General features: G+C 46.6%; 52 protein-coding genes and 9 tRNA genes (1 of these 61 running past the window's edge). 18 read left to right on the forward strand and 43 right to left on the reverse strand.

Annotated features, from left to right (window positions below; translation table 11 throughout):
- Positions 1-2630, reverse strand: a 2630-nt coding sequence (locus XMA152_RS08840; RefSeq protein ID WP_173483375.1) for a glycoside hydrolase family 16 protein, incomplete at its 3' end; no start/stop codon positions are given.
- A 279-nt stretch (positions 2631-2909) separates the two neighbouring features.
- On the opposite strand from XMA152_RS08840, the gene XMA152_RS08845 reads away from it, so the two are divergent.
- The 3 genes from XMA152_RS08845 to XMA152_RS08855 are packed head-to-tail and all read left to right on the forward strand — an operon-like array spanning position 2910 to position 7478.
- Positions 2910-4136, forward strand: a complete 1227-nt coding sequence (locus XMA152_RS08845) for a TolC family protein (protein ID WP_173483376.1) — start codon at positions 2910-2912, stop codon at positions 4134-4136.
- Entirely contained in the window at positions 4129-6279 is a 2151-nt protein-coding gene (locus XMA152_RS08850) for an ABC transporter transmembrane domain-containing protein (protein WP_173483377.1), read from the forward strand. Before XMA152_RS08845 ends, XMA152_RS08850 begins: the two co-directional genes overlap by 8 nt.
- Positions 6276-7478 carry an HlyD family efflux transporter periplasmic adaptor subunit gene (locus tag XMA152_RS08855; RefSeq protein WP_173483378.1) on the forward strand — a complete coding sequence of 401 codons (1203 nt, stop codon included), beginning with the start codon at positions 6276-6278 and terminating at the stop codon, positions 7476-7478. Before XMA152_RS08850 ends, XMA152_RS08855 begins: the two co-directional genes overlap by 4 nt.
- A 45-nt stretch (positions 7479-7523) precedes the next feature.
- Here XMA152_RS08855 and XMA152_RS08860 read toward each other — a convergent pair whose 3' ends face one another.
- The 4 genes from XMA152_RS08860 to XMA152_RS08875 all read right to left on the reverse strand — a co-directional run bounded on the left by XMA152_RS08860 (position 7524) and on the right by XMA152_RS08875 (position 12984).
- On the reverse strand, positions 7524-10163 hold the full coding sequence (locus XMA152_RS08860; RefSeq protein ID WP_217364025.1) for a glycoside hydrolase family 3 protein: 2640 nt from the start codon (positions 10161-10163) through the stop codon (positions 7524-7526).
- Between the two features lie 130 nt (positions 10164-10293).
- Positions 10294-11676: a deoxyribodipyrimidine photo-lyase gene (locus XMA152_RS08865; protein ID WP_173483379.1), complete on the reverse strand. Its 1383-nt coding sequence runs from the start codon at positions 11674-11676 to the stop codon at positions 10294-10296.
- Positions 11677-11731: 55 nt separating this feature from the next.
- Positions 11732-12382, reverse strand: a complete 651-nt coding sequence (locus XMA152_RS08870) for a ChrR family anti-sigma-E factor (RefSeq protein WP_173481377.1) — start codon at positions 12380-12382, stop codon at positions 11732-11734.
- Entirely contained in the window at positions 12379-12984 is a 606-nt protein-coding gene (locus XMA152_RS08875; protein WP_173481378.1) for a sigma-70 family RNA polymerase sigma factor, read from the reverse strand. The genes XMA152_RS08870 and XMA152_RS08875 overlap by 4 nt, the downstream gene beginning before the upstream one ends.
- Before the next feature lie 162 nt (positions 12985-13146).
- Here XMA152_RS08875 and XMA152_RS08880 point away from each other — a divergent pair, with 162 nt between their 5' ends.
- Genes XMA152_RS08880 through XMA152_RS08900 form a run of 5 tightly spaced genes read left to right on the forward strand, consistent with a single transcriptional unit; the run spans position 13147 to position 18355 of the window.
- Entirely contained in the window at positions 13147-14505 is a 1359-nt protein-coding gene (locus XMA152_RS08880; RefSeq protein WP_173483380.1) for an NAD(P)/FAD-dependent oxidoreductase, read from the forward strand.
- Positions 14505-15299: a DUF1365 domain-containing protein gene (locus XMA152_RS08885; protein ID WP_173481380.1), complete on the forward strand. Its 795-nt coding sequence runs from the start codon at positions 14505-14507 to the stop codon at positions 15297-15299. Before XMA152_RS08880 ends, XMA152_RS08885 begins: the two co-directional genes overlap by 1 nt.
- A complete protein-coding gene (locus XMA152_RS08890; RefSeq protein WP_173483381.1) occupies positions 15286-16521 on the forward strand; it encodes a cyclopropane-fatty-acyl-phospholipid synthase family protein in 1236 nt (411 codons plus the stop codon). Before XMA152_RS08885 ends, XMA152_RS08890 begins: the two co-directional genes overlap by 14 nt.
- Positions 16493-17776, forward strand: a complete 1284-nt coding sequence (locus tag XMA152_RS08895) for an MFS transporter (protein ID WP_173483382.1) — start codon at positions 16493-16495, stop codon at positions 17774-17776. Before XMA152_RS08890 ends, XMA152_RS08895 begins: the two co-directional genes overlap by 29 nt.
- 54 nt (positions 17777-17830) lie before the next feature.
- A complete protein-coding gene (locus tag XMA152_RS08900) occupies positions 17831-18355 on the forward strand; it encodes a DUF3833 domain-containing protein (protein ID WP_173483443.1) in 525 nt (174 codons plus the stop codon).
- On the opposite strand, the gene XMA152_RS08905 is transcribed toward XMA152_RS08900, so the two are convergent.
- Genes XMA152_RS08905 through XMA152_RS08915 form a run of 3 tightly spaced genes read right to left on the reverse strand, consistent with a single transcriptional unit; the run spans position 18327 to position 20198 of the window.
- Complete coding sequence (locus tag XMA152_RS08905) at positions 18327-18752, reverse strand: nuclear transport factor 2 family protein (RefSeq protein ID WP_173483383.1); 426 nt, start codon at positions 18750-18752, stop codon at positions 18327-18329. The two genes, XMA152_RS08900 and XMA152_RS08905, sit on opposite strands and share 29 nt — an antisense overlap.
- Entirely contained in the window at positions 18749-19483 is a 735-nt protein-coding gene (locus tag XMA152_RS08910) for an SDR family NAD(P)-dependent oxidoreductase (RefSeq protein ID WP_173483384.1), read from the reverse strand. The genes XMA152_RS08905 and XMA152_RS08910 overlap by 4 nt, the downstream gene beginning before the upstream one ends.
- Before the next feature lies 1 nt (position 19484).
- Complete coding sequence (locus XMA152_RS08915) at positions 19485-20198, reverse strand: DUF6134 family protein (protein WP_173483385.1); 714 nt, start codon at positions 20196-20198, stop codon at positions 19485-19487.
- 100 nt (positions 20199-20298) lie between these two features.
- On the opposite strand from XMA152_RS08915, the gene XMA152_RS08920 reads away from it, so the two are divergent.
- Positions 20299-20853, forward strand: coding sequence for a peptidylprolyl isomerase (locus XMA152_RS08920; protein WP_173483386.1), 555 nt, complete (start codon positions 20299-20301; stop codon positions 20851-20853).
- Here XMA152_RS08920 and XMA152_RS08925 read toward each other — a convergent pair.
- From XMA152_RS08925 to XMA152_RS08950, 6 genes are read right to left on the reverse strand one after another with little or no spacing between them, the layout of a single operon-like run.
- Entirely contained in the window at positions 20850-23057 is a 2208-nt protein-coding gene (locus XMA152_RS08925; RefSeq protein WP_173483387.1) for a heavy metal translocating P-type ATPase, read from the reverse strand. The genes XMA152_RS08920 and XMA152_RS08925 overlap by 4 nt on opposite strands.
- 9 nt (positions 23058-23066) lie before the next feature.
- Entirely contained in the window at positions 23067-23507 is a 441-nt protein-coding gene (locus XMA152_RS08930) for a YiiD C-terminal domain-containing protein (RefSeq protein WP_173483388.1), read from the reverse strand.
- Positions 23500-24060, reverse strand: coding sequence for a nitroreductase family protein (locus tag XMA152_RS08935; RefSeq protein ID WP_173481389.1), 561 nt, complete (start codon positions 24058-24060; stop codon positions 23500-23502). Before XMA152_RS08935 ends, XMA152_RS08930 begins: the two co-directional genes overlap by 8 nt.
- Before the next feature lie 11 nt (positions 24061-24071).
- On the reverse strand, positions 24072-24896 hold the full coding sequence (queF, locus tag XMA152_RS08940; RefSeq protein WP_173481390.1) for an NADPH-dependent 7-cyano-7-deazaguanine reductase QueF: 825 nt from the start codon (positions 24894-24896) through the stop codon (positions 24072-24074).
- Positions 24896-25669, reverse strand: coding sequence for an ABC transporter permease (locus XMA152_RS08945; RefSeq protein ID WP_173483389.1), 774 nt, complete (start codon positions 25667-25669; stop codon positions 24896-24898). The genes queF and XMA152_RS08945 overlap by 1 nt, the downstream gene beginning before the upstream one ends.
- Positions 25669-26592 carry an ABC transporter ATP-binding protein gene (locus XMA152_RS08950; RefSeq protein ID WP_173481392.1) on the reverse strand — a complete coding sequence of 308 codons (924 nt, stop codon included), beginning with the start codon at positions 26590-26592 and terminating at the stop codon, positions 25669-25671. The genes XMA152_RS08945 and XMA152_RS08950 overlap by 1 nt, the downstream gene beginning before the upstream one ends.
- A gap of 82 nt (positions 26593-26674) precedes the next feature.
- Here XMA152_RS08950 and XMA152_RS08955 point away from each other — a divergent pair, with 82 nt between their 5' ends.
- Positions 26675-27088, forward strand: coding sequence for a PA2817 family protein (locus tag XMA152_RS08955; protein ID WP_173481393.1), 414 nt, complete (start codon positions 26675-26677; stop codon positions 27086-27088).
- A gap of 11 nt (positions 27089-27099) precedes the next feature.
- Here the strand turns inward: XMA152_RS08955 and XMA152_RS08960 are convergent.
- The 6 genes from XMA152_RS08960 to XMA152_RS08985 form a co-directional block, all read right to left on the reverse strand.
- Positions 27100-27175 (reverse strand) — tRNA-Gly (locus tag XMA152_RS08960).
- Between the two features lie 5 nt (positions 27176-27180).
- Positions 27181-27256 (reverse strand) — tRNA-Glu (locus tag XMA152_RS08965).
- A 16-nt stretch (positions 27257-27272) separates the two neighbouring features.
- Positions 27273-27348: transfer RNA gene (locus XMA152_RS08970), tRNA-Gly, on the reverse strand.
- Positions 27349-27351: 3 nt separating this feature from the next.
- Positions 27352-27427 (reverse strand) — tRNA-Glu (locus XMA152_RS08975).
- Positions 27428-27578: 151 nt separating this feature from the next.
- Entirely contained in the window at positions 27579-28421 is an 843-nt protein-coding gene (locus XMA152_RS08980; protein WP_173481394.1) for a pirin family protein, read from the reverse strand.
- 33 nt (positions 28422-28454) lie between these two features.
- Positions 28455-29042 (reverse strand): FMN-dependent NADH-azoreductase, encoded by a 588-nt coding sequence (locus XMA152_RS08985; protein WP_173481395.1) that lies wholly within the window; start codon positions 29040-29042, stop codon positions 28455-28457.
- A gap of 113 nt (positions 29043-29155) precedes the next feature.
- Between XMA152_RS08985 and XMA152_RS08990 the strand changes: the two genes are divergently transcribed.
- Entirely contained in the window at positions 29156-30034 is an 879-nt protein-coding gene (locus XMA152_RS08990; protein ID WP_173483390.1) for a LysR family transcriptional regulator, read from the forward strand.
- Here the strand turns inward: XMA152_RS08990 and rmuC are convergent.
- On the reverse strand, positions 30016-31455 hold the full coding sequence (gene rmuC / locus XMA152_RS08995; protein WP_254448300.1) for a DNA recombination protein RmuC: 1440 nt from the start codon (positions 31453-31455) through the stop codon (positions 30016-30018). The two genes, XMA152_RS08990 and rmuC, sit on opposite strands and share 19 nt — an antisense overlap.
- Before the next feature lie 104 nt (positions 31456-31559).
- Between rmuC and XMA152_RS09000 the strand changes: the two genes are divergently transcribed.
- The gene (locus XMA152_RS09000; RefSeq protein WP_173483391.1) at positions 31560-32588 is read left to right on the forward strand and encodes a Gfo/Idh/MocA family oxidoreductase; all 1029 of its coding nucleotides are present in this window, start codon (positions 31560-31562) and stop codon (positions 32586-32588) included.
- Here the strand turns inward: XMA152_RS09000 and XMA152_RS09005 are convergent.
- On the reverse strand, positions 32585-33202 hold the full coding sequence (locus XMA152_RS09005) for an L-threonylcarbamoyladenylate synthase (RefSeq protein WP_173483392.1): 618 nt from the start codon (positions 33200-33202) through the stop codon (positions 32585-32587). The genes XMA152_RS09000 and XMA152_RS09005 overlap by 4 nt on opposite strands.
- Positions 33203-33217: 15 nt before the next feature.
- The gene (locus tag XMA152_RS09010; protein ID WP_173483393.1) at positions 33218-34066 is read right to left on the reverse strand and encodes a PHP domain-containing protein; all 849 of its coding nucleotides are present in this window, start codon (positions 34064-34066) and stop codon (positions 33218-33220) included.
- A 54-nt stretch (positions 34067-34120) separates the two neighbouring features.
- Here XMA152_RS09010 and XMA152_RS09015 point away from each other — a divergent pair, with 54 nt between their 5' ends.
- The 4 genes from XMA152_RS09015 to XMA152_RS09030 all read left to right on the forward strand — a co-directional run bounded on the left by XMA152_RS09015 (position 34121) and on the right by XMA152_RS09030 (position 36187).
- Positions 34121-34672 (forward strand): septation protein A, encoded by a 552-nt coding sequence (locus XMA152_RS09015; protein WP_173483394.1) that lies wholly within the window; start codon positions 34121-34123, stop codon positions 34670-34672.
- Between the two features lie 8 nt (positions 34673-34680).
- Positions 34681-34980 carry a YciI family protein gene (locus XMA152_RS09020; protein WP_173483395.1) on the forward strand — a complete coding sequence of 100 codons (300 nt, stop codon included), beginning with the start codon at positions 34681-34683 and terminating at the stop codon, positions 34978-34980.
- A 108-nt stretch (positions 34981-35088) separates the two neighbouring features.
- Positions 35089-35697, forward strand: a complete 609-nt coding sequence (locus XMA152_RS09025; protein WP_173483396.1) for an OmpA family protein — start codon at positions 35089-35091, stop codon at positions 35695-35697.
- Between the two features lie 67 nt (positions 35698-35764).
- On the forward strand, positions 35765-36187 hold the full coding sequence (locus XMA152_RS09030) for a DsrE family protein (RefSeq protein ID WP_173481404.1): 423 nt from the start codon (positions 35765-35767) through the stop codon (positions 36185-36187).
- Positions 36188-36256: 69 nt separating this feature from the next.
- Here XMA152_RS09030 and XMA152_RS09035 read toward each other — a convergent pair whose 3' ends face one another.
- On the reverse strand, positions 36257-36922 hold the full coding sequence (locus tag XMA152_RS09035) for a response regulator transcription factor (protein ID WP_173481405.1): 666 nt from the start codon (positions 36920-36922) through the stop codon (positions 36257-36259).
- A 137-nt stretch (positions 36923-37059) separates the two neighbouring features.
- Positions 37060-39012, reverse strand: coding sequence for an acetate--CoA ligase (acs, locus tag XMA152_RS09040; RefSeq protein WP_173483397.1), 1953 nt, complete (start codon positions 39010-39012; stop codon positions 37060-37062).
- A 192-nt stretch (positions 39013-39204) separates the two neighbouring features.
- Here acs and XMA152_RS09045 point away from each other — a divergent pair.
- Positions 39205-39281: transfer RNA gene (locus tag XMA152_RS09045), tRNA-Arg, on the forward strand.
- A 123-nt stretch (positions 39282-39404) separates the two neighbouring features.
- Complete coding sequence (locus XMA152_RS09050) at positions 39405-40355, forward strand: diguanylate cyclase domain-containing protein (protein WP_173481407.1); 951 nt, start codon at positions 39405-39407, stop codon at positions 40353-40355.
- A 70-nt stretch (positions 40356-40425) separates the two neighbouring features.
- Here the strand turns inward: XMA152_RS09050 and XMA152_RS09055 are convergent, their stop codons facing one another.
- From XMA152_RS09055 to XMA152_RS09140, 18 genes are all read right to left on the reverse strand, one after another.
- Positions 40426-41004, reverse strand: a complete 579-nt coding sequence (locus tag XMA152_RS09055; RefSeq protein WP_173483398.1) for a response regulator — start codon at positions 41002-41004, stop codon at positions 40426-40428.
- 188 nt (positions 41005-41192) lie between these two features.
- Positions 41193-42494, reverse strand: coding sequence for a sodium ion-translocating decarboxylase subunit beta (locus XMA152_RS09060; protein ID WP_173481409.1), 1302 nt, complete (start codon positions 42492-42494; stop codon positions 41193-41195).
- 17 nt (positions 42495-42511) lie between these two features.
- Positions 42512-44296: a sodium-extruding oxaloacetate decarboxylase subunit alpha gene (gene oadA / locus XMA152_RS09065; RefSeq protein WP_173481410.1), complete on the reverse strand. Its 1785-nt coding sequence runs from the start codon at positions 44294-44296 to the stop codon at positions 42512-42514.
- 39 nt (positions 44297-44335) lie between these two features.
- A complete protein-coding gene (locus XMA152_RS09070; RefSeq protein ID WP_173481411.1) occupies positions 44336-44569 on the reverse strand; it encodes an OadG family protein in 234 nt (77 codons plus the stop codon).
- A 400-nt stretch (positions 44570-44969) separates the two neighbouring features.
- Positions 44970-45046 (reverse strand) — tRNA-Arg (locus tag XMA152_RS09075).
- A gap of 23 nt (positions 45047-45069) precedes the next feature.
- Positions 45070-45146 (reverse strand) — tRNA-Arg (locus XMA152_RS09080).
- Positions 45147-45197: 51 nt separating this feature from the next.
- A tRNA-Arg gene (locus XMA152_RS09085) sits at positions 45198-45274 on the reverse strand.
- 10 nt (positions 45275-45284) lie between these two features.
- Positions 45285-45374 (reverse strand) — tRNA-Ser (locus XMA152_RS09090).
- A gap of 61 nt (positions 45375-45435) precedes the next feature.
- On the reverse strand, positions 45436-45627 hold the full coding sequence (gene csrA / locus XMA152_RS09095; RefSeq protein WP_173481412.1) for a carbon storage regulator CsrA: 192 nt from the start codon (positions 45625-45627) through the stop codon (positions 45436-45438).
- 75 nt (positions 45628-45702) lie between these two features.
- Positions 45703-46938: an aspartate kinase gene (locus XMA152_RS09100; protein ID WP_173481413.1), complete on the reverse strand. Its 1236-nt coding sequence runs from the start codon at positions 46936-46938 to the stop codon at positions 45703-45705.
- 30 nt (positions 46939-46968) lie between these two features.
- Positions 46969-49563: an alanine--tRNA ligase gene (gene alaS, locus XMA152_RS09105; protein WP_173483445.1), complete on the reverse strand. Its 2595-nt coding sequence runs from the start codon at positions 49561-49563 to the stop codon at positions 46969-46971.
- 165 nt (positions 49564-49728) lie between these two features.
- Positions 49729-50223 (reverse strand): regulatory protein RecX, encoded by a 495-nt coding sequence (locus XMA152_RS09110; RefSeq protein ID WP_173483399.1) that lies wholly within the window; start codon positions 50221-50223, stop codon positions 49729-49731.
- A 32-nt stretch (positions 50224-50255) separates the two neighbouring features.
- The gene (recA, locus tag XMA152_RS09115) at positions 50256-51302 is read right to left on the reverse strand and encodes a recombinase RecA (protein WP_173483400.1); all 1047 of its coding nucleotides are present in this window, start codon (positions 51300-51302) and stop codon (positions 50256-50258) included.
- 98 nt (positions 51303-51400) lie between these two features.
- Positions 51401-51871 carry a CinA family protein gene (locus XMA152_RS09120; RefSeq protein ID WP_173481432.1) on the reverse strand — a complete coding sequence of 157 codons (471 nt, stop codon included), beginning with the start codon at positions 51869-51871 and terminating at the stop codon, positions 51401-51403.
- Positions 51872-52452: 581 nt separating this feature from the next.
- Positions 52453-53970 carry an aldehyde dehydrogenase family protein gene (locus XMA152_RS09125; RefSeq protein WP_173483401.1) on the reverse strand — a complete coding sequence of 506 codons (1518 nt, stop codon included), beginning with the start codon at positions 53968-53970 and terminating at the stop codon, positions 52453-52455.
- A complete protein-coding gene (locus XMA152_RS09130) occupies positions 53918-55462 on the reverse strand; it encodes an FAD-dependent oxidoreductase (RefSeq protein WP_173483402.1) in 1545 nt (514 codons plus the stop codon). Before XMA152_RS09130 ends, XMA152_RS09125 begins: the two co-directional genes overlap by 53 nt.
- An 8-nt stretch (positions 55463-55470) precedes the next feature.
- Positions 55471-56019 carry a gluconate 2-dehydrogenase subunit 3 family protein gene (locus tag XMA152_RS09135; RefSeq protein ID WP_173483403.1) on the reverse strand — a complete coding sequence of 183 codons (549 nt, stop codon included), beginning with the start codon at positions 56017-56019 and terminating at the stop codon, positions 55471-55473.
- 181 nt (positions 56020-56200) lie between these two features.
- On the reverse strand, positions 56201-57671 hold the 3' portion of the coding sequence (locus tag XMA152_RS09140; RefSeq protein ID WP_173483404.1) for a sigma-54-dependent Fis family transcriptional regulator. It continues 305 nt past the right edge of the window; 1471 of the gene's 1776 nt are visible here — the last part of the coding sequence; its start codon lies beyond the right edge, outside the window; the stop codon is at positions 56201-56203.

Below are 57671 nucleotides of genomic sequence, written 5' to 3' on the forward strand. Positions count from 1 at the left end.
AGTGAGCCGTTCTGCCCCCAGCCAGGGTTGAAGTTAGTAACAACCCCGTCATCTGTTAGTGCATCACTGTAGAGAGAGATCGCGACGGTATCATCCACGGAAGGTACAGGCGCAGCGGTTTGCGGCGAGATAATCGGGGGATGCATTGCCGGATCTTGGTAGATGCGCACATAATCCACCAGCATTTCGTAATTAAAGTCAGTAGTTGGAACAGAGCCCCCCAAAGTACCACCGATGGCGATGTTAAGAATGATGTCCATCGGATTGTCAAAGGGCCAACTGGCTACTGTGGCGTCTGCAGGCCTCTCGTAAACTAGGTGTGCATCGCTGAGAGTGCCGTCCACACCGATATGGATGGAGTCAGGAGTCCACCAAAGCTGGTAGGTGTGCCAATTGTCCACAGCACTAGATAGGGTTGTATAGCCGACATCGGCTCCTCCTGCGTAACCGCTCTGTGTGTGAATTGCACTAGAAATATCCGTTCCGGCTATCTCATCAGATGATGCACTTGACCATTCAACTAGGTCGATTTCACCAGTCAGAGGCCAGCCTTCCCGACCTTCTTGGCCAAGTAGCCAGATGGCCGGCCAAGCGCCTTCTTCTGAGGGCAGTTTTGCGCGAACCTCAAAATAACCGTAAGGGTCGAGGCTATCGAAAGTTGATTTAACTCGCGCCGAAGTAATTGTTTCGCCGGTCTTGTTGGCAATTATTTTCAGTACACCATCTCCGGCCTCGTCGGGGTCGGCGACAATAACTGCGTCGTCCAAATCTGACTGATAGTCTTGAGACTCGCCATTACCCCATCCATCATCCCCAATGTCAAAGCTCCAGTTTGAGGCGTCGGGCTGTCCACCTATATCAGTGAAGTCATCTTCGAACACGAGCGAGTAGCCGTCCGGAATAACGGTGTCGACATAAGTTCCCTCAATAACCGCATTACCACCTGTCATTGAAATATCAGTAAAATAAATGGTGAACGGCGATTCTGCGGTATCGTCAGATGCTGCGAGTAACAAACCACTGTGAGAGCTTATATTGTCCTGCGCGGAAAGCTCAGACATCGGTATAGAAACATCGAACCAGCCGTTGCCCAGGTCTTCGGAGTTGGCATAGGTATCCAGATCGATAACTTTTACGCTGTCTGCATTCCCGGTTGAGAACAATTTGACTTCAATATTGCCAGTGGGGGTATTCGTCACCTTGAAATTTAGGGCGCTATATTCTTCCGCGAACCCAACTCCTATTTGTGGAAAAGCTGCCAGAGCAACTTGGGCACCATATCCATTGCCTGATGTGATACTACCAACTCTTGTGTACACCTCATTTGGATCAGATGCGGAGGTAAAGTTGAATGTTGATTGAGAATCGAATGGTGTTACGCCTGTAAATAAAGTGCTCAAATCGTCGTTAGGGGTCTCAGAAGAAAATAGCAAAAGATCCTCTACGACTCCGAACAGTGCTCCGATGTCCTGCCCAGCAGCGTCAGTAGAGACGTCGTAATCTTGAAAAGCCGTATCGTTTTCAATTGCATTCGAGAGTCGACTGCTCAGGGTTGCCTGAACAGATTTTTCTAGCTGAGCTAGCTGGGTCAGGGCGCCGCTTATATCACTCGTGTTCGAACTCTGTGCCTGAATAAGCGTGTTGGACTCGGCGAGTTTAGCTGATGCTGACACGATGGAGGAGTTCTGTGAGGCGCTCAATGTGATCCCGGCGTCATTAGCCACGTCATTGAGGATTGTTTGGATCGTCCCGCTATTTCCGAGTGTTGAGCTCAGAGTGTTTGCAGCGAGACTGGTTGCCAGCGCAGCGGCAACTAGATTAGCACCGTCAGCAGAGGCACCCGCCGCATCGGTTAGATTTCCAGCCACGTCCATGATGTTGGCTACTTGAACAGCAGCGCTTTTAAGTGCTAGCGCTGCGGTAGGATTAGTGGCGCCAGTTCTTAGGATATCCAAAGGATCATAACTCAATATATCGAGGCTAGCGTATTCGGAGCCATTCAAACCAAGAGCGGCCTTGAGTTGAGTTTGCGTCAGACCATTGTCGAGCAATGTTGTGAGCGGCGTAATGACTGAGGAGCCACTGGGAGCGCTAAATGTGCTGGTAACTACTTCAAGCGTCGACTTGTCGACAGTTGAGGGCAGTGGTTCTGCGATCAAACTACCAGTTGCGCTAGGCTCTTCGGTTAGTGTGTAGGCACCGCTGGAATCTGTGATGCCAAAGCTTTCTCCCTCATCAAAGCGCCCGTTATCATTAGTGTCGCGGAATACTCGGGCGCCTTCAATATAACCATTTACCAGTTGGCCTGTAGTCTGTTGAGCCGTTAAACTGATTACGGGTGTGCCACCGCCACCCCCGCCTGCACCGCCTGCACCGCCTGCAGCAAGGGCTAAACCAGCACCTGCAGCAGGAAGCACAAATCCCACATCTGGTAATGAACTCAGTGATGCTTCACCTGTTGCAGCAGAATCCGAAATTTCTTTTAGATCTTCCTCCGCAGCCATCTCATCTTCTGCTAACTGAATCTCTAAATCATTTAAGAGCTGAAGCTCCTCAGCAGATAATGTACCTGCTGTTTGCTTTAGCTTTAGCTCTTGAATTTGCTGTGCAAGTGATTGGTGTGCAGCCATTTTAAGTCCTACGCATTTGCGGTTTATATTTGTTGTTTTGGCATACGCCGATAACTGCAAGCGCAGCTATTGAAATCGTTTTCATAAATTATTATTATTTTTTTGACAGGGTGTCAATAACTTTAAAAGCTTTATCTGCATTCCAATGTCACCCTGCAGGCTAAACCTGTTACGATAAAAGGATCCAATTAGATCAAAATGGCGTAATTGTTAAAAATCTTCTAAAAATAACAAAAGCCTAAAACTGAAAAGGCTTTCAAAACCAGAGACCATATACACATGAAAACTTTAAAACACATTGCGGTGTTCGCGATGTGTATGAGCCCTACCAGTGTTTTAGCCAACGAGAATGATCAAGCTCTTAGCCTAGATTCATTACTAGAGTTAACGTTTAAAAATCCTTCCTACGTACTCGCTAAGGAAAAGATCGCATCGAAAAAAGCACGGTTAGACATTGTCGAATCAGAGCGACTCCCTTCGGTATTTTTTGAGGGAAATAGCGACATACTCAACTCCAGCGATGACTCCAGGGTAATTACAGCGACCGCTGAACACACTCTGTTTGATTGGGGAAAACTCTCTTCAGAGATAGAGAGTAGTGAATTACAAATTGAGACAGAAAAGGCAAAAGCCGACGACGAGTTACTTAACATTAAACTTAAGGTTATCGGGAATTTTGTCACGGCTAACAGCGCGAAACAAAAAAGTGACGCCGTAAAGGATTCGATTCGAATTGCCAGTAACCTTCGAGACATCATGGCTCGCAGAGTTGCACAGAAAGTGAGTCCTGCAAGTGATTTAATGCTTGCAGAGAGCCGAATAGGCCAATTAAACACGTTACAGCTACAGTTCACCGGTCAAGAGAGAGATGCTCAACTCGCACTGCTTCAATTAACTGACAGAAAAGCTTCTACACTAGACACTCTTCAATGCAATTCTGACCTGAATGAAGCATTTATTGCTGAACTTGTTGTAAAAAGATCGCCTCAGCTGGCTGCAGCAAAAGCTTACTCAAGAAGTCTATCTAGCAAGTTTTCATCTGTAGACTCCAAGAAATTTCCAGCAATTATTGCAGGAGCTTCCTACACGCAAGATTTAGAAAGTGGTAATGAAGAAGCACGCACTTATCTGACATTTAGATACAACGTTGACGTAGGTAGTCGTCTAAATGCCGAGATAGCCGAATTGAAAGCTGATTACGCAGCCGCTTTAGCCGACGAACGCTATATCTCTCAATCGTTGGTCAGACAAGCAGCGGCACTCGTCAATGAGTATCGAATCAATCAGTCTCAGATACCTGTATACAAAAACCTGATTTCAATCAGGGAAGAGCAACTAGAATCACACACCAGGCGTTTTGCGTCAGGAAAATCTTATTGGTTAGACTTGATGAACGCACAACAAGAATTGAGTGATGCTAGGCTAGCCATCATCGACACTGAAGCTAAAGCCTGTACAGCAATGCTAACTCTACAGCAGCTGACTGCGAGAAATCTTAATGAATAATCCAACAGCACAACACGATGGCTCAAGCTCGCACTCATTAGAAAATGAGTTCTCCATAGCCAAGTTAGCCGAATTGATGAATAAAATTGCTATGGCTAGAGGTAATGGAGCTTCGGTCACTCGAATCCTTGAAGAGTTCGAGCGTCATAAATTAAACGACATTTCCAAGATAAGTGGTCGGCAGCTTAAAAAATGCTGGCAAAAGTTATTTCCCAAATCTTCGTTTACAACCAAAACTTTGGATCAGCTGGCCGAGAAAGATCACCCCTGCCTGATTCATGACACATCAAACAACCGTTTTTGGATATGCAAGAGCTTGAGTTCTGAAGGACTGCTTGTTGAAGATGCGAATGGAAAACCACACACATTACAAAAAGAGAACATAGATGGATTCGCTTACCTCTTTGGCAACATAATCACCCGAAAAAGCAGTAATCCCCTAACAGCCGGCGACCTGTTTAAACTTGCAATGAAATCCCACAAGCGCGTGATGAGAGAGGCGTTACTGTCTTCATTCGTAGCTGCCATTCTAGGCGTGGGTGCTGCTTTATACACAATGCAGGTCTACGATCGTGTAGTTCCTACCAGCGCTTACTCAACACTTATGGTTCTGTCAATCGGAGTCATCATCGCACTGCTGTTAGAATTTGCCGCTAAACAGATAAAATCTGGTTTTGTTGATAAGGCTGGTGAATCAATTGACCTATCGCTAAGCCAACTTTTCTTCGAACGGGGCATCGATCTCAGACTAGAGACTCGACCAAAAACAGTCGGAACGCTTGCCGCTCAGATCAAAAATTTCGAAATGGTACGCCACTTCATGGTTACCTCACTGTTTTTTATCTGGGCTGACCTCCCCTTTGCTCTATTTTTCCTTGGCGTCATCTGGCTGATAGGCGGCCCTATAGTGCTTGTGCCCATCATACTTTTACCCTTAGGTATTTTGTTTGGACTGATCATGCGAAGTCCTATTGAAAAATACACCAAGTTAAATATGACTGAATCCAACAAGAAAAGTGGATTACTGATTGAAGCTTTGGATGGGATAGAAACTGTAAAGTCGTCGGGAGGACGAGGCTATTTTACAGACCAGTGGCATTCGCTTTCTGAAAAAGTGGCCGTCGGCGAATACAAGGTTAAAAGATTATCGGCCTTAGCCAGTAACGTGTCACAAACTCTGCAACAAATATCCTACATAGGCATGGTTACTTTTGGTGCGGTATTGGTCACCCAAGGTGAGATCACAATGGGTGCTTTAATTGCTTGCACCATATTAAGTGGACGTGCTCTTGGGCCGCTAGCTCAGTTTCCGAATATGATTTCACAGGCGAAAAAATCCAAAATTGCCCTTGAAGCTCTTGATGGACTTATGAGCCTTCCGGTTGATAGAGACATAAACTCCAAAAAGGTTGCCCCGGACGCCTGCAGAGGAGAGCTAACAACCGAGTCTCTAAGCTTTGCTTATGATCAAAATCCAGTCGCGTCCTTCCCTGCTCTTCATTTTCCCAGAGGCCAACACTCGGCCATTCTTGGCGCAGTTGGCTCAGGAAAATCTACTTTACTAAGAATGTTAGCTGGGCTTTACAAACCCAATAGCGGCACCGTTCGTTTAGATGATTATGATCTACAGATACTCTCAGAAGATTACATTAGAGAGCAGATATTCTTTCTATCGCAGGATGTACGATTATTCAGCGGCACACTACGTGACAATCTCACTCTTGGTTTACCCATGCTCACAGAGACTCAAATCAGTGAAGCGTGCAGATTAACTGGGCTTAATCGTGTCATTGCCAATCACCCATTGGGGCTAGATCTACTGATATCAGAGGGCGGACAAGGATTATCTACAGGGCAGAGACAGTTGGTGGGCATTACTCGACTTATGCTGTCAAAGCCAAAAATTATTTTACTGGATGAACCAACGTCGGCTCTGGACAGGCAACTTGAACAACACCTGCTCAATCTTATTTTTAGCAGACATAAACAGTCCACAATTATTATGGTCACACACAAAATGAATCAACTCGATTTTGTCGAGCGGGTTGCTGTTGTGGACAATGGCAAAATGGTCATGGACGGTCCAAAAAATGAGGTTCTGAAAAGATTAACCGCTCAACCATCTGAAAAGGCAGCATCATGAATTGGTTCTGGTTTAAACAAGAACTACCAACAGACTTTGGCGCTCTGGAAGTAAAGAACTCTGTTAGGCATAAGCGTTCAGCTCTGTGGCTTATAGTCATTGCATTGGGTTCATTTGTGACTTGGGCTTACTGGGCAGAGATCGACGAAGTGACACGAGCAAGCGGGTCTGTCATTGCTAGCACTAAGACAAAAGTTGTCCAATCTCCTGAACCCGGAATTGTCGCAGAAATCACTGTTAGCGAAGGAAGTCGAGTCAACAAAGGTGATTTGGTTGTCGCCTTGGAAAAAGATCAATCAGCCAGCGCATTAGCTGAAGTGAGAGCAGAACAAGCCTCTTTATCGGCAATTCAAGCACGTCTAGTTGCTGAAATAAACGGAACAGACATGATTTTCCCCAGCTCAATAGATCGCTATCCCAATTTCATTAGCTCTCAACGTGCTCTGTATGAGACAAGACAAAGGGCGTTAAACGAAGAGCTTCAAGGAATAAATTCAATTATTCAGAACCTGGAGAGAGAACTAGCGTTATTAAAGCCTCTTTTAGCAAAAAACGATGTTGCTGAAATTGATGTAATTCGTCTTGAGCGACAACTAGAAGAGCAGATGAGTCTTGAGGCTAATGTTAAAAATCGATTCTATCGGGACAGTGCATCCGAACTTAGTAAAATTGAAGAACAACTCGCCAGCGTCGAGCAACGATTAGCGCAAAGTGAGGATAAACTGGCCAGAACTGAATTGAGGGCGCCGGTTAACGGTATCGTAAAAAACCTTGCGGTCACTACTATTGGCGGCGTCGTTAGAGCCGGTGAAATTATTCTTGAAATTGTGCCTATAGACGACAACCTAATAGTGGAAGTAGAAGTACCTCCATCAGAAATTGCGTTTGTTGATATCGGCATGCCTGCGACATTAAAAATGGATGCTTACGATTACACTATTTTTGGTGATTTGGCTGGAGAGCTGGTTTACTTAAGTCCCGATACACTGTTAAAAGAGACTGAAAACGGCTCAACTCCATACTATCGAGCACAAGTACAAACAACGGGTAAACGGTTCTCTAAACGCCCTGAATTTGAATTTGACATCATACCGGGCATGACAGCTACCGTAGAGATAAAAACGGGCTCTAACACAGTACTAAACTACCTAACGAAACCGCTTACAAAAACCTTATCCGAATCTTTAGGCGAGCGATAAAAAAAAGAGGGTTATAACTAACCCTCTTTAATTATTCATGCAGACTTAACCTTCAGGAACAAACGCCACCCTGCCAATACTCAGAACCAGCGCTTGGTCTGAATAGATCAATAGTGGCGCGCTAACATTACTAAAGTCCATTCCCGTATCTTCAAAATCTTTCAACGGAATAGACACTGTTTGCCATTCATTAATCAAGTCAGCAAAATCTATTAGATAAGATGTGAGATTCACCTCCCCTAGGCATGGCCATTGACAATGCATTGCTAAGGCGATTTTTTCAGGTAATTCTCGATCTACACGCAAATCGATCTCTAAATAACCCTTGGCATTAAGATAACTTCTTGCGTCAAAAGTCTCTCCGCCAATGACACCAACATACACTTGGGCAGGAGAGCTACCGTTAAACTCGATCCTAACCGCATCCTGTTGGTGTTTATAATCGATCGGATAAGTATCTACAGACGATAAAGAGGATTTAGTCCCTTTAGAAACTTTTACCCCTTGCCAATCATTAGCCATGCCGGACATCAATAGTTCGAAATCGGGGTCAGAGTTCGCGCCGAACAACTCAAGCGACTCGGTAGCTAAACTGTTATTTTTTGTAATCCCGCAACCGTAATCTCTAGAGTCTAAAGTAATAGTATTTGGATTGATTTCAAGAGTGTTAGAAGCACTCAAGTCATAAGAGAGGCCGTATCCATATGGAAACAATGGCGCATCTTCACCTAACGGATCTTGCTCTACACTGGGAACTTTATAGTTTGGGATGTGTTCGGCTATTCGATTGATAGTAGTTCCACATTTTGTATTTGGCCAAGAAAAAGATAGACGACCCGTAAAATCCAGACCTTGCTCTGAAAATAGAACATCAGTAATCCCCCCTGCCTCTGTACCAGGCAACCAAGCAGCTACAAAAGCATCAGAAAGTGATATCTCTTCATTTACATAAAGTGGGCGCCCAGAAAAGAAGACAGAAACTATCTTGAAGCCTCTGGCTTTCAAATCCCTCAGCAACTCTAAATCTTTCAAATAAGTCCGTTTAAGAGTTGAATACTCTAATGTCTTGGACCGCTTGATATCACCCATCATTTCAGCGTAGGGATCTTCGCCGAAAACTAAGACAGCAATGGCGTCACCGGGAGCCTTTTCAACATCTGTAAAGATTTTTTCAGATCCAACGGCATCCTTGAAGGCAGATAAAACGGTCGAAGCGCCCGGAAAATCTTTCTCTATCGTGTTTTCATCGCCCTGCCAAGTTAATGACCAACCACCGGTCTGCTTCTGAATATCATTTGCACCGCTTCCAGTTACTAAAAAGCTGCTATCTTTACGGAGAGGTAGGACATTAGAGCTGTTTTTTAACAAAACCAAAGACTCTCTGACGGCCTGCCGTGCAAGTGCCCTGTGTGCTTCTTGACCAAGGATATCGTTGTTACCCGCATATTTGCGTTGTGAGGCCTTAGGTTTATCCCAAAGGCCAGCACGCATCTTAACGCGCAGAATCCTAGTAACCGCATCATCGATTCGCTCCATTGGGATGATGCCTGTTTCAACTTGCGCAATCACGTTGTAATAGAAAGCTTTCCAATCCGAGCGAGCGGTCACCATGAAGATATCGTTACCCGCCAATACCGCCTGTGGGCAGTTGCCAGAAGTGCATCCGCTAATCTCAGAGTGACCATTCCAATCAGTAACAACAACACCGTCGAAGCCTAACTTATCTTTGAGGATGTCATTGACGATGTATCGGCTACCGTGCAGCTTTGAGTTATATCCATCTACGCCTAGCACGTTATAGTTTTTTTCGTTATGCCAAGAGTTAAAAGAGGTCATCACGACTTGAGCACCTGCGGCTAGTGCCGATATATAGCCTGGTGCATGGATATTAAGTAATTCATACTCAGAGTAATGGTTTTCGCCACGATCAACGCCATCAATCGTGCCACCGTCACCTAACCAATGCTTAATAGTCGATATAACCCGATCATCCGCCAAACCTTGTGATAAATCACCCTGCAGACCTTTTACCATTCTTGATGCATAGGTGTAGGTGATTTCAGGGTCTTCTGAATAGCCCTCATATACACGACCCCATCGATAATCACGGGGAACAGCAACAGTAGGAGCAAATGTCCAATCTAAACCAGTTGCTGCTATTTCAAGGGCTGTAGCTTCGCCGATCTTTTCAATCAAATCTGAGTTATTGGCAGCCCCTAAACCAATATTGTGGGGAAACAGGGTCGATTTGAAAACGTTATTATGACCGTGAACCGCATCCGTCGCCCATGCGAAAGGGACTTTAAAGCCTCTACCTGAATAGGCACGTTCCAACGCCTCGTAAAACTTATCGGATTCTTTAGCCCAATCCATAGCAGAGGAGTATTTATTATCTGATGGCCAAGCACCACCACCATTAAGAATTGAGCCCAGCTTGAACTCTTCTGCTTCCGCAGGAGTGACTTCTCGTAGATCTGGCTGAATCATCTGCCCTACCTTCTCGGCAAGGGTCATTTGATTAAGAATATTTTCTATCTCAGATTCGATAGTTGGATCTTTAGGTACTGCACTTTGAATAACAGGCCAATCGTCAAAATGCGGTAAAGGGTTATGTGCTGCTGCAGGATTAATTGTCATAAAAACCATCCATGAAAACAATGCAGTAAATCGAATATCGATACTCATATGATCAATTGTTTATTTTTGATGGATCCTATATTAGCTTTAAAAACAAAAAATGAAAACGATTTCATAAATTAAAAAGATATAAAAAAACTCCCAACGGGAGTTTTAAATAAATCTTTAATCGATAGCTCTATTGCTTGTAAGCGTCCAACGCGCGTTTTCGCTCAAGAGAGTAATCAATGATCGGCGCGGGACGACCAAACGCCTGCCCTGCCCCCGGCTTATGACGCTCTTTAGGCGGTAGCGCGGCCAGCTCTGGCAACCACTTCACAAGAAATTCACCTTTGGCATCGAACTTCTCGCTTTGCGCAGTCGGGTTGAAGATTCGAAAATAGGGAGCGGCATCAGCACCCACTGAAGCAGACCACTGCCAACCACCGTTGTTGGATGGGAAATCAGCATCAATCAGATGCTCCATAAAGAACTTCTCACCGCGGCGCCAATCGATGCCAATTAATTTAGTTAAAAAGCTGGCCACGACCATACGCAGTCGATTGTGCATCCAACCTGTTGTTAACAGCTGTTTCATCGCTGCATCGACAATCGGAAACCCTGTCTCACCCTGACACCAAGCCTGCCACAGCGGCTCACGATCCAACCACTGAATCTTCTGCTCAGTTTCTGGTCTAAACGGCTCAAGTTTAGACAGCTCTGGAAACGCAACCGTCAGGTGACGATAGAACTCACGCCAGATGATCTCATTGAGCCAACTGCTCTCTAACCAGCCATCGTTCTCACGCTCCTGTCTTTGAACATGCATCAACTGTAGTGGTGACACAGCACCAATGGTCAAGTAAGGCGATAACTGGGAGGTCCCGTTGATTGCTGGAAAGTCACGATGCTCTTTGTAATCCAACTCCCGTTCACGGACAAACTCGTAGACACGTTCACGGATCGCTTCGGTCTCAACGGGCCACAACTCTTTATCATAGGACAGTGGGCGCCAGCCAAGATCGTCTGGGATGTCATCAGAGTGAAGTGCGGTCTCTGGGAAAGGGGTGTTCATCGCTTTAATTGAGTAGTCAAATCGAGGTAACGCTGCCCGCCATGCACGAGAGAATGGGGTATAGACTTTAAAGTCTGTACCCGTTTGAGTTTTAACCTCTCCGGGTGGAATGATCACCTCACCATGAAAACCCTGACAGCTCACATCAGGTTGAAGGGCTGCAACGACTGCATCATCGCGCAACTGCTCATTTAGTGGATACTCGTGATTGAAGAAAAAGTGAGTTGCTGACAACTCTGTTGCCAGGTTTCTAATGGCACTGGCACAGTGATCAAAGTGCCCTGCCTGAATCACTTTTAAGGGCACATTGAGAGATTCAAGCTCGCCTTTAACCTGCAGTAACCGATCTCGCCATAGCCCCATACGTTGAGGCGATTCGTTATGTTCCGACCAGCTCTCATGAGTCAGACAGACAAGGGCCACCGTGGCCAATCCATTACGTTGCGCAGCTTCCAATGCTGGGTTTGCGGCTACTCTAAGGTCATTGCGAAACCAGACGATATTCATGTTTTCCCCAAAAAAAAGACCGGCTTTAAAACCGGTCTTCTTATTTCAATAGTGATTACAGACCAATGAATGGCTGAGCCAGACGACCCATAATACCTGTAAATTTAAGTGGCGCTTCAGTTGCGATCAGACAGATGCACTCAGAACCGGTATCAACGATCGGCTGGTGTTTGATCTCTTCATCAAGATCTGCGACATCGCCCTGACAGAAACGCCCCACATCGTCACTGTACGAGCCACGAAGGATCATCGTCAGCTCATTACCCTTGTGGGTATGGTGCGGCACAGAGACGCCAGGCTGAATTCTAAGAAGACGACACGCTCCCTCTCCAGGGAAATTAAAATCGTAATGTTGCACACCCGGGCCAAGACGCTTCCACTCAATGGCATCCAGGTCAGATCCGACAATTTGCGCCAGAGGTTCTGGAACTTCTGCACTGCCTTTGACTTTGACAGCTCGTTCAGCAACCACCTCTTCGCTACCATCGAGCATACCCAAAATGGAGTCTAAAGAGCCTTCGCTCATCGCTTGCGGTTGGATGTCAGCAAGTAACTCACCGCCGATACACTCTGCTTCCCAAGCTTTAGTTTGACAGGTCTTGCACCAGTGAAGATGACTATCAACCAACAGTGTCATACCATCAGACAGCGCGCCGGCGGCACGTGCCATAAGGGTAGCATCGTCAAGATGATGACTTATTTTCACTCTTCTTCTCCCCAATGAGCTTTGAGTTTGCTGAATGCCAATCTCAATCTCGATTTAACGCTGCCGAGCGGTATACCTAACTGCTCGGAAATTTCTGAATGACTCTTACCCTCATAATATGAGAGGTAGAGAACCTGTGCCTGAGCTTCAGGCAACTTGGCGATCGCTCCGCTCATTCTCTCTTCGAGAACGGCATGCTCGCCATAATGACGTTGATCGGGATCGATCTCTTCTTCAGGTAACTCGTATTCAACCGCTTTCTCTCTGCGAAGGCGATCGATGCATTGGTTTCTTGCCAATGTGAAAATCCAGGTACTGGCACTGGCTTTACTGCGCGTGTACAGGTGCGCTTTACGCCATACGGCCAGCATCGATTCCTGTGTCAGCTCTTCGGCTGCCGCTACCGGCATTCCAAAACGGATAATGTACGCTTTCACTCTGGGTGCAAAATGTTCGTATAAGCGGCTGAAATCCACTTTACTGCGGGTTTCAGAAAGCGACGCGAGCAGGTCTGACCATGCATCCCGCTCCTTCTTCTTTTTTTGCTCCGCTATTGCCACTGCTGCAGTCACATCAGTTTCCTCGGATCTGTTATCAGTCATCGCTTTCACTACGTTAGAGGGTTTATAAATGGATCACATTTTGAACAGTAAATAGTAAAAATTGACCGTTGGCCACTTTTTTGAAAATAACCGACATCTTTTGATCTATCAAGGTAGACTGTTCGTAACGAAATTCAAGCTTGTTTTTGCATGGACTCAATAATGAATGTAAGGCCTTTAAAACCATTGAATATCGCAGTTATCGGTTCTGGTATCTCCGGATTATCCGCCGCCTGGCTTTTAAGTAAACGCCATAACGTTTCACTTTTTGAAAAAGATGATCGCCTTGGCGGCCACTCAAATACCGTTGAGATCAACACTCCCGAAGGCAACGTTCCGGTGGATACAGGGTTTATTGTATTCAACCCCGTTAACTATCCCAATCTGGTCGAGTTCTTCAAATATCTCGAAGTAGACACTACCGATACCAATATGACCTTCGGCGTCTCACTAGAGAAAGGCAAAGTGGAGTATAGTGGCTCTGGCTTGGGCGGCTTTTTTGCACAGCGCCGCAACCTCCTCTCTTTTAAACATTGGGGTCTACTTCGTGAGATCTTAGCTTTTTACAAAGATTCTGATCGACTCCATAACGACCCTAGTCTGGCCGAATTAACGCTTGGACAGCTTTTGGAGCGCGAGGGTTACAGTCAAACCTTCATTAATGAGCACCTTCTGCCCATGAGCGCTGCAATCTGGTCAACGCCCATGGATAAGATGCTGGACTACCCTGCAGAGACCTTTATGCGTTTCTGCATGAACCATGGTCTCGTTCAAGTGAAGGACCGCCCACAGTGGCGTACAGTGATAGGTGGTAGTCGCCAATACGTTAATAAAATCGCTGAGCAACTGGGTGATGGCGTCATCTTGAATGCTCGCGTACACCGTGTCGAACGCGATGCTGACGGAGTTACTCTGATCGATCACCACGGACAGAAGCGTCGCTTCGACCAGGTGGTATTTGCCTGTCATGCTGATCAGACCCTTGAGATGCTGTCTGACGCAACACCGGAAGAGCAGCGACTTCTGAGCGCCTTTCCTTACCAACGCAATCGTGCGCTGTTACACACTGACACTAACCAGATGCCAGTCCGTAAAGGTGCTTGGTCAGCTTGGAACTATCTGGCCTCAAGCGATCAAGGCGAAGGTGAGCTTGCAGTGACCTATTGGATGAACGCACTGCAGCCTCTGCAAACCAAACAAGATGTGTTTGTCACACTCAATCCTATCGAAGAACCTAAAGCCGATAAGATTCTTGGCAGTTTCCTATACGACCACCCTGCGTTTGATCAACGTTCCATTGAGGCACAGAAGGAGATTTGGGCCATTCAAGGTCAACAACGCAGTTGGTTCTGCGGTGCTTGGATGGGCTATGGTTTCCACGAAGATGGTATCCAATCAGGCCTCGCAGTTGCGGAACAGCTCGGAGGCGCTTTGCGACCTTGGACCGTCGACAACCCCAATGGACGTATTCATGTTCAAGAGCCCGTTAGAACAACGCAAACATCCGAGAGCGCAGCCTAATGTTTAGCTCCGCGCTCTATGAAGGCAAGGTGATGCATCACCGCTTCAAGCCTAAGCGTCACCGTTTCATCTACTCAGTTGCCTCAATGTTGATTGACCTTGATGAGCTAGATAGCCTCGACGCTAATCTGACTCTGTTCTCAAAAGAGCGTTGGAATCTATTTAGCTTTAAAAACCGTGATCATGGCGAAGGGAGCGACCGAGACCTCGCTGAACAGGTGAGAGAGCAGCTGCTGCAATACGAGCTGTCTGAGTATGGTCACAGTATCAAATTACTCTGCTACCCCAGAATGTTTGGGTACGTCTTTAATCCACTCAGTGTCTTCTACTGTTACGACTGTGACGGCAACCTTGGTGTCATTCTTTACGAAGTAAACAACACCTTCGGTGAACGACACAGCTACCTGATCCCAACCAACAGTAAGAGTGATCAGATTCGTCAAAGCAGTGAAAAGAGCTTTTACGTCTCTCCATTTATGCCTATGAAGGCGCCCTATCAGTTTCGCATGCTGGCACCCCATCAGCGAGTCTCTGTCTGCATTCGACAGTCCGACTCAGAAGGGTCCCTTCTGCACGCCACCTTTACTGGTAAACGAACTGAGCTGACGAACAGAACACTGCTAAAAGTCCTGTTTAAATACCCTTTGATGACCTTCAAAGTGATTGCTGGCATTCATTGGGAAGCGCTCCAACTCTGGCTTAAACGCGTACCACTTCAAAAACGAGTCAAAGGTACGACTCATCAAGTGGTTTTAATCGATAATAAAACGAGGGTTTCTGATGCGTCCTTCTGAATACACTACGACCCTTTCCAACCAGCAGCTGTCGTCTCTCGGTTGGTTCAACCGTCGCGCATTGAATCTGTTGCACAAAACACTCGATGGACAGATTAAAGGGCGACTGACTCTTGAGCTACCCAACGGCATGATTCATGACTTTGGCCAGCAGACAGATAATGAACATCACGCCATCATTAAGATTAATAGCTTTAAATCCTTGCGTCGTCTTGTCCGAGGTGGATCTATCGGCTTTGCAGAGAGCTTTATGGATGGCGAGTGGCAAACACCCGATGAGGTCAGCGTTATTCGCTGGGCTCTAGCCAACGAAAACTTAGTGAATGACATCCTAAAGGGCCACCCCCTTCTGCGTTTATTCAATCGTTTAAGCCACTTAGGCCGTGCGAATACGAAAAAGGGCAGCCGCAAAAATATTGCTTACCACTACGACCTAGGCAACGACTTCTATGCTCAGTGGTTAGACCCAAGCTTCACCTACTCCTCAGCTCTGTTTGAGAGTGATGAGACACTGGAAGAGGCACAACTCAACAAGTACCGAACCATTTGCCAGATGTTAGATCTTAAGGCCGGTGAGCATGTGCTTGAGATCGGATGTGGCTGGGGTGGTTTTGCTGAGGTAGCGACCAAAGAGTTTGGCGCCAAGGTAACAGGAATCACTCTATCAAAAGAGCAGCTCGCATTTGCCAAAGATCGAATGAGTCGCTTAGGTTTAAACAATCAGGCGGACCTACAGCTTATCGATTACCGTGACATCCAAGGTGAATACGATCACATTGTCTCAATAGAGATGTTTGAAGCGGTCGGCGAAGAGCACTGGCCAACCTACTTCGAGACTCTAAAAAAACGTCTTAAGAAAGGGGGAAGCGCGGTCCTGCAAATTATTAGCATTGCCGATGACCGTTTTGAACAGTACCGCAGCTCTGCCGACTTCATACAGCGCTACATTTTCCCTGGCGGCATGCTACCAAGCCCTACCGCGCTACAAGGCGAAATCTTGTTAGCGGATCTTAAGCTCTGTGAACAGAAGTTGTTCGGTTTGGATTATGCCAAGACCCTAGAGATTTGGCGCCGCAACTTCTTAAACGCTTGGCCAAGCATTAAGGCGACCGAAGCGTTCGATGAGCGCTTTAGACGGATGTGGGTTTACTATCTAGCCTATTGTGAGGGTGGATTTAGAGAGGGTTCGATTGATGTCGGACTCTACAAAATACAGCACTAAGCTTTCGAAGAGCCAGATAGTATTTTATGGCCTTCCGGCTCTTCCGCTCTCACTTCCAACTCTAGCGCTCTATATCAACCTACCCACCTGGTACCACGAACAGTGGGGCTTATCGCTTGGTCTGATCGCGCTGATTCTTTTTTTTGCAAGAGCGTCAGATCTCGTCGTAGATCCCTTCATAGGGAAGTTAAATGACCGACTATCAGACACAACTCAAAGAGCGGTCATCATTGCAGGTGGGTTGATCTGTATCCCATCCTCACTTCTATTGATCTATCCCGCAGAATCCTTTGTTGCCATCTCTATGAGTCTAGGTTTAATAGGTCTCTTTTTTGGTTGGACGCTGATTCAAATCCCCTACCTCAGCTGGCTAGTACGCCTTAGCAGCGATGCACAAGAGCGCATAACGATCGCTTCGTTAAGGGAGTTTTTAGGCTTGATAGGCCTTCTGCTCTCCGCGCTCATACCTGCACTGATGGTCTATCTTGGTTACTCAGGCACCGAAGCTCTCAGAGCCGTTGTTTGGATTGCACTGCTACTGGGGGCCATCACACTGACACTATTGATGGCTAAGGTTCGTTTTAAACCCTCAACTAAAAAAGAGGACTCTCAAACACATCCCGCCTCCACATGGCGATCGATTCAACGGAATCGCTTAGCTAAAAGACTAGCAATCTCATTGTTTTTTAATGGATTAGCGAATGGCGTTCCTGCGACGCTGTTTCCGCTCTACATTACGACGGTGCTGTTACTGCCAGAGAGTGACCGAACACTCTACATCGCGATCTACTTTCTCTCTTGCATCGTCTCAATCCCAGTATGGATAAAGCTGACCCGAACCCTAGACCGAATAGATCTTTGGCGAGCCGGCATGTTTACCAGTGCCGTCGTGTTTATACCCGCCAGTCTGCTGGGTGGTGACACTGCTTGGTTATTCGTTCCTATCTGTCTATTAACCGGTGCAATGTTGGGGGCTGATCTGGCGATACCTCATGCGATTCAGGCTGACGTCGCTGATTACCATCACTGGCGATTTGGACAATCCCAAACAAATTTGCTCTTTGCATTGTGGAACATGATCACAAAACTGGCACTGGCACTTTCAGCCACCCTCGCCTTTGGTCTGCTTGAACTGTTTGGCCAAACACCCTTAGTTTTGGCATTGATCTACGCACTTATCCCCAGCGTATTTAAAATCATAGCCGTGTTGGTCGTAAGAGATTTTAGGTTGAGCGCCAGCACACACAAAAATTAAACAGCGTTTAGCTCAGGAGACCATCCGTTGAAAAAAGCGATAGCAGTTTTACTGATGGTAATTTTGAGTGGGTGTTCACAGATGCAGATCGATCAAATCAGTCAATCGCAGCCAGCATTGAAGATTGAGGAGTACTTTAATGGCAAAGTCTATGCTTGGGGTATCTTCGAAGATCGTTTTGGTACCATCAGACGCCAATTTCAAGTTGAGATTGATGGTAACTGGGATGGCCAAACGCTCACCTTAGATGAACAGTTCCTCTATGATGACGGCGAGCGCGATCAGCGTATTTGGGAGATAACCTCTTCCAGCTCAGGCCTTTATGAAGGCCGCGCAGATGACGTTATTGGTTCAGCAACCGGAACCAGCCAGGGCAATGCATTGAACTGGCAGTATGACATCGATTTAAAAGTGGGCGATGGCAGCTGGCGCGTCACCTTCGATGATTGGATGTTGCTGCAACAAGGCGGTGTGCTGATCAACAGAGCCTATGTCAAAAAGTGGGGATTCACGATTGGTTCCGTCACCCTCAGTTTTATGCGCGGCGATGCTATGAAGGAAGCGCCATTTTCGCTCTGATCGAGCGCAGAATTCGACCTAACAGGGGTAGTTTCATGTACAAAGGTGCACTATCCCAATAGTCTAAATGCTCGGCAATCAACCCACTCTTATTAATAGAGAGACGACTGACCCCCTCTGTTGTAAACACCCCCAATACTGGCAACTTTGCACGGAACTCCCAACGAACATAAGCCGCTCCAGGCTGTTCAAACCATTCAAAGACGGTAAACGATGGATCCTCTGAGCGCTCAAACATATCAGTCAGAATTTCACACATCTTCGAAAATCCACGAACATCATTAAACGGATCGGCGAAGCGAACATCTGGAGTCACCAGTGATTCAAACTGAGTGACACTGTCCGGTGTTAAGTTCTCAAAAAGCTCAACGTATTGTTGTACCGATGTTTGATTCATCGTTTAGTGACTCGTTTTACCAGAGGGAAATAGAGTTTGTAGGGCAAGTGCCGCAACAAGGCAAGTGTAGCAGCAAAGAGTTTAGGAAAGCGGATCTCAAAACTACGCCCTTTCAGCCCTTTCACAATCTCCGCAGCGGCTTGCTCAGGCAATATCAACGCGGGCATTTGGAATTGATTCTTGTCGGTGAGGGGCGTCTTAACAAAGCCCGGATTAATCAACCGTATATCGACCTTAGAATCCTCTAGCTCAACTCTCAAGGACTCGCACAAATTGATCAGCGCCGCTTTGGAGGCGCCGTAGGATGATGCATAAGGGAGTCCTCGGTAGCCTGCTAGAGAGGAGATGACACCAATTTGCCCACCTGATTTAAGATAGGTAGGAAGTATCGCCTCCAGCAGGTAGACCGCCCCGAAATAGTTCACCTGCATTAGCGATTCACAGTTATCTGCATTAAATTCAGTGGCTGGCATCTCTTGGTGCGTACCCGAGCTGATGATGACTTTATCGGGCATGCACTCTTGGCAAATCTCGGCCCAAGCGTTAATACAGGAATCGCGATCTGTCACATCCAGAGGCATATATTGGCAGCCGATAGACTCGGCAAAGGTTATTAAGCGCTCTTCGTTTCGAGCACTGATTAGGACTTGATAGCCCTCATCCAGGTAAGCCTTAGCGAGCGCAGCGCCAATTCCGGTACTGCCTCCAATTATCCAAATTCGACTAGCCACGCTACTCCCTATTCTGAGCCAGAGAGGTCTCTTTAATCAGCTGACCTCCGTTCCATATCACCTGAATATCAGACCCATCCTTGGCTTTAAACTCAAGTGCTCGCCATCGCCCATCGCGATCGTACCAACTGACCGTTCTATCCAGATCACCGCCAAGGCGATAGCCATCCAATTGTACGGTTTCACCTCGGGCATCTAAGAGCGCAGAGCCCACAGACTCTGGTGAAATCTCATCCATATTACCGGTGATACTATTTAATACCTGCCGCTGATCAAGAATCTGCCGATACCAGTGATGGGTCGTCATTAACTCCGCTGGGTAGGCATGCACTCGCCCTTTTTTATCCACTGTCTCTAAAACATCGGATTTTTGGACGGCCGTGACCGATGACTCTTTTTTGTTGCTAACCGTTTTCACGTTGAGCTGCATGAGTCGATCATTTTGCCAAACCTCATTAGCCTGATATCGGTACTCATAGTTGAAAAAGCCAAAGACTTTCGCCGTTAACTCCATCTCGATCTCAGCGGCGACACGATCGTGGGTGACATCACTGAAACGAAGTGTGTAATGACCGACCGGCTCACCTTTGCGATAGACATCGTAAGTGATGACTTCTGGGTAGAGCTTGGCCTGACCAACCAAGTGAGAGGCATTCAGGATAGGCGCTAAAAAAAGCCCCATCACAAAAACAGACTGTCTAATTATTAACATCATAGTCTGGATTACGACACCGAGAGAAAAGTGGTTCTCAGCCGGCAAGAAATTGGGTAGTCTTAGACTAAAGAATTAGTATAAAACGACTTGGAGATAATCGATGCGTTTCAAGAACAATCTGTTCATCGCTTCACTTGTTCTAACCGCTCCGCTGGCTTTTGCTGGTCCTAAGGTAGTGATGCAGACCAGCAAGGGAGAGATCAAATTTGAACTCAACGATGAGAAAGCCCCCATCTCTACCGAAAACTTTCTGAACTATGTCGACAAAGATCATTATGAGGGTTTGGTTTTTCACCGAGTCATTCCAGGCTTCATGATTCAAGGCGGTGGTATGGATGCCGAGATGCGTGAGAGAAACACGGGCAGCCCGATTAAGAATGAGTCGATGAATGGGCTGAGCAATGTTCGAGGTTCCATTGCCATGGCCCGAACCCAAGCACCTGATAGCGCCACAGCGCAGTTCTATATCAACACAGTTGATAACTTAGGTCTTGATGGACGAACCAATCGCCCTGGATATGCGGTGTTCGGCAAAGTCATAGAAGGGATGGAGGTCGTCGATAAGATTTCCGCGGTACAAACCGGCAATGTCAGTTACTACCGGAATGTACCAAGAGAGCCGATCACAATTTTGAGCCTAGAACGTATCGATTAGCGCGATAGGTTCACTTGGTTCAGCCTGCGCGCATTGGCAACGACCGTCACTGACGACAGTGCCATCGCTGCGCCGGCGATCATCGGATTGAGTAAAAGACCAAACACGGGATATAGAATACCCGCAGCAACAGGAATCGCCGCGACATTGTAGAAAAATGCGCCGAACAAATTCTGTTTGATATTGTTGACCGTTAATCGCGACAACTGAATCGCATCCGCTACCGCATGCAAAGAGTTCTGCATCAGTGCTACATCAGCAGAAGCTAACGCCACATCAGTACCACCACCCATTGCATAACCAACATCCGCTTGCGCCAGCGCTGGGGCGTCATTAATACCATCCCCAACCATAGCAACCACCTCACCCTCGGCCTGAAGTTGGGCGATTGTCTGCAGTTTTTGCTCAGGCTGAACACCGGCAATGACTTCACTAATGCCTGCTTGTTTGGCGATCGCTTCAGCCGCCACTGAGTGATCGCCCGACAGTAGTACTAATCGAAGACCCATCACTTTGAAACGCTCGACGGCAGATTGACTATCATCACGAAGGGCATCATTCAAAGCAAACAGGGCTAAGACTCGGCTGCTATTAAACAACCAGACCAATGAGGCGCCCTCTTCACTCCACGCTTCTGCATCACAGACAAAATCGGATGAATCGATATCAAAGGTTTCCATCCATTGCCCGCTACCCAAACGATAGGTTTCATCGTCAATGACCGCTTCCACACCAGAACCAGAGATCGATCTGAATTGATCAACCTCGCAAGCGCCTCCCTCGAGTGAATGACTTAAGGCTTTAGAGAGTGGATGCTCAGAGTGTGAAGCAAGCGTTTTGGCGATTGCTGCATACTCAGGTGCAGCATGCTGATGAGTCAGTGAGGGTTTGCCTTGAGTCAATGTGCCGGTCTTATCCATGACGACACAGGTCAGGTCTTGTGATCGCTGCAGGGCATCGCCCTCTCGAATAAGCACACCCATTTTAGCAGCACGACCCACACCCACCATCACTGCCATTGGGGTCGCCAGACCCAACGCACAAGGGCAGGCCACAATTAATACGGTCATGCTGGCTAGAGTGGCATAAGACCAAGTCGGTTCTGGACCAACAAACCACCAGAGTGCAAACACAAGCAGTGCAATAAGAATGACGACGGGTACAAAGATAGAGGCTATTTTATCCGCCAACTTACCCAGTGCAGGTTTGCTGTTTTGTGCCTCTCTGACAGACGATAGGATTTGAGCGAGGCGAGTCTTCTGCCCTACTTCGGTCACACGAACCAGTAAAACGCCCTCACCATTGAGCGTGCCTCCGGTCACTTGGTCATCTAACTGACGTTGAACTGGAACAGACTCACCGGTCAGCATCGATTCGTCAACATAGCTACTGCCTTCAACCACTAGGGCATCAACCGGTATCGTCTGTCCTGGTAGGACTCGGACCAGATCACCAGGCAGCAGGAGTTGAATAGAGACCTCTTTGGCTTCACCTTCAATCACTTTTAGCGCTGTTTTCGGTTGTAAATTCATTAGGTGACGCAAGGCTTCTGCGGTCTGATTTCGCCCCTTAGCCTCTAAGGCTTGACCCAGCAGGATGAAGCCAATAATCATAACTGAGGCTTCAAAGTAGAGGTGTCTGGCTTGCGTGGGGATCGACTCTGGAATCCATTGAATGAACATCAGCAGAAGTGCTGAATAGAGCCAGGCTACCCCGGTGCCCAAGGCAATCAGTGTATCCATATTAAAATCGAGACGTTTAAAACTCTGAAGCGCCCCTCGGAAAATATGGCCACCTGAGTGGAACATCACCATCGCGGAGAGTGTAGCCGTGATTAGGCCATTCACCAGACCCTCTGAACTCTCCACCGGCGGCATGAGGCCTGCCAACATCTGAACCATCAAAAATGCACCCAGGCCAATCGCAACCCAGGCATGAGTGAAGGTCTGTTTTAGCTCTTGTTGATTCTGTTGATCACGAGCCGCAAGATCCTCTTCATTCTCTATAAAAGCGGCACCGTAGCCAGCATTGATGATCAGTTGTTCAACCTCAGTGGTTGGAAGATTCGACTCAACAGTAGCTGTTCGATCGGCGAAGTTGATCGCAAAATCAGAGATATCATCAGAAGCATTCAAGGCCTTTTCGATTGATCGAACACAGCCGGCACAACTGACTTTTGACAAAGCATATTGATGGATCGTCATGACACACTCCTATCGCTGTATAGCGGCGTAATCACCCTGCAGTTCAAACACTGTCTGCTCATTACCCACGGCGACGCTGATTGGTAGCCGCGCACGCAGTTTCTCTTGAAAACGCTGCCAGAACTGCTCAACGACAGCGTCATCTGGCAGTGTCGCAACCGCTTTCAGGCGATCGGTGACAGGGGCTAAATAGCGCTGTTCGCTTTTGGCAATCATAACATCGGCATCAATGCCACGCTCTCTGAGCCATAAGGTCAGCAGACACCAACCGCTCAGTGTCGCGATGGAGGCTATGGAACCCGCAAAGCCCGTTCCCTTATCGTTCAGATTCGGTTCTAGCGGTGCACTAAGTTGAAGTTGATTGCCAGTGTAATCGATCTCATCAATCTGCATAGCAGCCGTTAATGGAATGGCCTGATGCAGCCAACTAAGAAACGCCTGATCACTCACCCGTCCACTCCGCAACATATAGGGACTGATCCATTTCTGGAGCTTGGCGATCTCGCATTGGTTGACCTAAATAGATGAAGCCGACGATCTCTTCATTGTCATTAAGACCCAATCCCTTCTGCACATTCGCATCAAACATCAGATCACCCGAACGCCACATAGCTCCGACACCTTGTGCGTAAGCTGCCTGAACCACAGCTTGCGCGGCACAGGCGGCTGTCATTACCTGCTCAATCTCAGGCACTTTAGGGTGCTGTTGTATCACCGCAATCGCGACCACGATCATCGGTGCTCGAAGAGGCATATTCAGTAGGCGATTTCGTTGCGCCTCTTCAATATCAGGATTCTTAACTAAGGATGCATCAAGGTAGAGCTGGCCTAAACGATCAAGCGCAGATCCTTGAATGGTTAGGAAGCGGTAAGGTCGAAGCAGACCGTGATCGGGCGCTCGCGATGCGGCCTGAAACATCAGCTCCAGCTGCTTTGCTGTAGGCGCAGGCGCTTCCAACATGCCACAAGAGGTACGCTGGGTTAACAGTTCAATCGCATCCATCACAGGGCTCCTTATTGTCGGCTTAATCGTGGATTTTTTGGCAAAGTATCGAGCGTACTACGGTAAGGGTTGATATCCAGACCGCCTCGGCGCACGTAACGCGCATAAACCGTCAACTCTTCGGGCTGACAACGCTCTAAAATATCCATAAAGATCGTCTCTACACACTGCTCATGGAAATCGCCGTGTTCACGGTAGGAGATCAGATAGCCTAGCAGACCCTCCTCATCTATTTTCGGTCCACTATAACTGATTTGAACGCTCGCCCAATCGGGCTGACCTGTCACTGGACAGTTGGATTTAAGCAGGTGAGAAATCAGTGTCTCGGTGACGTTTTCACCTTGACTTGATAGTAGCTCAGGAGCTGGTTCGTAGTGAGCCACCGTGATATCAAGATCATCAATGCAACGACCGTCAAAGGATTCAATCTGCACCGCATCTTGAGGAGAGGTCAACGTCACCCGAACCTGACCGCCCGCCGCGTCTGATAGATCTTTAGCCATCTGAGCAGCCACCTCATCAGCAGAGTCAAAGCGACTCAGATTGTAGGAGTTTAGGTAGAGCTTAAATGACTTAGACTCGACGATATGCGTCGACGTTGCTGGGATATGAAACTGAGCCAGTGCAACAATCGGTTTGCCCTTAGCGTTCAACCAACTGATCTCATAACTGTTCCAGATATCTTCCCCAAAAAAGGGCAAGGTGGAGCGATCAACGCCGCGCGCTTGCCAATTGATATCTCGCTCTATGGGGTAAAGCAGTGAGGGATCGTACTGATTGGCGTAGACCGTCTCTTTACCTAGGGGTGAGTGGAGGACCTTTTCTGGTTCGTTCATTAGCTTCGAATCCCCTTACCTGTGTTTAGAAGGTGCAGCGCAAAGCCACCTAACACTGCAATAAACAGAATGATCATGCCAAACGCAAAGGTGACGTCAATATCACTAACGCCCAAGATTCCATAACGGAATGTATTCACCATGTAGAGAATGGGGTTGAGCTGAGAGACCCCCTGCCAAAACTCAGGCAACAGTGAGATTGAGTAAAACACGCCACCTAAATAGGTTAGAGGCGTCAGAATAAAGGTTGGCACCACCGCAATATCATCGAACGAATTCGCGTAGATCGCATTGATGAAGCCACCCAATGAGAAGACGACAGCAGTCAAAAACAGAATGCTGAGCGTTACAAAGGGGTGCGCTAACGTCAGATCAGTGAAGAACAGCGACAATAGAGTGACGATGAATCCAACGGCTAAACCACGAGCAACACCACCGATGACGTAACCGGCCAAAATCACCCAGTTAGGCACCGGTGCGACGAGCAGCTCTTCAATGTGACGTTGAAATTTAGTACCGAAAAATGACGAGACGACGTTTCCGTAAGAGTTGGTAATCACCGACATCATAATCAGACCCGGCACGATGAACTGCATGTAGTCGAATCCATCCATCTCACCGATCCGAGAGCCAACCAGATTCCCGAAGATAATAAAGTAGAGCGTCATGGTGATCGCAGGCGGAATCAGTGTCTGAACCCAAATTCGAGTAAAGCGTCGAACCTCTTTCACTACGATTGTTGAGAAGGCAACCCAAAGAAGATTTCCGTTCATTATTTAGCCCCCTTGTGTTCAACCAGTTCGACAAACAACTCTTCAAGACGGTTGGCTTTATTACGCATACTAAGCACGGCGATGTTTTGCGCTGTTAACTGCGCGAATACGCTGTTGAGACCATGCCCCTTAGGCAGATCGACTTCCAGGGTATGCTCATCGACTAAACGCGCTTCCAAGCCATCGAGATCGGGGAGACTCTTAAGATCTCGATCAAGATCTAGAATAAAGGTCTCGTTATTCAGTTTAGCCAACAACGATTTCATTGAACTATTTTGAATAATTTCACCCTGATCGATGATCGCGATATTGCGACAGAGTGACTCAGCCTCTTCAAGGTAGTGAGTCGTCAGGATGATCGTCGTGCCCTCTTCGTTGATCTTGGTAAGAAACTCCCACATCGATCGACGTAGCTCAATATCCACGCCTGCAGTCGGCTCATCCAGAATCAGCAATTTAGGGTTATGAACCAACGCACGAGCAATCATCAGACGACGTTTCATACCACCTGAGAGTTGGCGTGCTCGATTGTCACGTTTATCCCATAAACCCAAGGCTTTTAGGTAGTGCTCTGCACGCTCTTTGGCAATAGAGGAGGGGATCCCGTAGTAACCCGCTTGAGTCACAACGATGTCTTCAACTTTCTCAAAGAAGTTGAAGTTAAACTCCTGAGGGACAATGCCCATGCAGAGCTTTGCTTGGGTCAGGTCAGAATCAATATTGTGGCCAAAGACTGACACACTACCATCCGTTTTATTGACCAAGGATGTGACGATACCCAATGTGGTCGATTTACCCGCCCCATTGGGACCTAGCAGAGCGAAAAAATCGCCCTGCTTTACATCCAGATCGATCCCTTTAAGCGCTTTAAAGCCATTCCCGTAGGTTTTTTCCAACCCACGAATTTGAAGAGCAAGTTCCATTCAGTGCTAACCTTTGAGAAAATTAACTCAGTAACGTATTCATAGTTAAACGCAAATTATACAGACAAACAGGGACTATCCGTTGACCGATTTTCATCAATTTCATCTAAATCTACTGAAGCTTGGCTATAACAACCTTATAAAGCAGCCACCTTTCAACAGTGACGAAACCTTAACAACGGAGTCCGATGAGCTGCTTGCGCTGTTTGAACAGACAATCGCTGCCTACGAAGAGCACTCAGCGGACGCGTTTGAACTGGGCCAGACCCTAATGACGCGAATCGTGGGAGCATTCCCACAACACCTACCCCTGCTATCTCGCGATTTACTCTGGCTATTTGGCGGTGATTGTATTCACTATCTGGGCGATGAGGAGATTGCACAGTACCAAGCACTCGACGAAGCACGATTCGAGCAAGAGTCACAAGATGCAACAATCGACTATCTTCAGCTACGAAATATGATGATTACGCCGTTAGACGATAAGAGACATTAAGAAAAGGAGATTGGAGCGGGAAACGAGGCTCGAACTCGCGACCTCAACCTTGGCAAGGTTGCGCTCTACCAACTGAGCTATTCCCGCAAAAATGGCGTCCCATAGGGGGTTCGAACCCCTGTTACCGCCGTGAAAGGGCGGTGTCCTAGGCCACTAGACGAATGGGACGTCGTAGACAATACATTGGAGCGGGAAACGAGGCTCGAACTCGCGACCTCAACCTTGGCAAGGTTGCGCTCTACCAACTGAGCTATTCCCGCGGATGGCGTCCCATAGGGGGTTCGAACCCCTGTTACCGCCGTGAAAGGGCGGTGTCCTAGGCCACTAGACGAATGGGACAACACTTAATGTATTGCGTTCCTCTGTGAGGAGGCGCAAATAATACGGAGCACCCTATTAGCCGTCAACCCCTCATTTCGAAAAAATTACAATTTTCCTCGAATATTTGAGTCAACTGATTAAATTCTAGGCACCCTCCCCGTTAAAACCTCTAACCTGTCAAACGGTTGGCACGATAATCGGCAATCGCCTGCTCTATCTCATCCGTTGTATTCATGACAAACGGACCATACTGTGCAATTGGCTCACCGATCGCTTCACCCGCAATCAACATCAGTCTCGCCCCCTCTGCACCCGCTGTCAGTTGAATCGCATCACCGTCGGACAACTCGGCTGCCTCATGGATCTCTAGCTTATCATCAGCAAGATAACCCGTCCCTTCGAATAGATAGACAAAACCTGACAGGTTCTCAGCGACAGGCAGTTCAAGCTCGGCATTCGGTGATAAACGAACCTCCATAAAAATGGGCTGACGACTGATCCCTGACACTGGCCCAGTGTAGTGCTGACCATCAAACTCAAACGAACCCGCCACCAATCGAATGAAGGCATTAGGTAGTTGAATCTCGGTGATCTCCTCGGGTTCAATATTTTGATAAGCCGCCGGCTTCATCTTCTCGCTTGCAGGTAGATTGACCCATAACTGGAATCCGCGCATTAAGCCGTTCTCTTGCTGAGGCATCTCTTCATGAATCACACCGCGCCCCGCTGTCATCCACTGCACACTCCCTGGACGCAGGATCCCCTCATTACCCATATGGTCACGATGTTTCATTAAGCCATCGAGCATGTAGGTGACTGTCTCAAAACCACGGTGCGGATGGGCAGGAAAACCGGCAATGTAGTCATCAGGATCGTCTGACGAGAAGCAATCCAACATCAGAAATGGATCGATGCGTGCGAATTGGCTTTTGCCTACACTGCGACGAATCCGAACCCCAGCACCATCCATACTGTCGACGCCGGGCACTCGACGCTTAATCACTCGGTTCATAACGATTCTCCTTTTTATTGTCGTTTCAGCCGTTTACACAAACGCTGCTCGAGCCTGTTCTAGTGACTGATCTCGATGCGTATCCATCGCGAGCCCTTCAGCCAAAACAAGACGAGTATCTTTAAGCCCAATAAAGCCTAGGAACTGTTTTACAAAATCAACCTGGAAATCCTGACCCTGCTCTGCGTAAAGACCACCACGAGTTGCAACTAGGTATACGGGTTTATCTTCGATTAGACCTACTGGGCCTTGTTCTGTGTAATGGAACGTCACCCCAGCACGAGCCAGGTGATCAAACCAGGATTTAAGCTGACTTGGAATATTGAAATTGTACATTGGCAAACCGATAACAATCGTATCAGCCGATTTAACTTCAGCAAGCAGTGCGTCAGCAAACTCAACGATAGCACTCTGTTCAGCGTCACGCTCTTCAGCCGGACTATTCAATGCTGTTACTCGGTAAGCATCCAAATGAGGTACAGGATCACTAGCTAGATCACGCTCGATGACCACGCCATCACTGTTTTCATCCAGCCATTTATCAACAAAGCTTTTCGCCAGTTGCGCTGACTGACCATTGTCACCAAATAGAGAGGTTTTAATATGAAGTAGAGTCGCCATTTCAATATCCTTTTAAAAAATTATCTGTTTGATGAGGTGATAATCTCATCTATAATTTCGATGATAAATAGCAAAATTTAGATTTATATGATCGATATATTAGATGAAATGAGATGATATCTTTAGAACAGTGGCAAGCTCTGATTGCTGTAGCGGATAGCGAAACCTTTGCGAAAGCAGCCGAATCAATCAATAAAAGCCAATCAACACTAAGTTATGCCATCAAACAGATTGAGCAGAGTACCGGCGTAATACTTTTCACCACTCAAGGTCGGCGTGCGGTCTTGACCACAGAGGGTGAACAGCTAGTGGTTCATGCCCGCGAGCTGATCGCACGAGCAACCCGCATTGAGACTCTCGCCAGTCAGTTTGCATTGGGCGCAGAGGCTCGTATCAAACTTCGTATTGAGGCAATTTACCCGAACAGCATCATTCTCGAGGCGCTAGAACGTTTTTCAAAACAGCAACCGCAGACCAAGATTGACTATCAACGCTCTGTTCTTAGCGGTTCTGAGCAGGCTCTGCTAGAGCGGAATGCCGATATCGTCATCGGTGGTCGAGTGCCACCAGGCTTTGTCGGTCAGAGTTTAGGACGATTTAGATTTGTAGCGGCCGCTGCCCCCTCTCACCCACTGCATCAAATTGAGACACCCATTACCCTCGAAATGCTTCAAGAGCACCGACAACTCGTCGTGAGAGACACAGGCGTTCGTAATATTGATGCGGGGTGGCTCGGGGCCAATCAGCGTTGGACGCTCGATTCGCCCGATCTCTCTATTGAGGCTGCTATTAAGGGTATGGGGTTCGCCTGGTACGCCGAAGCGCTGATTGCAAACCACCTCGCCAGCGGAGCGTTAAAACCCCTCAATTTAGCAGAAGGCAACGAGCGCTTTGCGGAGCTCTACCTAATACTGACGCATGGCGAGACATCTACTCCAGGAGTAAAAGCGTTAGCACAGCTGATCACCGAGGCTCAGTCAGAGTTTTGTTGAGACTCGATCCTTGCTGGGTCAGATACGTCTGATGTGCTTTTTGTATAGGGAGCATCTAATTCAAGCGAAGCTTTTTCAACCAAATCAGCCGGTAGCTCTTTTTGAACAGAGACACCCAACTCTTTAAACTCAGCCGCCTGTTTGATGAGGTTCCCCTTACCTGAGTAGAGCTGACCCAAGGCTTTATCGTAACTGGTGCGCGCACTGTCGAGCTTACGTCCAACATCTTGCATACTCATAAGGAAAGAGCTGAGCTTGCTATAGACTTTTTCTGCACGGTCGGCCAGCTGAGCACTGTGTTTTGATTGATCTTCAAAGCGCCACAGCTGACGCACAATATTCAAAGCCGTTAATAGCGTCGTTGGTGTTGCCACCAGCACCTGTTTTTCAATCGCCTCTTGGAATAGCGTCTCATTGTATTTGAGTGCTTCTACATAGGCTGATTCGATCGGCACAAACATCACTACAACTTCTGGGGAGTTGAGCCCATTTAGCTTGAAATAGCTTTTGTCGGATAACTCTTTAATGCGCGCCTGCATCGCTTCTGCATGCTCTTTGAGTGCCTGAGTTCGCTCATGGGGATCTTCTGCATTTACGTAGCGTGTGTAAGCAGATAGTGAGGTTTTGGCATCAATAATCAAATGCTTGTTCTGTGGAAGATAGACCACAACATCAGGGCGCTGCCTCCCCTCTTCAGTGTTGATGCTTACTTCACGCTTATAGTCTTTATCTCGGCGCAATCCACTGGAATCGAGGACATTTTCGAGCATCAACTCACCCCAGTTACCCTGCATCTTCTTCTGACCCTGAAGTGCGGAACTGAGTCGTTCGGCTTCAGTTGTTATCTTCGCATTGAGATCTTTTAGCTGCTGCAGTTCTGTGGTTAGTTTGGATCGCTGCTCGTTATCGAACTGGTGTATCTTCTCGATGCGCTCTTTGAACCCTTTCATCTCAGACGTCATCGGTTTTAACAGAGCGTCCAAACGCTGCTGGCTCTGCTCCTGGAAGCTTTTCCCTTTCGCTTCAAGAATCTCTTGCGCCAGCGCTTCGAACTCCCTTTTTAAAAGGGTGCGGCTCTCTTCCAGCTGTTTGATCTGCTGAGCGAAATGCACCTCTTTCTGCTCAAGCTCAGTGTCACGACGCGCTTTCTCTTCTCCCAACTGCATTAGCTGGTTACGTAACTGAGCCGACTGCTGTCTCTCAACGTCCAGCTCGCCTTTTAATTCAGATAGACGGGACTCCTTTTCTGCAATCAGGGACTCTTTATAGGTCAGTTGAGACTCGACCACCGCCAACTTAGATTCAAGCTGCACTTGCTGTTGAGCCACCTCTGAAAGTCTATGGGCAAGGGATGAGCGGTGCCATAGATAACCCACAACTATGACAACAACACTGAAACCTAACGCGACTAACAACTCCAAAACCCACTCCTAAAACCGATCAAACAGCTTGTTCAAATTAAGGACACAGATTAACCTGTTTCAATAAGTGGACCCAAGCCCCGAGTTAAGAAATAGAGCATTTAATGACGATAAAAACCGCCATCATTGGCTATGGATTTGCAGCTAAAACCTTTCACGAGCCTTTTTTAAGAACACTTGATGGCTATGAACTGATTGCAGCTAGCGGATCTAATGCAACCGAGGCCAAACAGTACTGGCCTGAGATGATCGCCTATCGCCACTATCAAGAGATGCTCGAATCGAGCAGTGCGGAACTCTACATTGTCACCACTCCAAACGATTCCCATTTTGAGATCACTCAGGCTCTGCTTAAAGCCGGAAAGCGGGTTATCCTCGACAAGCCCGCCTGCACATCGAGTTCACAGTTGAACGAGTTAATTCGTTTAGAGAAGGAATCATCGGGCTCGGTCAGCATCTTTCAAAACAGACGCTGGGACGGTGACTTTCTCACCCTTAAAAAGCTACTTAGGTCGGGTCGATTAGGTGAAATCAGACGTTTTGAGTCGCACTTTGATCGTGCTAGACCTATTCCAAAAACTCGTTGGCGCGAACTTCCCGGTGAGGGAGCGGGCATCTGGTTTGATCTGGGGCCTCACCTTATTGACCAAGCCTTGCAACTCTTTGGTAAACCCTCAGCCGTCACCGCGGATATCAGGACGTTAAGGGAGGGAGCTTCTGTTGATGACTATTTTGATGTACTGCTTCACTACTCAAACACAGTCGTTAAACTGCACAGCTCACCCTTCTGCTTTGGCCGCCCTCTAAGATTCGATGTTCAGGGAACCCAAGGTCGTTTTGTGAAATATGCACTGGATCCTCAAGAGGCGCAGCTGATTAACGGCAAAGCATTCTCTACGCCAAGTTGGACCGCAGAGGAGTTTGCTAACTTTGGCAGATTGCATAACGAACAAGGCGATGAGAGGGTCACAACAGAGCTGGGCAATTACGCCCAGTTTTTTGAGCAGGTTAAAGGCTTTATCGAGGGTGTTGCAGAGAACCCCGTACCTTTGGAGTCTGTTGTCGATCAAATCGCCATTATTGAAGCGGGATTTCTATCCTCACAGGAACAGAAGAGTATCGAGCTCATTTAGAATGTATCGGTAGGTCCTGCACCTTCACGCACAATAACAACTTCATCATCTGTCAGGTTTAGCACTGTCGTTGGATCCATACCGCAGTAGCCGCCATCAATAACGAGATCAACCGCATGCTCTAGCAAGTCGCGAATGTCATAAGGATCGGTCAGGGGCATCTCCTCATCAGGCATGATCAGAGTCGTACTCATGATCGGCTCGCCCAAGGTTTCTGCGATGGCCATGGCAATTTTATTATCCGGTATGCGAATCCCAATGGTACGGCGCTTAGGGTGCATTAAGCGTCTAGGCACTTCCGTCGTCGCATTGAGAATGAAGGTATAAGCACCAGGAGTATGGGACTTAATAAAGCGGAACATACTGTTACCCAACTTTGCATAGGTTCCAATCTCTGAGAGGTCACGACAGACCAGCGTGAAGTTATGCTTATCATCGAGCCTGCGAATGCGTTGAATACGCTCCATGGCGTTCTTATCACCAAGGTGACAGCCTAGTGCATAACCTGAATCAGTCGGGTAGATAATCACTCCGCCCTTATTAAGAATCTCAACGGCCTGCGACACCAGTCTCGCTTGCGGGTTATCGGGGTGAATCGAAAAGAACTGGCTCATAATAACTCCGTGCCGTTAAGCACATAACTGCTCAACGATGACTCGTTGCGCATCAAAATGGGGGTAACGACCAAGTGCAGTCCAGCGTTGATCGGGAGAGTGGAAGTCACTGCCTGCAGAGACCCAACAATTTGCTCGATCAGCCAACTTAATCAATTCATGCTGATGACCAGGCGTTACGCCAGGATAGCTCACCTCTAATCCATCAGCCCCCGCTGAAAGCATGTCAGCCATCAGTTCACGAAGCTTAGTAAAGGTCATCTTATACTTGGTGGGGTGAGCCAGAATCGCCACGCCACCTGCCTCTTTAATCAGTGCAATACTCTGCTCGATGGCAGGCCATTCCGCTTTAACATCGCCCGCACAACCTTGACCTAAGTATTTATCAAAGGCCTCTTGCATCGACTCGACTTTACCCAGCTCTAATAGCGCCTGGGCAAAGTGGGGGCGACCAATTTGACCCTCTCCTGCATACTGTTTAGCGAGGTCAAACAGACCTCGAGCAACACCACGCTTCTCTAATCGCTCTGCAATCTTCTCTGCACGCTGGTACCTGAGCTGGATTAAGTGATCCATATAGGCTTCAAACTTGTCAGAACTGGGATCGAAGCCAAGTCCCACCAGATGAATAACGCGACCACGCCAGTCACAGGTCAACTCAACACCGCTTATAAACTGGATGCCGTGGCGATCTGCTTCCGCTTTCGCTTCAGCCAATCCACCTAAGGTATCGTGATCCGTCAATGCCATGACCTTCACATCGGTTTTGGAGATGCGCTGCACTAACTCCGTTGGACTTAAGGTGCCATCGGAAACATTACTGTGCATATGAAGGTCAAATTGACCGATTGCTGGAATCATCATTTTTAACTTTGCGTGTGAGCTTTTATACTGTGGCAAATTTTTCAGAGGTTCTATATGAAGATACTACTCGATTTTCTTCCAGTTATCGTCTTTTTTGCGGTCTATAAGTTCACCAATGACATTTTATTGGCGACCGCTGTTCTCATTCCCGCAACGCTTTTGCAGATGCTCTACTCGTGGAAAGTTCAAGGCAAGATCGAGAAAATGCAGCTTGTGACACTGGTCTTAGTGGTTCTACTGGGTGGTGCAACGCTCGCCTTTCAAGACAAAGCGTTCATCCAGTGGAAGCCGACCATCGTTAACTGGCTATTTGCGGTAGGCTTTTTGGCCACTCAGTTCATTGGTGACAAGACCGTCGTTGAGCGTCTGATGGGCTCAAGCATGGAGTTACCCAAAGCGGTATGGTCACACTTGAATCTTGCTTGGGTCGTTTTCTTTGTTGCAGTCGGCATTGTCAATCTCTACGTTGCCTACAACTTCAGTGAAGAGATCTGGGTCGATTTCAAACTCTTCGGTATGCTCGGTTTAACCATCCTTTTCATCATTCTTCAGGGCCTCTATATTGCAAAACATGCAAAAGAGCCTGAAGCACCCAGCGAAAAATAGAGGTGTTTATGTACTACGCTATTATCTCTGAAGATAAACCTAATTCACTGGAACGCCGATTGGCTGCTCGCCCTGAGCACCTAGAGAGACTGAAAGCATTAAGTGCTGAAGGTCGACTTCTGGTTGCAGGCCCTCACCCTGCGATCGATTCTGAAGATCCGGGTGAAGCGGGATTCACAGGCAGCCTAGTGATCGCTGAATTTGCCTCTCTGGAAGAGGCAAAAGCTTGGGCTGATGCGGATCCCTACGTCGCCGCTGATGTCTACGCAGAGGTTAAAGTAAAGCCGTACAAAAAAGTTTTACCTTAAATCACATTTTTTCAAATCTTGGTCTACAGTTAAATTAGGGTTAAGACTCGCCCAGTTAATATAGGCATTAAGACTTAACAACAGGTCGAACAAGATAGGAATTAGATAATGAAAAAGATCGCACTCGCTACAAGTATGTTATTGGCTATTGCTAGCGGTTCAGCAATGGCCCATGGCGAAAATCCTGGCTACCTAGTCTCTGCAACCGATGGTTCGTTTGTACGTGACGGTAATGGAAACTGCATCATGACTCCAAACTCAACACTTATGGAGCCAGCTACAGAATGTATGGCTGCAGCTCCTGCTGTTGAAGAGGAGATGGCAAAACCAGCAGAACCTAAAATGGTCGAAGTCGATGCTAAACGTAAATTTGCTGTCTACTTTGACTTCAACAGCACCAAAGTGGGCTCGCTTAGCAGCGTAATTGATTTTATTAAATCACTTTCATACGTTGAGAGCGTTAAGCTAGTAGGCTACGCAGACCGCATCGGTTCAGACGCTTACAACCAGAAGCTATCACTAGATCGTGCTACCGCTGTTGCATCAGAGCTTAAAGGCGCTGGCGTTACAGATTGGAAACTACGAGTGGATGCTAAAGGTGAAACAGCTCCGGTAGCGAACTGTACTGGCAAAGGCGCTCAACTAATCGCCTGTCTTCGTCCAGACCGCCGTGTCGACATCGAAGTAGCAGGTGAAAAAACTGAGAAGCAGATGTAATCTAAGAGTTACACACGCTTCAAGAGCCGGCGCGTAGCCGGCTTTTTTGTATTTAAGGTATCTGAAGATGTTTAAGACTTTCGCTCTGTTTGCTCTTTTATCCAGCCCCCTAGTCATGGCCAACGACTATGAGCCGCAAAAGGTGGTGTATCACATCAACTATGGGGATGAATCACGCATTGGTCACACCTTCAGCAACATCTCAAATCATATTAATGAATTGGGTGAGGACAGTGTCGAGATCAAAGCGGTTATCCATGGTGAAGCGATCGAATACTTTATGTCGGCAGTTGACGATACCGCTAAACAGGGCGCCATCGATACGCTGAAGTTTATGGGGACAGAGTTTGTCATTTGCGGAAACTCACTGACCGGATACAAAATAGGCTACGACGCACTTTACGATGTCAGTGAAGAGGACGTGGTCAAAGCAGGACTCCCAGAAATCGTCCGACTCCAGCAACAGGGTTATATCTACGTTAGACCCTAGATGCCAACACAAGCCTTTAGATACAAAAAAGCCGCTTCAAGTATGAGCGGCTTTTCTTATGAGCAGGAATTAACCCTCTGTCTTGGGAGGCTCTACTCCAAGACGCTGTGCTGCGATAACAGCCTGGGTCCGACTGTGGACACCCAACTTACGAAGAATCGCCGTTACGTGCGCTTTGATGGTGGCTTCAGAAACGTTTAAATCGTAAGCGATCTGTTTATTCAAAAGCCCTTCTGTCAGCATCGTCAATACACGGAACTGTTGTGGCGTCAAAGAGGCAATCGCTTCGGCAAACTTCTGATCCTCGTCTGTAACAAGGTCATCCATTGACTCTTCCAACTCCTCTGGCAACCACTCATCACCTTGAAGAACAGCAACAATCGCTTCTGAAATAGTCTCTAGCGGAGATGACTTAGGAATAAAACCTGACGCGCCGTAATCGATCGCACGTTTCATGACATGAGTCTCTTCGCTACCTGATACAACAATCACTGGAACACCAGGGTGTTGACCACGAAGGAATACCAGACCAGAGAAACCTTGAGCACCTGGCATATGGATATCCAAAAGCACCAAGTCAGCATCACCATGCTCTTCAACGGCATTCTGAACGGACTCAAGAGTATCCGCTTCGATAATCTCCACTCCGGAAACCGCTTGGGAAACCGCTTGTTTCAGCGCTGCACGAAACAGTGGGTGATCATCCGCAATGATAATTTTTTGAGCCAGTTGCATAGTATTCTCCGACAAGCCTAGAAAGGCAGTATAGCGCTTTTTTGTAGGGTATAAGTTAATCGAATAATGGATTAGTTTCCAGTTCAAATGGAAATAAAAAAACCCACGACGAGTCGTGGGTTTTTTAATAAGAGCGTTTAGCTCTTACGGTTCATGCGGTTTTCGATCAGGTCATCCACCACACTTGGATCTGCCAAGGTAGAGGTGTCACCCAATGCACCGAAATCGTCTTCCGCAATCTTGCGAAGGATACGACGCATGATCTTACCAGAACGTGTCTTAGGTAGACCGGGTGCGAACTGAATCAAATCCGGTGATGCAATTGGACCAATCTCTGTACGTACCCAGTTACGCAGTGTCACTTTAAGCTCATCAGAAGCTTCCATACCTTCCTGCAGCGTTACGTAACAGTAGATACCCTGACCTTTAAGATCGTGTGGGTAACCTACCACCGCAGCTTCAGCAACCGCTTCGTGAGCTACCAACGCAGACTCAACCTCTGCAGTACCCATACGGTGACCAGATACGTTGATTACATCGTCTACACGACCAGTGATCCAGTAGTAGCCGTCCTCATCACGACGTGCGCCATCGCCCGTTGTGTAGTAGCCAGAGAAACTAGAGAAGTAAGTCTGACCGAAACGTTCGTGGTCGCCCCAGATTGAGCGAGATTGACCAGGCCAAGAGTCCTTAATGACCAGGTTACCTTCACCTGCACCTTCAATCTCTTTGCCATCGTTATCCAGTAGCGCTGGCTGAACACCGAAGAATGGACGAGTTGCTGAACCCGGCTTAGTCGCTGTCGCACCAGGTAGAGGTACGATCATGATGCCACCTGTCTCAGTCTGCCACCAAGTATCAACGATTGGGCACTTACCAGCACCCATGACACGGTTGTACCACTCCCAAGCTTCAGGGTTGATTGGCTCACCAACCGAACCAAGCAGTTTAAGAGAGGATAGATCCGAGTCGCCTAGAACATCTTCACCTTTCTGCATCAAGGCACGGATGGCAGTAGGCGCGGTGTAGAACTGGTTAACTTTGTGTTTTTCGATAACGCGACCGAAACGGCTCATATCTGGGTAGCTTGGAACACCTTCAAACATCAGTGTCGTAGCACCGTTTGCTAGTGGACCGTACACAATGTAGCTGTGACCTGTTACCCAACCCACATCAGCTGTACACCAGTAGATATCACCCTCTTGGTAATCAAAGACATACTGATGGGTCATTGATGCGTAAACCAGGTAACCACCGGTAGTGTGCTTAAGACCTTTAGGCGCACCCGTTGAACCAGAGGTGTATAGGATGAATAGCGGATCTTCAGCATTCATCTCTTCAGGTGGGCAATCAGCAGAGGCTTTTGCCATCTCCTCTTCATACCAAACATCACGGCTCTCATGCCAAGCAACATCTTGATCTACGCGGTTTACAACAACCACTTTTTCACAGAACTTAGCCGCACCAGGGTGAGTCAGTGCTTCATCAACGTTCGCTTTAAGTGGAACCGCTTTACCGCCACGAAGAGAGAAGTTAGAAGTCACAACCAGTTTAGAGTTAGCGCCTTCGATACGAGCAGCAAGAGCTTCAGGAGAGAAACCACCAAATACAATCGAGTGAACGGCACCAACACGAGCACAAGCCAGCATAGCAACAGCAGCTTCAGGGATCATTGGAAGGTAAAGAGTGACTACGTCACCTTTAGTCACACCCTGCGCTTTAAGCACGTTGGCAAACTTACATACACGCTCGTGAAGATCGCGGTAAGTGATCTTTTCATCTTCTTCTGGGTTATCACCTTCCCAGATTATCGCAACTTGATCGCCACGAGTCTCTAAGTGGCGATCCAAACAGTTTGCTGCAACGTTCAACGTACCATCTTCGAACCAACGGATATCAACATTATGAGTATCAAACGATGTGTGCTTAACCTTAGTGAAAGGCTTGATCCAGTCGATACGCTTAGCTTGCTCAGACCAGAACGCATCTGGGTTCTCAACTGACTGCTGGTACATCTCGTTGTATTTAGCTTCATCAGCATGGGCGTTAGCAGCAAACTCTGCAGATACTGGGTAGATCTTATCGCTCATTAGTTCTTTCCCTTAGATTGATTGGGTACGGCAATCATTGCCACACTCTATTTATTAAAGTGCAATATTTATAACCTGAGCTACCCTAAGTCAGAATTAGACATTGGTCTGTTCAAAAGGACTCTTTAGTCTAAGTAATTCAACAGAATCCTATTGCATAGTCGAAATGAGGCTTTAGAATTCACTGCCAGTGCCCCAGTAGCTCAGCTGGATAGAGCAACCCCCTCCTAAGGGGTAGGTCGGACGTTCGAATCGTCTCTGGGGTGCCAGTCTCCTATCTCTCTTTTCACAATGAAAAACAGATTATTTTTACTGATCAATTTGACAGATCCCAGACCCTAAACTATACCTTAAGTCATATGACATAAATGACCCGAAGGACAGTTGTACTGATGAGCTCTTTAGACAATAGCCGATACCTTGATCGGACCGAAGCCGCTAAGATTTTATGCGTGGATGATGAGGAGTCTGTCGTTAACTCGCTTCGCAGGGTGTTACGTTCAAGCCACTACGAAGTTATCGGTTTCACATCGGCACCGGAGGCACTGAAGTACCTTGAATCCAATGAGGTTGATCTGATTGTTTCTGACATGCGAATGCCCGAGATGAGAGGTGATGAATTCCTGGCAAAAACCATGTCAATTACACCTAATACGGTTCGTATTCTACTGACTGGTTATTCAGATTTTGATATGACGGTGAGTGCCATTAATGAAGGTAGAATTCACCGCTACATGTCCAAGCCCTGGGACAATAGTGAACTGCTTGCGATCATTAACGAAGAGCTCGTTCAAAAACAACGTGATGATGAGAAACGTAATTACGATGAGCTTGTGAAAAGCCTAACTGCGACTGATCCACTGACCGGTCTACTCAATAGAACGGCTCTGATGGAGCAAGTAGAGGCTCAAGCGATTGTTGGCACGGCCTTGCCAGGCGTTGCCCCCTCCTACCTAATTCTCTTAGATGTCGATAATTTTAGCTCTATTGTTGAGTCCGTCGGGCCTCAAACCAGTGAGGACGTTTTAAAATTGGTCGGCAGACTATTAAGTTTTAATCTTCGCTCAGGCGATATCATTGCTCGTACCGAGGACGATGAGTTTGGCATCATGTTGAATCAGTATGCTCCCGAGGACTGTATTAACGGCATTATGGAACGGGTCAGAATGAAACTGGCCTCACGTAGCTATCTAGTGCGAAACCAGAAAGTCGACATACAAATCACTCTAGCAGCCAAGGCAATCGATATCGGTGATGACCCTGAAGAGCTCTATAAAGCAGCGAAAAAAGCGCTGAAATTCGCAAAATCCGAGGGAAAGAATCGCTCAGAAATCGCTGACTAAACGCCTAATAACAAAAAGCCCGCTAACAAACATTGGCGGGCTTTTTTGTGGCGTGCTGTCAGAATAGCTGTTAAATATCCTCAGCTTTCACCGGTGTTCCTACCAATTTATTGATCACATCGACCAACTCATGATTATCAAACGGCTTATTCAAAATCGCATCGGCTCCCAAATCGATCGCCTTTTGGAGGGCTTCACTGCCTAAAGCTGAGATGACCAATATTTTGGTTGAAGCTATTTCTGGAGTTTCGCGAACAAAACTCAGCACATCGTAACCACTTAGGCCAGGCATACTGAGATCCAAGGTCACCAGAATTGGGCGATCTTTCATCAGCTTGGTACCCGCTTGAAAACCATCAGCGGCCACCTCTGCGACTAAACCATGCTTACGTAACACGCGCTGTAATGCACGCGCGATGGCAGGCTCATCATCCACAACAAGAACCTTGCGACTATCTTCCTGCAGTTCAGCAGGAATCGGGATCTCATGCTCAACCAGAAAGGCTAAGAAGTCCTCTACGCGAACTCTGTTATTCCCTCGGCCTGGAAGTTTAAAACCTTTTAAAGCCCCTCGCTCGATCCAACGAATGACGGTTCGTAAATTAACGTCACAAAGCTTAGCGATTTCACCTGTACTGAGCGTCTTCATTCTTCAATTCCTAAAGCGCAGATACTGCCTTTATACTGCGGGTCTATTTTCTTTCTCTATACAAAGCATAGACGATAAAAAATAAAACGAAGTCACTTTTGTAAAAAAAGTTAGAGAATATTCAAAATTCACAATTGTCAGGTAACAAAAAAGCGCCCGAGGGCGCTTTTTATAATGGTTAATAAAGGTTAACCAACAAACTTAATCATGACACCTGCAGCAACCGCAGAGCCAATCACACCGGCTACGTTAGGGCCCATGGCATGCATCAGCAAGAAGTTTTGAGGGTTAGCCTCTAAACCGATCTTATTGGAGACACGAGCAGCCATAGGAACAGCAGAGACACCCGCTGAACCAATAAGTGGGTTGATTGCATTACCACCCTCAAGCTTATTCATCAGCTTAGCCATCAAGACACCTGCAGCTGTACCGATACCAAAAGCAACGATACCAAGAAGCAAAATGCCCAGTGTGTTCATGTCCAGGAATTTATCAGCGCTCAACTTAGAGCCAACCGATAGACCTAGGAAGATCGTCACGATGTTGATTAGAGCGTTCTGTGCTGTATCACTCAGACGGTCCACAACGCCACATTCACGCATCAGGTTACCGAAACAGAACATACCCAATAGTGGGGCTGCATCCGGAAGCAACAGTGCAACAAGAATCAACAGCGCTATCGGGAACATGATCTTCTCAGTCTTAGAGACATGACGAAGCTGGTGCATTGCGATCTTACGCTCTGATTCAGTCGTCAATGCACGCATGATTGGCGGTTGAATCATTGGCACTAGTGCCATGTATGAGTAGGCCGCTACAGCGATCGCACCCAGTAATTGAGGGGCAAGCATGCTGGCAACGTAAATAGCTGTAGGACCGTCGGCACCACCGATGATGCCGATTGCAGCTGCATCTTGAACTGTGAAGTCCATGATACCCATAGCTGAAAGGCCCACAGCACCCAATACCGTTGCAAAGATGCCGAACTGAGCTGCGGCACCCAAGAATAGAGTTTTAGGATTAGCAAGGAGCGGACCAAAATCAGTCATGGCACCAACGCCCATAAAGATCAGTAGCGGAGCAACACCCGAAGCAATAGCTACAGAGTAGAAGTTATAGAGCATACCGTTGCTGTAACCCGAGTCAGCAGCAACCATAGTGGCTGCATGGTGCGTAGACGGATTAGAACCGTGGTAGGCATGCAGTATGTCGTGAGGATCCACACTGGTGATATTCAAAGAAGCAGCCAACCCCTGAAGCACTTCAGGTTTTGCAAAGTGAACCGCATTTTCTACTGCAGAGAACGCGAGCCCAGCCTCGGGAATATTCGCCATGATGCCACCAAAACCGATTGGCACAAGCAGCAGTGGCTCAAAGTTTTTGCGGATTGCCAAAAAGAGCAACAACAACCCCACAACGATCATAGTAATCTGACCGCCTGAGATGTTGTAGATGCCTGAGGCTTCCCACAATTGAAGGATCTTTTCCATTAAACCGTCACCTCAAATTAGGCAAGAGATACCAGAGAGTCGCCAACCTGAACGGCATCGCCCTCTTTAACGTCAACTGAAGTCACTGTACCAGCACGCGCTGCACGAACTTCTGTTTCCATCTTCATCGCTTCCAAGATAACAAGCACATCGCCCTCTTGAACCGCTTGACCAGCAGAGACCTGAACTTTCCAGATGTTACCGGCCAGTGGAGCTGGTACAGCCTCACCTGAACCTGCAGGCGCAGCGGCTGGAGCGGCAGGTGCTGCCGCAGCAGGAGCAACGGCTGTAATATCACCACCTTCAGCTACTTGAACAACGTAGTTCTGGCCATTGACTGTGATTGTGTAAACTTCTGGTCCTGATTTCTTAGGTGCTGACATAGCTAGCGCATCCTCTAAAGTGGGTACTGGTTCAAACGCGTCTGGATTACCGCGATTTTCAAGGAATTTAAGGCCGATCTGAGGGAACAGAGCGTAAGTAAGCACGTCATCAATTTCACGCTCACCCGTTTCTAGCTCAATACCCTTTTCAACTGCGATCTCTTTAAGCTCTGCAACAAGCTTATCCATCTCTGGCTCGAGAAGATCAGCTGGACGGCAAGTGATAGCCTCTGCTCCATCAAGAACTTTAGCCTGAAGCTCAGCATTGTATGGCGCAGGAGCTGCTCCGTACTCACCTTTAAGGATACCCTGAACTTCTTTGGAAATAGTTTTGTAACGCTCGCCAACGAGTACATTGATAACCGCTTGAGTACCAACGATCTGTGATGTTGGTGTCACCAGTGGAATGTAACCAAGATCTTCACGTACTCGTGGGATCTCAGCCAACACTTCATCAAACTTATCCGCTGCGCCCTGCTCTTTAAGTTGACTCTCCATGTTGGTCAACATACCACCAGGAACCTGAGCCACTAGAATGCGGCTGTCAGTACCACGCAGTGAGCCTTCAAATTTAGCGTACTTCTTACGAACTTCACGGAAGTAGGCTGCAATCTCTTCGAGTGCTTCTAGGTTTAGACCGGTATCACGATCCGTACCTGCTAGAGCCGCTACTACAGACTCTGTTGCTGTATGACCGTAGGTCATCGACATTGAAGAGATCGCTGTATCAACACGATCAATGCCCGCTTCGACCGCTTTCAGGATGGTCATATCAGACAGACCTGCCGTTGCGTGAGCATGCAGCTGAACTTCAAGCCCCGTCTGAGCTTTAAGACGAGATACAAGATCAAACGCACCGTAAGGGGTCAAAATGCCTGACATATCTTTGATGTTGATTGAATCAGCACCCATGTCTTCAAGGGTCTTAGCGTAATCCACCCACATGTCGATGGTGTGAACTGGGCTAGTAGTGTAAGAGATCGTACCCTGAGCGTGTTTGCCAGTCGCTTTAACGGCCGCAATCGCTTTCTCAAGGTTACGAGGGTCATTCATCGCATCGAAGATACGGAATACGTCGATACCGCTCTCTGCTGAACGCTCAACAAAACGCTCGACCACATCATCACCGTAGTGGCGGTAACCTAATAGGTTTTGACCGCGCAGTAGCATCTGCTGGCGAGTGTTTGGCATTGCTGCTTTAAGTTGGCGAATACGATCCCAAGGATCTTCACCTAGATAACGAATACATGAGTCAAAAGTGGCACCACCCCAACTCTCTAGCGACCAGTAGCCAATCTTATCTAGCTTCTCAGCAATAGGAAGCATGTCATCGAGGCGAAGACGAGTCGCAAACAATGATTGGTGCGCATCACGTAAAACTACATCCGTGATACCAAGAGGCTTATTTGCATCAGACATAAACTTAAGTTCTCTCTTGTTAAAAGGCAGTGCCTAAAATTACTTACGGTATTTATGAACCGCTGCCGACAATACAGCCAACAACTCATCATTGTTGCCTGCAGCTTGAGGCGCAGACGCTTTGGCTTTTGGCTCTACAATCGGTTCTGGCAAAAACTTGTTTACCAGCTTAGACATCAATGTAGTGACAATGACCAGCAGCGTAAGGAATACGAAAACGAACCCCATACCATAGACCATAAGGTTGAGGCCTTCTGATATCAGACTATTCATCTACTCTACTCCAATAAAAATAATTCAAAGGGCTTGGCATAATCCTTGGATCTATGCGCAAAGTAACCCCTACCCAACAGCATAGGGAACAGTTATCCCATAGCCCCGCAGCCATATCAAGCCCACTTTGTATGTAGTGAATTTACAAAAAAGGTCGTTTTTTTAACTTACCAGTCAACTTACGAATGAAGCTGCAGTATTTACGCACTCTGTAACGGCGTATAAGTGTTAGTTTCGGAATGACTTTCATTGCGACTAAAGAATGAGAAAGTCTCAATTTGTTTTAAGGTGGGTAGTGGAGATGGTGCCCTGCGCTTCAGTCGAACGAGCACGCTGACTCGGCTGGACAAGTCCAGATCAAAAAAAAATGCCACCATAAAGGTGGCATTTCTTTTGAATATGGCGCGCCCGGCACGATTCGAACGTGCGACCGCCTGGTTCGTAGCCAGGTACTCTATCCAGCTGAGCTACGGGCGCTGAAGTATTGCGTGATTCTGAAATGGCGCGCCCGGCACGATTCGAACGTGCGACCGCCTGGTTCGTAGCCAGGTACTCTATCCAGCTGAGCTACGGGCGCTTATTTCAGATGTTGGTCGATGAAAACACTAAAGAAGTGAAAACTCAAGATTGGCGCGCCCGGCACGATTCGAACGTGCGACCGCCTGGTTCGTAGCCAGGTACTCTATCCAGCTGAGCTACGGGCGCTTAATCTTGATGGCGGAGCGAGAGGGATTCGAACCCTCGATACGCGTAAACGTATACACCCTTAGCAGGGGTGCGCCTTCAGCCACTCGGCCACCGCTCCTGATCAACGGCGCGTATAGTACAAGAGAGGTGACTAAAGTTAAACCCTAAAAGGGAAAAACTTACGACTTTCCGCTATTTTCCTGCTCTTTTTCATCCAAGATCCTTTGGTAGATCTCTTCACGATGAATGGAAACATCTTTTGGTGCATTCACACCGATTCGCACCTGATTACCTTTGACACCAAGAACAGTGACACTGATATTGTCACCAATCATTAGAGTTTCACCAACTCGCCTTGTCAGTATTAGCATCAGCTTCTCCTAAATCCATTTAAGATAGGCGACCAAGTGATCGCCATGTGCGAATCCAATTATGCTAGATAGCGATTATTCAGCGACGCTGTCTGCTTGATCGAGTTCAAACGCACTGTGCAGTGCACGAACCGCTAGCTCCATATACTTCTCTGAGATTACTACAGAGACCTTGATCTCGGAAGTTGAGATCATCTGAATATTGATATTCTCTTTAGCCAGGGTTGTGAACATATTGCTTGCAACGCCTGCGTGAGAACGCATACCCACACCCACGATAGAGACTTTAGCAATCTTATTGTCGCCTTTCACTTCACGCGCACCTAGCTCGTTAGCCGTCTCTTCAAGGATAACCAAGGCTTTATCGTAATCATTACGGTGTACTGTGAATGTAAAGTCGGTAGTCTGATCGGCTGCTACGTTTTGAACGATCATATCTACTTCGATATTGGCAGACGAGACAGGACCTAGGATACGTGATGCAATACCTGGAAGGTCAGGCACACCCAACACCGTCAGTTTTGCTTCGTCACGGTTAAACGCGATGCCTGAAATAATTGGATTTTCCACGCTATCAGTTTCCTCTGTAGTAATAAGTGTACCGCCACCATCTTGGAAGCTAGACAATACACGTAATGGAACATTGTATTTACCTGCAAATTCAACCGAGCGAATCTGCAAAACCTTTGAACCGAGACTGGCCATCTCTAGCATCTCTTCAAAGGTGATTTTATCGAGACGACGGGCACCTTCTACCACGCGCGGGTCTGTCGTGTAGACGCCGTCGACATCCGTATAGATCTGACACTCATCAGCTTTTAAAGCAGCCGCCAGAGCAACACCCGTTGTATCAGAACCACCGCGACCTAGGGTCGTGATATTGCCGTCATCATCCATGCCCTGGAAGCCGGCTACAACTATGACGTTACCTTCATCAAGATCTGAACGCATTTTGCTGGTATCGATGCTTTGGATACGCGCTTTGGTGTGTGAGCTATCAGTATGGATACGAACCTGACCGCCAGTGTAAGACTTCGCACCTAGACCACGCTTTTTCAGAGCCATAGAGAGCAGTGAAATCGTCACCTGCTCACCCGTTGATACCAAAACATCGTATTCACGTGGATCTGGATTATCAGTGATATCTTTAGCAAGACCGATAAGACGATTGGTCTCACCGCTCATTGCAGAGACAACCACGACAATGTCGTGACCCTGATCCTTAAATCGTTTTACTTTGTCAGCGACTGCTTCAATACGCTCTACTGAACCTACTGAGGTACCGCCATATTTTTGTACAAATAAAGCCATCTATCTCTATTTCCAATTAACGCTGCACGATTAAAGTGCAGCTCTAACTAATTCCGGTACCGCAGCAATCGCCTGAGGAAGAGCCGCTATATCGGTGCCACCGCCCTGAGCCATATCGGGTCGACCACCGCCTTTACCGCCAAGTTGAGTGGCAAGCTCACGAATCAGATCACCCGCTTTTACTTGACCAGTAAGATCTTTCGTCACACCCGCGACAAGGCTAACCTTTTCACCATCGTTTGCTGCAAGCACAACCACACCGCTACCCAACTTATTCTTAAGCTGATCCAGCATGTCGCGAAGTGATTTAGGGTCAACACCTTGAACTTCTGTTGCCAAAACCTTGATACCGTTGATCTCAACCGCCGACGAGAGCAGCTCACCACTCTGGGCAGCCGCCAGTTTTGCATTCAATCGTTCAATCTCTTTCTCAAGGGAACGGCTACGTTCGTTCAATGCTTGGAATTTCTCTAGCAGTGAATCTCGAGAACCTTTAACCATTGCGCCGAGTTCACCCAGTAGTGACTCACTCTCTTCAAACCAGTTGAGAGCAGCAAGACCGGTAATCGCCTCGATACGACGCACGCCTGATGCAATACCCGACTCAGAGACAATCTTCATCATACCGATATCACCGGTACGAGAAGCATGAGTACCACCACAAAGCTCTACTGAGAAGTCGCCACCCATGGATAGAACACGTACTTCATCATCGTACTTTTCACCAAATAGGGCTTGAGCTCCGCGCTCCTTCGCAGCATCAATCGCCATGATTTCGGTTTCTACTGACGTATTTGCACGAATCTGTTCATTGACCATCTGTTCAACGGTTTTGAGCTCTTCGTCAGTAACCGCTTCAAAGTGTGAGAAGTCAAAACGGAGACGTTCATCATTACACAGCGAGCCTTTCTGCTGCACATGCTCTCCGAGCACGCGACGAAGCGCTTCGTGTAAAAGGTGCGTTGCTGAGTGGTTAAGAGCCGCAGCTTGACGACGAGCTTTGTTAACCAGTGCGTTAACTTGGTCTCCGAGCTTTAAAACGCCCTCAGTCACAGAGCCGTGATGGACATGGCTCTTACCCTCTTTTGTACAGTTTGCCACATCAAACGTACCGCGATCCCAAACCAGCTGACCAGTATCACCGACCTGACCACCCGATTCAGCGTAGAAAGGTGTACGAGTCATAACCACAAGACCGGACTCTCCAGCAGATAGCTCTGTGACTGATTCGCCCTCTTTGAAGATCGCTTCAATCTCAACACGATCTTCCAGAAGCTCATAACCAGAGAACTCGGTAACGCCATCGATCTCTAGCTTATCGTTGTAATCCACATTGAAAGATCCTGATGCACGAGCGCGCTCACGCTGATCAGCCATTGCTGCTTCAAAGCCTTCCATGTCAATGGTCAGTTCACGCTCGCGCGCAACATCGGCGGTCAAGTCAACCGGGAAACCATAAGTGTCATAGAGTTTGAATACTGCTGAGCCAGGAACGACCGTACCCTGAAGATTTGCAATCTCCTCTTCAAGAAGTGCCAGTCCTTTGTCTAGGGTACGAGCAAACTGCTCCTCCTCTTTAAGAAGCACTCGCTCAACCTGTTCCTGCATTTTTGCAAGCTCAGGATAGGCTTCGCCCATCTCTTTAACTAGGGGCGCAACCAATTTGTAGAAGAAGGTTCCTTGAGCACCGAGTTTATTACCGTGACGAATGGCGCGGCGCATAATACGACGAAGAACATAGCCACGCCCTTCGTTTGAAGGCGTCACGCCATCAGTGATTAAGAATGAACATGAACGGATATGGTCAGCGATTACGCGAAGTGATTTGTTATCGCGATCCTTGGTACCAATTACTTCAGCTGTCGCTGCAAGTAGGTTTTGGAACAGATCAATTTCGTAGTTCGAATGAACGCCCTGCATAACGGCAGCAATACGTTCAAGACCCATACCGGTATCAATTGAAGGGCGCTCTAGCGGTGTCATTTCACCATCAGCAGAACGGTTGTACTGCATAAAGACAACGTTCCAGATCTCGATGTATCGATCCCCATCTTCCTCTGGGCTTCCTGGTGGGCCACCCCAAACATCAGGACCATGATCGAAGAAAATCTCTGTACATGGACCACAAGGACCTGTATCACCCATCGCCCAGAAGTTATCTTCATCAAGCTTAGAGAAACGCTCTGGGTCGATACCCATGGTCTCTTTCCAGATACGTTCTGCCTCATCATCACTGTGGTGAACGGTTACCCATAGACGCTCTTTTGGAAGACCCAAGGTTTCCGTTAAGAAGGTCCAAGCAAATCGAATAGCATCTTCTTTAAAGTAATCACCAAAGCTGAAGTTACCCAACATTTCAAAGAAAGTGTGGTGACGCGCAGTGTAGCCTACGTTCTCTAGGTCATTGTGTTTACCACCGGCACGAACACAACGTTGCGAGGTTGTTGCTCGAGAGTAGTTGCGTTTATCGCTACCCAGGAATACGTCTTTAAACTGAACCATACCTGCGTTGGTGAAAAGCAGTGTGGCATCGTTGCCAGGGATCAGTGGGCTTGAAGAAACCACCTCATGTCCCTGACTAGCAAAATAGTCCAGAAATGCGTTTCGAATTTCAGCACTGGTCATCTTTTTCATAGAATCAGCCGAGTCTCTATCATCTTAAATTGACACCAAAAGAACCGTACCTAAATTCATACAGGTACAATCTTGGCAAAATAGCGGGTAAGTATATACAAACTAGAGTGAAACTCGTAGGGGGTAGTGCGGGGGAATTGACCAAAATAACGGTGATTAGTCGAAATCGGGATCACTATTTTGATAGCGAAATGCGTATTCGATTTCACCATAGTTGAAACCACGTCCTGCCATATGCCTAAACCATTTGGCTTTCACTTTCATATCTTCAGGAGGCTCTTCACCAAATTTGCGTTTTAGATACTCAAGCGCGACCTGCTTAGGATCGTCTTTGCGACTATCTAATAACTCTTCGATTAATTGCTTAGAAATTCCTTTACGACTCAGATCGAAAGCAATCTTATTACCCCCTTGCCCCTGATCGGATTTCACTCGAATGTAGCTCTCTGCAAAGCGGCTATCAGATTGATACCCCTCTTCAACAAGGTAAGTTAACACCCTCTCTACGAGTTCAGGTTCTTCACATCTTTTTGCAAGACGCTCACGTAATTGACTCTGCGAATACTCTTGCCTAGCTAAATAACTGAAGGCAAAGGACCTCAGCTCGGATTCTGTTTCTATAGGTCTCTTTTGTCGTTTTTGCATAGACATAAAAAAGGGGCCGAAGCCCCTCTATTCAGTGATTAAAATTCTAACTCTGCATTAGTTTCAGAACCTTCATCACCTTTTTCAGGCTTGGCTGGTACAGATAGCAACTCTTTACGAATTTGTGACTCAATTTCGTTAGCGATCTCTGGATTTTCTTCCAGGAACTTGGCTGCATTCGCTTTACCCTGCCCGATCTTATCGCCATTGTATGCGTACCAAGCACCACTCTTATCAATCAGCTTTTGCTGCACACCTAGGTCGATTACTTCGCCCATGTGATAGATACCTTTGCCGTACATAATCTGGAATTCTGCTTGGCGGAATGGCGGAGCAACTTTGTTTTTAACAACTTTTACACGAGTCTCGTTACCGATAATCTCATCACCCTGCTTCACCGCACCAGTTCGGCGAATATCCAAACGAACTGAAGAGTAAAACTTAAGTGCATTACCACCCGTAGTCGTCTCAGGGTTACCAAACATGACACCGATTTTCATTCGAATCTGGTTGATGAAGACTAGCAAACAACCTGACTGTTTAACGGTACCCGTCAGTTTACGCAGTGCTTGAGACATCAAACGTGCTTGCAAACCGACGTGCGAATCACCCATATCACCTTCAATTTCAGCCTTAGGCGTCAATGCAGCAACCGAATCGACAATGATCACATCAACAGCGCCCGAGCGAGTTAGCATATCGGTAATTTCAAGTGCTTGTTCACCTGTGTCTGGCTGAGACACAAGAAGCGAATCGACATCAACACCAAGTTTCTCAGCATAAATTGGATCTAAAGCGTGTTCAGCATCCACGAATGCACAAGTTTTACCCTGTTTTTGAGCTTCAGCTATCACTTGCAGGGTTAGTGTTGTTTTACCAGAGGACTCTGGACCGTAGATCTCTACAACACGACCGTAAGGAAGACCGCCTATACCTAGGGCAATATCCAATCCTAGTGAGCCAGTTGAAACTGCAGGGATAGCCTCACGAGGCTGCTCACCCATGCGCATGACTGCGCCTTTACCGAACTGTCGCTCTATTTGTGAGAGTGCTGCGTCTAATGCTTTCTTACGATTCTGATCCATGAGAAATTCCTTGAGCTGTCTACTGGCTAACTACTGTATTAATAACCAGTATTAAAGCACAGGTAAAAAATATGTCAAACAGGAATACGAAAATAATTTCACAAACGCTCTAAGAGCCCCGTAATAGCTGCATTTATGGTCGCCTGCCGAATTACGGAACGATCTCCATCGAACTTAAAACAGCGCGCTTCTGACTGTTTATTAGGTATCTTCCAGGCAATCCATACAGTACCGACAGGCTTATCTTTACTACCACCAGTGGGACCAGCTATACCAGTCACAGCGACCGCCAAATCCACGCCCTCTTGATTTGCCGCCCCTTCAGCCATCGACTTAGCAACGGGCTCACTTACTGCACCCCACTGATCAATCAATTCGTTTGGAACACCCAATAAACGCTGCTTAGCTTCATTGGAGTAGGTAACTAGACCACTATCAAACCACTGTGATGAGCCCGATATATCAGTGAGCGCCTGAGCAATACCACCGCCGGTGCAAGACTCTGCCGTCGCCATCATTAATCGTGCATCAATCAGCTTTTTAGCCAACAGATCAATTTGCTTATTCATCACTCTTCACAGTCAAAGCTTTCATTAAAATTTATTGTTCTCGTCACTCGATAATCAAACAGATTCAAGTAGAATCTGATCTTTAGCTCGCTTTAATAATTGTAAATTTTATGTCCAATAGTCCACAAGATCTTTCCCAGCACACGCCAATGATGCATCCGGTTGTATTGATACATAAATCAATAATTTAAATACACACAAATATTTATACTATACCAAATGCTACACTAATATGCAGCTCAGGCCTGAGTTGCATCCCACCCAATCGCTAAAGAGTTTAACTTAAGAGCACCAGAGCCAATCCCCTGTGGCCACAAATATATTTATACGTAAAATGGGTTAGGTACTTTGCCAGATTCAACACCCCACCCCCATGGGGGAGTCCACTTTCATTTTGGGTCCCTATAACAATCTAGGTATTACTATTTCAGACGAACGAATTGAGATATTTTCATTTCTCGCTTAAGAGCAACTGAAAGCTTAATCCCATCAAAATCGGTCCAGTGAAAATTTAAATTTTTAGTCTGTCAAAAAAAAAGCCACCTATTAAGGTGGCTAAGACAACATTCACTAATGAAAAACTAGAAGGGATAAACTATTCCTTTCTCCATACTGCTGATCCATTTAGTAGTAGTAAATTCATCTAAATTAACTGGCCCGCCAATTCGACCAGCATCTCCAGAAGCCTTCAACCCACCAAATGGGACTTGGTATTCATTGTTTACTGTTTGATCGTTAACATGGATCATCCCTGCATCAACTTGATCTGCAATCATATTTCCACGAGCAGTATTAGCAGTATGTATAGATGCTGACAAACCATGCTCAGCTTGGTTTGCCAATGCAACAGCCTCTTGATCATTTGCAAATGTGATAATCGGTGCAACTGGACCAAAAATTTCTTCTTTGAAGATTGGCATTTCAGTGGTTACATCAATCATGACGGTTGGAGATATTTTCAAACCGTCCCTAGTACCACCACAAATAACTTTTGCCCCCATAGCAACAGAATCATTTATTAACTTCATAACTCTATCAGCTTGGCTTGAATTAATTAGGGGGCCCAAGTGACACTGCTCAGAATGCGGATTACCAACATACAATGCTTCAGCTCTAGCTTTAAGTGCCGAGGCGTAATCCGATGCTTTTGATTCGTGCACTATATGTCTACCCGCTTGCATACAAATCTGTCCTTGGTGCAGAAATGCTCCCCATGCGCCACAAGATGAAGCAGATTCAAGATCAGCATCATCGAGAACGATAAATGCATTATTACCACCTAATTCAAGAGATGTTTTCTTAAGGTTTCTTCCACAAGTAGCCGCAATCTCCTTGCCGACGAGAGTAGAACCTGTAAATGCAATCATCCCAACATCACTATTATCAACAAGCGCAGCGCCGACATCCCCAGCGCCATATGCTACCGTCACTATCCCTTCTGGCAAGCCAGCCTGCTCAAGTAGTTTCTGGATTAATAGACCGCCTGTAATGGAACTTTGTGGATCCGGCTTAATGATTACAGCATTACCCATTGCAATCGCTGGAAGCACAGCTCTCAGAGAGAGTAGTAACGGGAAGTTCCAAGGTGATATAACACCTACAACACCTATTGGTACTCGCACTCGCTTATTCGTTCTACCAGGCATGTTTGATGGGTAAATTTCACCAGAAGGCATCATAGTCATGGCTGCACACATATGTGTTTGATCAATACTAGCCTGCAATTCCCACTGAGATTTAGGAACAATTGACCCACACTCTCTTGCGTTCCAAGAGTGAATCAGATCCGCATTTTGCTCAAGCAAATCAGCAAACTTTCTTAGAATCTTAGCTTTACTGTCAAAATCAATAGCAGACCATTTAACTTGTGCCATCTTAGCAGTTACTACCAACCCAGCTACTTCAGATGCAGTAGCAGCTTGAAGCGTTCCCAATGATCTTCCAGTAGCAGGTTCTAATAAGTCGAAGCTAGGACCAGTAAATCCAGTTTCGAAAGCAAGATTGAACTCTTCATTTTTAATTTCTGTGAATTCCATTTTTTCCACCTTAACTTGGGTTGGCTTCAATAATTTTGTCAGCAATGTAAGAAGCAAGCGCATACACTGTCTCCGATGGGTTATAACCGATTGAAGTTGGTAGCAAGCTCGCATCGGCCACATAAAGCTTTTTCACATCATGCGTTTCACCAAATTGATTAACTACAGTTTTTGCTGGATCAGCACCCATTCGACAAGTACCTTGAGGATGGAAAGATGTGTATCTGTAGCGGGCAGGTTCATTTACCAGCCCATCTATAACAGAATCTATCTCGGATTCACTGTTGATAAGTGTTTTATCTGATGTCGGCAAATATAAATACTTAGCACCAGCAGCAAACAAAATTCGAGCATTATGCTTAAGTCCCAGTTTCATTCCCTCGAAATCTTGGTTATCGACATCGTATTTAATTTCTTTGTAGCCCTTCTCAATAGTTACTTCACCAACATTTTTATCATGAATCAGAGTAATTAAGCGGATCGTATTTCTATACCTCTCCATATAATTCATATAAGGCTTACCTGTTCCAGGCTCCGCCTGAAATGATGCTTCCACAGGCTCCTGAACCGCATTCAAAAGGATGTAACCACCTTTGTCCGGCAGAGTGTTTGTATCAACAAACAAACTATGAGTTGCACCATGAAAATCATCAACTTGCTCGTCAAATACTGCGGTAACAGACATTGAGGGATGACATGCAAAGTTTTTGCCTACTTGTCCGCTAGAGTTAGCGAGGCCTGATTGTTGAAGAATTATAGGAGAAGCAACTGGACCAGCAGCCAAAACTACAATTGGAGCACTAACTTGAACTTCTGCCTTCACTTCACCCGTTTTTGGATCTACAACCTCGGCAAGCACCCCTGATGCAGAACCATTTTGGGTTAAGATTTTTGACACGCGAGTATCTGCGTATATTTCTGCCCCATGATTACAAGCCCAAGGTAAGTAGGTAACCAACATTGACTGTTTCCTATCACTTTTACATCCAGAGAAGCAAAAACCAGATAACGAACAATCTTTGATATTACGATGAGCAGGACCTCTAACCATTCCAAGCTTATCGATGCCTTTGCCAATTAGTTCTGCACCAGCGCTTGTTTCATGACTTTTGACTTGAGTGATCGATAAGTTACTTTCAACTTTCTCAAAATAGGGCGCCATCATCTCAGATGTTAAATTTGTAAGACCAAACTCATCCGCCCATAACTTTAAATAATAATCTGGGGTTCTGAAACATAATGCAGCATTAACGACGGTTGAACCGCCAACACAACGTCCTTGGAGAACAGTAATATCGCCGCTTGTATTAGACTGACCACCTTCATCCTGATACAAGGTACCCATTGCTACGGCCATCATTTCTTGAAATTGAGATGATGGAACATAAGGACCTGCTTCAAGAACAATAACTTTCTTGCCGCTTTTAGCTAGCTCATAAGCGTTAATAGCGCCACCCGCACCAGAGCCGATTATGACAGCATCAGCTTTAAGATTGAGTGAACCCACAGAAATGTCTGCAGCTGTTTTGATATTTAGAGTATTTGCAGTTGTCATATGTCACCTCAAACTTTTGGCTCTGGAGCATTACCGTAAATTTTGATTCCAGCTTTATCTGTAACCGGCCCGTCATAACCCAACGGGGCCCAAGTATTAGGGATTGCCCAATATGCTAGAACTGTAAGTTTTTTTAGCCCCATAGCTAAAGCTCGATGAGGAATTTGATCTGAGCCTGACCAATCATCAATAAACCTAGCTGCTTTCGATTCAGATAATTCAACAAACTCTGATCCAAATTGATCTTTTGTAGCGCTGTTAAAGTAACCGATTCCGCCCCTAAGACCCTGACGAATATGAGGTGCCATACCCGCAAGTAATGCTCCTTCGATAGTTGCAAGGACTGGTAGGGTTGAAGGATCAACAAGATTCGTTCCTTGTGTAGGCAGGCAGACTTGGATTAACTTCGAAAATACCTTCTTCTCGAGGTCATCCATTTTATTTTCATCTGTCAATATTCCAGCACTTACTGGGATCAACGGTAGAACTGCAGCAGCAGCTGCAATTGATGTTAGAGCCTTCAAAAAAGCTCTTCGGTTGAGAGTTGTATCAATCATTGGTACTCGTCCTATTGTTTTTATTAGCTATGTAAAACATCTAATAAAAAGCATAACGCGTGCCAATTTTTAAAAAAATATAAAAAACAATAACTTAAAAAATTACACAGCAAGACTAATTCATAAACTGTTTCAATTTGATACAGTTTTCACGGCCCAAGTGTTTCTCTGTGAAACAACCTCAATAGCCGTAACTTTTAATTTTTCTATAGAGAGTGGATCTAGAAATCCCCAAGATTTTAGCTGCATATGATAAATTCCCATCAGCTTTTTCAATTGCTGCAGAAATAAGGTTTTTAGTATTGTCTTCAAGATGCAATTTATCTTCGGAATTATTGTGTTTCGATTTTTCCAACAAATTAAGGTACGACAATGGAAGGTCGTTTAAGCTTAATACGCAATCAGGTGGAACAATTGCATCCAACTGAATCAATAGATTTTTAAGCTCTCTGATGTTGCCGGGCCATTCGTGCTTCGTGAAGAAATCTGCTAATCCATCTGAAATTTTTCGATTTGAAGCAGATATATCGCTAAGAATACTTTCTGTTAGATGCAATATGTCATTGCGTTTTGCAAGGTTAGGTAGCTCTATACTTAACCCCTTAATCCTATAAAACAAATCGGCTCTAAATTTACTTTCCTTAACGCTCTGCTCTAAATCTATATTGGTTGCAGATATTAACTGAAAGTTTCCCAACAAAGGTTTTACACCGCCAACTGGGCGGTACTCACCGGACTCTAACAGTCTGAGAAGCTTAGACTGGATGAGTAAAGGCATATCCCCGATTTCATCCAGAAACAAAGTCCCACCATTTGCTTCACCAATTAATCCGGAACTTCCACTACTTAAAGCACCAGTGTAAGCACCTGGAACATACCCAAAAAGTTCAACCTCCAGCATATTTTCGGGAATAGCAGCGCAATTAATTGCAACAAAATTTCCATCTTTGAAGTGACTTTGGGAATGAATTTCTCTGGCAGCAACATCCTTACCGGTCCCAGACGCTCCAGTTAATAATATTGGCAACCGGGATATGACTTTGCCCGCGTTATGTAGCGAGAGTTTTAAATCTTCTTCTCGCATCTGATTTACTAAACGCGATTGAGGAGGCTTACATATTTCAGTTTGGTCCGAATTGAATTCAGATATCAAATTAAGGCCACGAATAGTCGAAGAATTTCGATTTTCAGTCTGTACAACTCCATACAAAACTATGTCATTTTTCAAAACCATTTCAAAGACACGTCCTCGCATCAAGCCAAAGTCGAGCACTTCAGAAAATGAAGTTTTAAAAATATCTTCAAACGAAGCATTTTTTAAATTAAGTTTTTGATATATGAACTTTTTAGCTATTTCGTTAGCTCCCACAAGGCTTTGTGAGTGATCAAAAGATAAAACCAAATTACTAGGATCGCCCCAGTTAGTTGGATTGATCGATAGTTCAATAACCAATGACTCAGGAATTTGTTTTATGATTTGATTTTGAATAGTTTGGGCCGTTGATTTCAGAAGATAAAGGATTGAACTATCCACAATTGGGGACTCGTGCGTTATATCCAATGCCGCACAAACATGTCCTTTTTCATCCAGAATTGGTACCGCAGCGCAATTAAATTGCTCATGCGCTTCATTGAAATGCTCACCACCAAAA

This window comes from Marinobacterium sp. xm-a-152 (genome assembly GCF_013282965.1).
Lineage (GTDB): Bacteria > Pseudomonadota > Gammaproteobacteria > Pseudomonadales > Balneatricaceae > Marinobacterium_E.

What these genes read in the sequence shown, in the direction of transcription:
- XMA152_RS08845 (WP_173483376.1), top strand. Translation starts at nt 2,910, where the DNA reads ATGAAAACTTTAAAACACATTGCGGTGTTCGCGATGTGTATGAGCCCT.
- XMA152_RS08850 (WP_173483377.1), top strand. Translation starts at nt 4,129, where the DNA reads ATGAATAATCCAACAGCACAACACGATGGCTCAAGCTCGCACTCATTA.
- XMA152_RS08855 (WP_173483378.1), top strand. Translation starts at nt 6,276, where the DNA reads ATGAATTGGTTCTGGTTTAAACAAGAACTACCAACAGACTTTGGCGCT.
- XMA152_RS08860 (WP_217364025.1), bottom strand. Translation starts at nt 10,163, where the DNA reads ATGAGTATCGATATTCGATTTACTGCATTGTTTTCATGGATGGTTTTT.
- XMA152_RS08865 (WP_173483379.1), bottom strand. Translation starts at nt 11,676, where the DNA reads ATGAATATCGTCTGGTTTCGCAATGACCTTAGAGTAGCCGCAAACCCA.
- XMA152_RS08875 (WP_173481378.1), bottom strand. Translation starts at nt 12,984, where the DNA reads ATGACTGATAACAGATCCGAGGAAACTGATGTGACTGCAGCAGTGGCA.
- XMA152_RS08880 (WP_173483380.1), top strand. Translation starts at nt 13,147, where the DNA reads ATGAATGTAAGGCCTTTAAAACCATTGAATATCGCAGTTATCGGTTCT.
- XMA152_RS08885 (WP_173481380.1), top strand. Translation starts at nt 14,505, where the DNA reads ATGTTTAGCTCCGCGCTCTATGAAGGCAAGGTGATGCATCACCGCTTC.
- XMA152_RS08890 (WP_173483381.1), top strand. Translation starts at nt 15,286, where the DNA reads ATGCGTCCTTCTGAATACACTACGACCCTTTCCAACCAGCAGCTGTCG.
- XMA152_RS08895 (WP_173483382.1), top strand. Translation starts at nt 16,493, where the DNA reads ATGTCGGACTCTACAAAATACAGCACTAAGCTTTCGAAGAGCCAGATA.
- XMA152_RS08900 (WP_173483443.1), top strand. Translation starts at nt 17,831, where the DNA reads ATGGTAATTTTGAGTGGGTGTTCACAGATGCAGATCGATCAAATCAGT.
- XMA152_RS08905 (WP_173483383.1), bottom strand. Translation starts at nt 18,752, where the DNA reads ATGAATCAAACATCGGTACAACAATACGTTGAGCTTTTTGAGAACTTA.
- XMA152_RS08915 (WP_173483385.1), bottom strand. Translation starts at nt 20,198, where the DNA reads ATGATGTTAATAATTAGACAGTCTGTTTTTGTGATGGGGCTTTTTTTA.
- XMA152_RS08920 (WP_173483386.1), top strand. Translation starts at nt 20,299, where the DNA reads ATGCGTTTCAAGAACAATCTGTTCATCGCTTCACTTGTTCTAACCGCT.
- XMA152_RS08925 (WP_173483387.1), bottom strand. Translation starts at nt 23,057, where the DNA reads ATGACGATCCATCAATATGCTTTGTCAAAAGTCAGTTGTGCCGGCTGT.
- XMA152_RS08935 (WP_173481389.1), bottom strand. Translation starts at nt 24,060, where the DNA reads ATGGATGCGATTGAACTGTTAACCCAGCGTACCTCTTGTGGCATGTTG.
- queF (WP_173481390.1), bottom strand. Translation starts at nt 24,896, where the DNA reads ATGAACGAACCAGAAAAGGTCCTCCACTCACCCCTAGGTAAAGAGACG.
- XMA152_RS08945 (WP_173483389.1), bottom strand. Translation starts at nt 25,669, where the DNA reads ATGAACGGAAATCTTCTTTGGGTTGCCTTCTCAACAATCGTAGTGAAA.
- XMA152_RS08950 (WP_173481392.1), bottom strand. Translation starts at nt 26,592, where the DNA reads ATGGAACTTGCTCTTCAAATTCGTGGGTTGGAAAAAACCTACGGGAAT.
- XMA152_RS08980 (WP_173481394.1), bottom strand. Translation starts at nt 28,421, where the DNA reads ATGAACCGAGTGATTAAGCGTCGAGTGCCCGGCGTCGACAGTATGGAT.
- XMA152_RS08985 (WP_173481395.1), bottom strand. Translation starts at nt 29,042, where the DNA reads ATGGCGACTCTACTTCATATTAAAACCTCTCTATTTGGTGACAATGGT.
- XMA152_RS08990 (WP_173483390.1), top strand. Translation starts at nt 29,156, where the DNA reads ATGATATCTTTAGAACAGTGGCAAGCTCTGATTGCTGTAGCGGATAGC.
- XMA152_RS09000 (WP_173483391.1), top strand. Translation starts at nt 31,560, where the DNA reads ATGACGATAAAAACCGCCATCATTGGCTATGGATTTGCAGCTAAAACC.
- XMA152_RS09005 (WP_173483392.1), bottom strand. Translation starts at nt 33,202, where the DNA reads ATGAGCCAGTTCTTTTCGATTCACCCCGATAACCCGCAAGCGAGACTG.
- XMA152_RS09010 (WP_173483393.1), bottom strand. Translation starts at nt 34,066, where the DNA reads ATGATGATTCCAGCAATCGGTCAATTTGACCTTCATATGCACAGTAAT.
- XMA152_RS09015 (WP_173483394.1), top strand. Translation starts at nt 34,121, where the DNA reads ATGAAGATACTACTCGATTTTCTTCCAGTTATCGTCTTTTTTGCGGTC.
- XMA152_RS09020 (WP_173483395.1), top strand. Translation starts at nt 34,681, where the DNA reads ATGTACTACGCTATTATCTCTGAAGATAAACCTAATTCACTGGAACGC.
- XMA152_RS09025 (WP_173483396.1), top strand. Translation starts at nt 35,089, where the DNA reads ATGAAAAAGATCGCACTCGCTACAAGTATGTTATTGGCTATTGCTAGC.
- XMA152_RS09030 (WP_173481404.1), top strand. Translation starts at nt 35,765, where the DNA reads ATGTTTAAGACTTTCGCTCTGTTTGCTCTTTTATCCAGCCCCCTAGTC.
- XMA152_RS09035 (WP_173481405.1), bottom strand. Translation starts at nt 36,922, where the DNA reads ATGCAACTGGCTCAAAAAATTATCATTGCGGATGATCACCCACTGTTT.
- acs (WP_173483397.1), bottom strand. Translation starts at nt 39,012, where the DNA reads ATGAGCGATAAGATCTACCCAGTATCTGCAGAGTTTGCTGCTAACGCC.
- XMA152_RS09050 (WP_173481407.1), top strand. Translation starts at nt 39,405, where the DNA reads ATGAGCTCTTTAGACAATAGCCGATACCTTGATCGGACCGAAGCCGCT.
- XMA152_RS09055 (WP_173483398.1), bottom strand. Translation starts at nt 41,004, where the DNA reads ATGAAGACGCTCAGTACAGGTGAAATCGCTAAGCTTTGTGACGTTAAT.
- XMA152_RS09060 (WP_173481409.1), bottom strand. Translation starts at nt 42,494, where the DNA reads ATGGAAAAGATCCTTCAATTGTGGGAAGCCTCAGGCATCTACAACATC.
- oadA (WP_173481410.1), bottom strand. Translation starts at nt 44,296, where the DNA reads ATGTCTGATGCAAATAAGCCTCTTGGTATCACGGATGTAGTTTTACGT.
- XMA152_RS09070 (WP_173481411.1), bottom strand. Translation starts at nt 44,569, where the DNA reads ATGAATAGTCTGATATCAGAAGGCCTCAACCTTATGGTCTATGGTATG.
- csrA (WP_173481412.1), bottom strand. Translation starts at nt 45,627, where the DNA reads ATGCTAATACTGACAAGGCGAGTTGGTGAAACTCTAATGATTGGTGAC.
- XMA152_RS09100 (WP_173481413.1), bottom strand. Translation starts at nt 46,938, where the DNA reads ATGGCTTTATTTGTACAAAAATATGGCGGTACCTCAGTAGGTTCAGTA.
- alaS (WP_173483445.1), bottom strand. Translation starts at nt 49,563, where the DNA reads ATGACCAGTGCTGAAATTCGAAACGCATTTCTGGACTATTTTGCTAGT.
- XMA152_RS09110 (WP_173483399.1), bottom strand. Translation starts at nt 50,223, where the DNA reads ATGTCTATGCAAAAACGACAAAAGAGACCTATAGAAACAGAATCCGAG.
- recA (WP_173483400.1), bottom strand. Translation starts at nt 51,302, where the DNA reads ATGGATCAGAATCGTAAGAAAGCATTAGACGCAGCACTCTCACAAATA.
- XMA152_RS09120 (WP_173481432.1), bottom strand. Translation starts at nt 51,871, where the DNA reads ATGAATAAGCAAATTGATCTGTTGGCTAAAAAGCTGATTGATGCACGA.
- XMA152_RS09125 (WP_173483401.1), bottom strand. Translation starts at nt 53,970, where the DNA reads ATGCGCTTGCTTCTTACATTGCTGACAAAATTATTGAAGCCAACCCAA.
- XMA152_RS09130 (WP_173483402.1), bottom strand. Translation starts at nt 55,462, where the DNA reads ATGACAACTGCAAATACTCTAAATATCAAAACAGCTGCAGACATTTCT.
- XMA152_RS09135 (WP_173483403.1), bottom strand. Translation starts at nt 56,019, where the DNA reads ATGATTGATACAACTCTCAACCGAAGAGCTTTTTTGAAGGCTCTAACA.